This window comes from Phytomonospora endophytica (assembly GCF_014202425.1).
In the GTDB taxonomy this organism is placed as follows: Bacteria; Actinomycetota; Actinomycetes; order Mycobacteriales; family Micromonosporaceae; genus Phytomonospora; species Phytomonospora endophytica.
This window is the reverse complement of sequence record NZ_JACHGT010000012.1, coordinates 54,633-108,063: the sequence shown is the minus strand read 5'-3', so window position 1 is coordinate 108,063 and position 53,431 is coordinate 54,633. Positions and strand designations below refer to the sequence as shown.

The following is a 53,431-nucleotide window of genomic DNA, read 5'->3' as shown; positions in this document are numbered from 1 at the left end:
CGGAAAGCCGCAGGTGGCCTACCGCGAGACGATCCGCAAGCGGGTCGACAAGGTGGAGTACCTGCACAAGAAGCAGACCGGTGGTTCGGGTCAGTTCGCGCGAGTGATCGTGGCGATCGAGCCCCTGCAGATGACCAGCGACGGTCCGACGTACGTGTTCGAGAACAAGGTCACCGGTGGCCGGATCCCGCGGGAGTACATCCCGTCGATCGACGCCGGTGCCCAGGACTCGATGCAGTACGGCATCCTCGCGGGTTACCCGCTGGTGGGCATCAAGCTGGAGCTGCTCGACGGTCAGTACCACGAGGTCGACTCCTCGGAGATGGCCTTCAAGATCGCCGGCGCTCAGGTGCTCAAGGAAGCGGCCCGCAGGGCCGACCCGGCACTGCTGGAACCCATGTTCGCCGTTGAGGTCACCACTCCCGAGGAGAACATGGGTGACGTCATCGGAGACCTCAACTCCCGCCGCGGGATGGTCCAGGAGATGGGCGAGCGTGGAAACGCCCGTACCGTCAAGGCCCTGGTCCCCCTCAGCGAGATGTTCGGCTACGTCGGCGACCTGCGGTCGAAGACCCAGGGCCGGGCGAGCTACAGCATGCAGTTCGACTCGTACGCCGAGGTGCCGGCGAACGTGGCCAAGGAGATCATCGCGAAAGCGACGGGTGAGTGAGCCGCTAGGCGAACCCACCCGGAGACTCGCGATGATCAATAAGCAGAGCATCGCGGGTTTCGATACGGAAACGAGCCGCTAGGCGAGTCTCCGTATCGCCAAGGCCACGGGCGAGTAAGTAAGCGTTCGACCGACCGGCTTCGACCCCGGTGGCGACCCCGAAACGGGTTGGTGCCAGGGTCGGAGTCGGGGAGTCGGCACGGCCCACCGGGCTTCACCGCCGGGTAGGCCACCACCGAAGCGCGGTGAGGGCGGTCGTGAACCGGCCGCCGGATCCGGCGAGAAGCACTGCATAACCCGCACGGCCCCAGGTCAAGAGACCCAGGGCTGTGACCTCAGGTAAATCGACGTAGTAATCAGATGTCCACAGGAGGACGACAGTGGCGAAGGCGAAGTTCGAGCGGACTAAGCCGCACGTCAACATCGGCACCATCGGTCACATCGACCACGGTAAGACGACGCTGACGGCGGCCATCACCAAGGTCCTGCACGACAAGTTCCCGGACCTCAACCCGTACACCCCGTTCGACGAGATCGACAAGGCGCCTGAAGAGAAGCAGCGCGGCATCACGATCTCGATCGCGCACGTGGAGTACCAGACCGAAGAGCGTCACTACGCTCACGTTGACTGCCCCGGTCACGCCGACTACATCAAGAACATGATCACCGGTGCCGCGCAGATGGACGGCGCGATCCTGGTGGTCTCGGCGACCGACGGCCCGATGCCGCAGACCAAGGAGCACGTGCTCCTGGCCCGCCAGGTCGGTGTTCCGTACATCGTCGTCGCGCTCAACAAGTCCGACATGGTCGACGACGAGGAGATCCTCGAACTCGTCGAGATGGAGGTCCGTGAGCTCCTGAGCACCTACGAGTTCCCCGGTGACGACGCTCCCGTCGTCAAGGTCTCGGCGCTCAAGGCTCTTGAGGGCGACGAGGCGTGGGCGAACTCCGTGGGCGAGCTCATGGACGCCGTCGACAGCTCGATCCCGACGCCGGCGCGTGAGACCGAGAAGCCGTTCCTCATGCCCGTCGAGGACGTCTTCACGATCACCGGTCGCGGTACGGTCGTCACCGGCCGTGTCGAGCGCGGTGTGCTCCTCCCCAACGAGGACGTCGAGATCATCGGCATCAAGGAGAAGGCGCTGACCACCAAGGTCACCGCCATCGAGATGTTCCGCAAGACCCTCGACGACGCTCGCGCAGGTGAGAACGTCGGTCTGCTCCTGCGCGGTATCAAGCGCGAGGACGTCGAGCGCGGCCAGTGTGTCATCAAGCCGGGCACCACGACCCCGCACACGAACTTCGAGGGTCAGGTCTACGTCCTCTCCAAGGACGAGGGCGGCCGTCACACGCCGTTCTTCAACAACTACCGCCCGCAGTTCTACTTCCGCACCACCGACGTGACCGGCGTCGTGACCCTCCCCGAGGGCACCGACATGGTCATGCCCGGTGACAGCACCTCCATGACGGTCGAGCTGATCCAGCCGATCGCCATGGAAGAGGGTCTCCTCTTCGCCATCCGCGAGGGTGGCCGCACGGTCGGTTCCGGCCGTGTCACGAAGATCCTGAAGTAGTTCGGCAGCTATAACGCACACGCCGGACTTTTCGAGTTCGGTGTGACGTACGCCGGGGAACGCACCCCGGAGTGGGCGCGTTCCCCGGCGTACGGCATAATGAACAGGTTGCGCCCTGCGGGGCGGTGGGCACCACTGCGCCTTGTTTGCGTACGTGTCCGAGCCGCACCGCGCGTCTGGCGCGAGGCTTGAGGAAAACGCGCGAGCGACATCCGGCTCTGGCATGCCCAGGGACGAGACTGCCCGCAGACCGCGACACGCCCGACCTCGGGGACCGGACAAGGGCCCTGAAACGAGTGGGATGAGAGTAAAGGAACCATGGCGGGACAGAAGATCCGCATTCGGCTCAAGGCCTACGACCACGAGGTCGTGGACTCCTCGGCGCGAAAGATCGTCGAGACGGTTACGCGTACCGGTGCCAACATCGCGGGGCCCGTGCCGCTCCCGACTGAGGTCAACCGCTTCTGCGTGATCCGTTCGCCGCACAAGTACAAGGACTCGCGTGAGCACTTCGAGATGCGCACGCACAAGCGCCTGATCGACATCCTTGACCCGACACCGAAGACGGTCGACTCGCTGATGCGCCTCGACCTCCCCGCCGGTGTCGACATCGAGATCAAGCTGTAGGGACCAGAGGCGATGGACAGGCAAGTCAACGGCATTCTGGGCACGAAGCTCGGTATGACCCAGGTGTGGGACGAGAACAACCGCGTCGTCCCCGTCACCGTCGTGCAGGCCGGCCCGTGTGTGGTGACGCAGGTGCGCACCCCTGACACGGACGGCTACTCGGCGGTGCAGCTCGCGTTCGGCGCGATCGACCCCCGCAAGGTCACGCAGCCGCTCCGCGGCCACTACGCCAAGTCGGAGACCGCGCCCCGCCGCCACGCGGTGGAGATGCGCACCTCCGACGCCGGTGAGTACGCCGCCGGCGACGAGATCACGGTCGACAAGTTCGCCGAGATCAAGCTCGTCGACATCACGGGTACCACCAAGGGCAAGGGCTACGCCGGTGTCATGAAGCGTCACGGCTTCAGCGGCCTCGGCGCCGGTCACGGCGTGCAGCGCAAGCACCGCTCCCCGGGCTCGATCGGCGGATGCGCCACCCCGGGTCGTGTCTTCAAGGGCATGCGCATGGCCGGTCGCATGGGTGGCGTTCGCCAGACCGTGCAGAACCTGGTCATCCACGCGGTGGACACCGAGAACAACCTGCTGCTGATCAAGGGCGCGCTTCCCGGTCCCAAGGGCGGCCTCGTGCTGATCCGCACGGCCGCGAAGACCTCGCTCGCCAAGGGTGGTGTTAGCAAATGAGCCTCCAGGTAGACGTCAAGAACCCGGTCGGTGACAAGAAGTCCACCGAGACCGTGGATCTCCCGGCCGACATGTTCGACCGCCAGGTCAACATCCCGCTGATGCACCAGGTCGTCGTCGCGCAGCTCGCTGCGGCGCGCCAGGGCACGCACAAGGTGAAGACCCGCGGCGAGGTCGCCGGCGGCGGCAAGAAGCCGTACCGTCAGAAGGGCACCGGCCGCGCCCGTCAGGGTTCGACCCGCGCTCCGCAGTTCGCCGGTGGTGGCGTCGTGCACGGTCCCGTGCCGCGCGACTACTCGCAGCGGACGCCCAAGAAGATGAAGGCCGCCGCCCTGCGCAGCGCCCTGTCGGACCGCGCCCGCAACGGCCAGGTCCACGTCGTCTCCGCCCTCGTCGAGGGTGAGACCCCCAAGACCAAGACGGCGATCGCGTCGCTGCGCAAGGTCACCGAGTCCCGTCGGGTGCTGGTCGTTCTCGACCGCTTCGACGAGGTCACCTGGATGAGCCTGCGCAACGAGCCTTCGGTGCACATCCTGGTCGTCGACCAGCTGAACACCTACGACGTGCTCGTCAACGACGACGTGGTCTTCACCAAGGGCGCCTACGACATCTTCGTCGGCAACGGCACCACCAAGGACGAGGAGGCCGCGGCATGAGTGGCATCGACACCTCGGACCCGCGCGACATCATCCTCGCGCCGGTCATCTCGGAGAAGAGCTACGGCCTCACCGAGCTGAACAAGTTCACGTTCCTGGTCGCGACTGATGCGAATAAGACTCACATCAAGAACGCCATCCAGGAGATCTTCGAGGTGAAGGTCGCCAGCGTGAACACTCTCAACCGTGAGGGCAAGCGCAAGCGCACCCGCACCGGCTGGGGCAAGCGCAAGGACACCAAGCGCGCGATCGTGACCGTTGACGGAGACAGCACCGCTCTCTCCGAGATCTTCGGCGCCGCGGCCGGTTAGGGAGCTTCGCAGAAATGGGCATCCGCAAATACAAGCCGACGACCCCCGGTCGTCGCGGGTCGAGCGTCGCCGACTTCGTCGAGGTCACCCGCTCCACCCCCGAGAAGTCGCTGCTGCGTCCGCTGACCTCCAGCGGTGGCCGCAACTCGCACGGCCGCATCACCACGCGGCACCGCGGTGGCGGGCACAAGCGCCAGTACCGTCTGATCGACTTCCGTCGTCACGACAAGGACGGCATCCCGGCCAAGGTCGCGCACATCGAGTACGACCCGAACCGCACCGCGCGCATCGCGCTGCTGCACTACGCCGACGGTGAGAAGCGCTACATCCTGGCGCCGAAGGACCTGAAGCAGGGCGCGGCGATCGAGAACGGCCCCAGCGCCGACATCAAGCCGGGTAACAACCTCCCGCTGCGCAACATCCCCGTGGGTACGACCATCCACGCGGTGGAGCTGCGGCCGGGCGGCGGCGCGAAGATGGCCCGCTCCGCGGGTTCGTCGATCCAGCTGCTGGCCCGTGAGGGGCAGTACGCGCACCTGCGCATGCCGTCCGGTGAGATCCGCCTGGTCGACACGCGCTGCCGCGCGACGGTCGGCGAGGTCGGCAACGCCGAACAGTCGAACATCAACTGGGGCAAGGCCGGCCGCATGCGCTGGAAGGGCCGTCGTCCCACGGTTCGTGGTGTCGCCATGAACCCGGTCGACCACCCGCACGGTGGTGGTGAGGGTAAGACCTCAGGTGGCCGTCACCCGGTGAACCCGCAGGGTAAGCCGGAGGGCCGCACCCGTGCCAAGCGCAAGCCGAGCGACCGGCTCATCGTCCGGCGCCGCTACGTGAACCGGAAGCGATGAGGTAGCAGGACATGCCGCGCAGTTTGAAGAAGGGTCCGTTCATCGACGACCACCTTCTCAAGAAGGTTGAGAAGGCCGTCGAGACGAACAGCAAGAACGTCATCAAGACCTGGTCGCGCCGGTCGACGATCATCCCCGAGATGATCGGTCTGACCCTGGCCGTCCACGACGGCCGGAAGCACGTCCCGGTCTTCGTCAGCGAGGCGATGGTCGGGCACAAGCTCGGCGAGTTCGCGCTGACCCGGACGTTCCGCTCGCACGACAAAGACGACCGCAAGAGCCGCCGCCGCTAGGCGCGGGTTAACGAGCAAGGGGATTTCGATGGCAAGCAATGACGCCATTCCGGCGCCTGGCGCACGGGCCGTTGCACGGCACGTCCGCGTCTCGCCGAACAAGGCGCGTCGTGTCGTCAACCTCGTTCGTGGCCTTCCCGCGACCGAGGCGCTGACGGTTCTGAAGTTCGCCCCGCAGGCGGCGAGCGAACCCGTGTACAAGGTGGTCGCCAGCGCGATCGCCAACGCGGAGAACAACGAGCGGCTCGACCCCGAGTCGCTGCTCATCGCCGAGGCCCGCGTTGACGAGGGCCCGACGATGAAGCGGTACCGGCCGCGTGCCCACGGGCGTGCGTACCGGATCCGTAAGCGGACCAGCCACATCACGATCGTGGTGGAGAGCGTGGCGGCGGGCCAGGGGTCCGTCACCGTTCCTCGCCCGCAGCGTCGTGCGGCGACCAAGACGGCGGCCCCGGCCGCCGCCGAGGTCACCGAGGCGACGGAGAACGACGACACGATCGAGGCGACCGCCGAGGACGCCGACGAGAAGAAGGCGTCTAAGAAGGAGGCGGCCGAGTAATGGGCCAAAAGATTCACCCGCACGGGTTCCGGCTCGGTATCAGCACCGACTGGACGTCGCGCTGGTACGCCGACAAGCTCTACAAGGACTACGTGGCCGAGGATGTCCAGATCCGGAAGCTGATGTCGAAGGGCCTTGAGCGCGCCGGCATCGCGAAGGTCGACATCGAGCGCACCCGTGAAAAGGTCCGCGTCGACATCCACACCGCGCGTCCGGGCATCGTCATCGGCCGCAAGGGTGCCGAGGCCGAGCGTCTCCGCGGCAAGCTGGAGAAGCTCACCGGCGGCAAGCAGGTGCAGCTGAACATTCTTGAGGTCAAGAACCCCGAGTCGGACGCCCAGCTCGTCGCGCAGGGCATCGCCGAGCAGCTGGCCAGCCGGGTCAACTTCCGTCGCGCGATGCGCAAGGCCATTCAGTCGGCCATGCGCAACCCGATGGTCAAGGGCATCCGGGTCCAGTGCGGCGGCCGTCTCGGCGGCGCCGAGATGTCCCGCTCCGAGTTCTACCGCGAGGGTCGCGTCCCGCTGCACACGCTGCGCGCGAACATCGACTACGGCCTGTTCGAGGCCCGCACCAACTTCGGCCAGATCGGCGTGAAGGTGTGGATCTACAAGGGCGAGGGTGTTCCCGGTCGTGATGGCGACCAGCAGCAGCGTCCGCAGCGTCGTGCCGGCGAGCGTCCCGACCGGGGTGCGCGTCGTGGCGGCGGCGGCGACCGTCCGGGCCGTCTGCGCTCCGGCGCGTCGGGTACCACCGCAACAGGCACCGAGGCCGGCCGCGCCGCCTCCGGTGAAACGAAGCAGGAGGGCTGAGCAGCCATGCTTATGCCACGTAAGCCCCCGAAGGGCTTCCGTAAGCCGCACAACCCGAAGCGATCGGGTAAGAGCAAGGGCGGCACGAAGGTCACTTTCGGCGAGTACGGCATCCAGGCTCTGAGCCCGGCGTACGTGACGAACCGGCAGATCGAGTCGGCTCGTATCGCGATGACCCGTCACATCAAGCGTGGCGGCAAGGTCTGGATCAACATCTTCCCGGACCAGGCGATCACGAAGAAGCCCGCCGAGACCCGCATGGGTTCCGGTAAGGGAACTCCCGAGTGGTGGATCGCGAACGTCAAGCCCGGCCGGGTCATGTTCGAGCTGTCGTTCCCGAACGAGCAGATCGCGCGCGAGGCACTTCGCCGCGCCATGCACAAGCTGCCGATGAAGTGCCGGATCGTGACGCGCGAAGTGGGTGAGGTCTGATGGCGGCGACTGTCGCTGCCGGTGAGCTGCGAGAGCTCACCGACGAAGAGCTGCTCGCGCGGCTGAAGGAATGCAAGCAAGAGCTGTTCAATCTGCGGATGCAGGCCGCGACCGGTCAGCTCGACGACAACCGGGGATTGAAGGCCGTGCGCCACAACATCGCCCGGATCTACACGATCATGCGCGAGCGCGAGCTGGGCCTGTCCGTCGCGCCGACGGAGGTTGAGGCTTCATGAGCAGTACGCAGGGAACGCGTGCGCGACGGAAGGTCCGTGAGGGCCTCGTCGTGAGCGACAAGATGGACAAGACCGCGGTCATCGAGGTCGAGGACCGGGTCAAGCACCCGCTCTACGGCAAGGTCTTGCGCCGCACCAAGAAGTACAAGGCACACGACGAGCACAACCAGTGCGGCGTCGGCGACCGGGTCCAGATCATGGAGACCCGTCCGCTGTCGGCCACCAAGCGCTGGCGCGTCGTGGAGATCCTCGAGAAAGCCAAGTAGGGAGCCGACGTGATTCAGCAGGAGTCGCGACTTCGCGTCGCCGACAACACCGGTGCCAGGCAGATCCTGTGCATCCGCGTGCTCGGTGGTTCGGGTCGGCGTTACGCCGGCATCGGCGACCTCATCGTGGCCACCGTCAAGGACGCCATTCCGGGTGCCGGTATCAAGAAGGGTGACGTCGTTCGCGCCGTCGTCGTTCGGACCGCCAAGGAGAAGCGTCGTCCGGATGGCTCGTACATCCGCTTCGACGAGAACGCCGCCGTCATCATCAAGGACGACGGCGAGCCGCGCGGTACGCGCATCTTCGGCCCGGTGGGCCGCGAGCTGCGGGACAAGCGCTTCATGAAGATCATCTCCCTCGCGCCGGAGGTGCTGTAACCAATGAAGATCAAAAAGGGCGACCGGGTACGGGTCATCGCCGGCAAGGACAAGGGCGCCGAGGGTCAGGTCATCGAGGCTTACCCGCGGACCGGCAAGGTTCTCGTCGAGGGTGTCAACCGCGTCAAGAAGCACGAGCGGGTCTCGCAGACCCAGCGCGGCTCCAAGACCGGCGGCATCATCACGCAGGAAGCGGCCATCGACGTCTCGAACGTCATGGTGCTCGACGCCGACAACCAGCCGACCCGCGTCGGATACCGCCGTGACGAGGACGGCCGCAAGGTCCGTGTCTCCCGTCGCACGGGTAAGGACCTCTGAACATGAGTGACGTTAAGACTCTGCCGCGCCTCAAGCAGCGTTACCGCGAGGAGATCGCGGGCTCGCTGAAGGAGCAGTTCGGCTACAGCAACCCGATGCAGATCCCGGGTGTCGTGAAGATCGTCGTCAACATGGGTGTCGGGGACGCGGCTCGCGACTCCAAGCTCATCGACGGCGCCGTGCGCGACCTCACCACCATCACCGGCCAGAAGCCGCTGCTTCGCCGGGCGCGCAAGTCCATCGCGCAGTTCAAGCTGCGCGAGGGCATGCCGATCGGTGCGAAGGTCACGCTCCGCGGCGACCGGATGTGGGAGTTCCTGGACCGTCTGCTGTCCATCTCGCTGCCCCGTATCCGCGACTTCCGCGGACTGTCGGACCAGCAGTTCGACGGCAACGGCAACTACACCTTCGGGCTCACCGAGCAGTCGGTGTTCCACGAGATCGACCAGGACAAGATCGACCGGGTTCGCGGCATGGACATCACCGTGGTGACCTCGGCCAAGTCGGATGACGAAGGCCGTGCGCTGCTCAAGCTGCTCGGCTTCCCGTACAAGGAGAAGTGACGATGGCGAAGAAGGCGCTGATCCACAAGGCCGCGCAGAAGCCGAAGTTCGCGGTTCGCGCGTACACCCGCTGCACCAAGTGCGGGCGGCCGAAGGCTGTGTACCGGAAGTTCGGCCTGTGCCGGGTTTGCCTGCGCAGCATGGCGCACCGGGGCGAGCTGCCCGGTGTGTGGAAAGCCTCCTGGTAACAGGAACTCAACTTCAACTTCGCCACAGGCCCTCGCCGGCGTCCTCGGACGCCCTTGGGAACCGGGGCGAGAAGGGCAAGTACCGCAATGACAATGACCGACCCGATCGCAGACATGCTGACGCGTCTGCGCAACGCCAACCAGGCGTACCACGACCAGGTCGTGATGCCTCACTCGAAGATCAAGGCGAACATCGCCGAGGTCCTCAAGGCCGAGGGTTACATCGCCGGCTGGAAGGTCGAGGACCCCGCCGAAGGCAAGGTTGGCAGGACGCTGGTCGTCGACCTGAAGTTCGGCCAGAACCGTGAGCGGAGCCTCGCCGGCATCCGTCGCGTGTCCAAGCCGGGCCTGCGGGTGTACGCCAAGTCGACTGAGCTGCCGCGCGTGCTGGGCGGCCTGGGTGTGGCCATCGTGTCCACGTCCGATGGCCTCCTCACCGACCGGCAGGCTCGCAAGCGTGGGGTGGGCGGGGAAGTCCTCGCCTACGTCTGGTAAAGGAGGCTGCGAGCACATGTCGCGCATCGGACGTAAGTCAATCCCGGTCCCGGCCGGCGTGGACGTCGCCATCGAGGGCACCTTCGTCAAGGTGAAGGGCCCCAAGGGCGAGCTGTCGCACACCCTGGCCGAGCCCATCACGATCAGCAAGGCCGACAGCGGCGAGCTGCTGGTGGAGCGCCCCGACGACGAGCGCCAGTCCCGTGCCCTGCACGGTCTGTCGCGCACCCTGGTGGCCAACATGGTCGTCGGTGTGACCGAGGGGTACAAGAAGAGCCTGGAGATCAACGGCACCGGTTACCGCGTGCAGTTGAAGGGCACGGACCTTGAGTTCGCGCTGGGCTTCTCGCACCCGGTCGTCGTGAAGGCCCCCGAGGGCATCACGTTCTCGGTGGAGCGCCCGACCCTCTTCCACGTCGAGGGAATCGACAAGCAGAAGGTCGGCGAGGTCTCCGCCAACATCCGCAAGATCCGGCCGCCGGAGCCGTACAAGGGCAAGGGCGTCAAGTACGTCGGCGAGCACATCCGCCGCAAGGCGGGGAAGGCAGGTAGGTAAATGTCGGCCACGCTCGCCAAGCGTCGCAACTCCGGGGGCATCAGCGGTATCCGCCGTGTCGCCCGCGACCGACGTCACTTCCGGGTTCGTAAGAACATCTCCGGCACCACCGAGCGTCCGCGCCTGGTGGTCACCCGGTCCATCCGGCACATCGTCGTGCAGCTCATCGACGACACGAAGGGCCACACGGTCGCTTCCGCGTCGACGCTGGACGCCGAGCTCAAGGGCTTCGAGGGCGACAAGACCGCCCAGGCGAAGAAGGTCGGCGCGCTGCTGGCCGACCGCGCCAAGGCCGCCGGGTTCGACAAGGCCGTCTTCGACCGTGGCGGCAACCGCTACCACGGCCGTATCGCGGCTCTCGCCGACGCCGCCCGCGAGGGTGGGCTGAGCTTCTAGACCGCATGGCGCCCCGGGCCGGGTTTCACGGCCCGGGCCGCCGGCGGTTCGGTCGTGCGCGGATGGGGTGACATCGCCCCATCCGCTTCGGCCGGTTCTGGGGCGGGTGCGTCGGGCCGGGTTCGGTGAGGCCCGCGTGGCTTCGGCGGCGCGGTGGGACGTTCGTTCCGGCGAGGCTCCGGCACCGCCTCGGATGGACGAGACAGCGAGACAAGTACATCTACGGCTGTGCTGCGTGGCCGTTGGCGGTGACGTCCGGCGGGGACGGTGCGGGGACTCCGGTTCCGGTACCGGCATCGCGCGGGAGGCGAGCGAGAGCCCGCCGCACAGGTATCCGTTCGCTTCGGCGAGACGGCACCGGCATCGCGTGAGCGGCACCGGGCATCACCCGCACCGCCTTCGGGCGGCGCGGGGCGAGAGGGCGAGCGTGAGCCCGCCGAGACAACCACATCGCCGAGTCCCGCACGACCCGGCATCCGGCAGGCACGTCTCTCAACCACGAGCCCGCCATCGAGACTTCCGTCCCGCTCCGGCGGCGACGGCGCCGCGACTCCGGTCGCGGCACCGGCCCCGTGCGAGCGGAGCCGGGCGAGACCGGCGCACGCACCGCCTCACCGCGGTGCCGCGCCGAGGCGGGCGTGAGCCCGCCGTCATGACAACTCCATACCTCCGGCGTGGCTTCTCGCCCCGCCGGAGCGGTCCGGGACTCTCCGCTCATGCGGGCGGCACCCGTCGTCACGTCTTCGGGCGTGCGTCGGTAGAGTCTTCGCGGCCACGTGGGCGGGCACCGCCTCGACCACATCCGTCCTCCGGGACGGAAGCGAGTCAGCGACCTTCGCTGGCGTTATAGCACTTGAGTAGCAGAGAGGTAAGTGCCTGATGGCAGCTCAGCAGCGCACGGGCGGCGGAACGGCGGGTGGCGGCGAAGGCCGCGGACGCCGTGACCGTCGCGACGGCGGCCGCGGCGGTGCTGCGGAGAAGACTCCGCACATCGAACGCGTCGTCTCGATCAACCGCGTAGCCAAGGTCGTCCAGGGTGGCCGCCGGTTCAGCTTCACCGCGCTCGTCGTGGTGGGCGACGGCAACGGCACCGTCGGCGTCGGCTACGGGAAGGCCAAGGAGGTGCCCGCGGCGATCGCCAAGGGTGTCGAAGAGGCCAAGAAGAACTTCTTCAAGGTGCCGCGGATCGGCGCGACCATCCCGCACCCCATCATCGGTGAGGACGCCGCCGGCGTCGTCATGCTCAAGCCCGCCTCGGCCGGTACCGGCGTCATCGCCGGTGGTTCGGTTCGCGCGGTGCTGGAGTGCGCCGGCATCCACGACATCCTCAGCAAGAGCCTGGGATCGAGCAACTCGATCAACATCGTGCACGCCACGGTGAAGGCGCTGAAGAGCCTGGAATCGCCCGAGGACGTGGCCAAGCGCCGCGGCCTGCCGCTTGAGGACGTCGCCCCGGCCGCCATGCTGCGCGCCATGGCCGGCGTCGAGCAGTAAGCGGGGGTGGCATAGACATGGCTCGACTCAAAGTCACCCAGCGCCGTTCGGTGATCGGGAACAAGCAGAACCAGCGCCACACGCTTCGCAGCCTCGGCTTGAAGCGGATCAACGACGTGGTCGTCAAGGAAGACCGCCCGGAGATCCGGGGCATGATCGCGACCGTGACGCACCTCGTCTCGGTTGAGGAGGTCGACTAACCATGACGGTCAAGATCCACCACCTGCGCCCGGCTCCGGGCTCGAACACCGCCAAGACCCGCGTCGGTCGCGGTGAGGGTTCGAAGGGTAAGACCGCCGGCCGCGGTACCAAGGGTACGAAGGCCCGCAAGAACGTTCCGGCCGCCTTCGAGGGTGGGCAGATGCCCCTCCACATGCGGCTGCCGAAGCTCAAGGGCTTCAAGAACAAGTTCAAGGTCGTCTACCAGGTCGTGAACCTGGACAAGCTGGCCGAGCTGTTCCCCAAGGGCGGGCAGATCGGTCCCGACGAGCTCGTCGCCTCGGGCGCGGTCCGCAAGGGCCAGCCGGTCAAGGTGCTCGGCTCGGGCGAGCTGGACGGCGTGACACTGCAGGTCAGCGCACACGCGTTCTCGACTTCCGCCAAGGACAAGATCGCCGCCGCCGGCGGTTCGGTCACCGTGGTCGGCAAGTAGAGCGACGTGAAGTGAAGACAATCACCGGGGGTTCCCTTTCGTTGACACGAAGGGGAGCCCCCGGTCGTACCTCGGGGCTGTTAAAGTCCTGCGACAGTAAAGCCGGGCTTGTGCACCCCGTCACAAGTTCGTGGATGTTCGGCCGGATTCACCGGTCGCTGCGTCCAATGCCCGTGACCGACGCCACTGCCTGGCCCCCAGGCCCCGCCGCGCAGGAGGAATGAGTTGCTCTCCGCCTTCTTCAGCGCCTTTCGGACCCCCGATCTGCGTAAGAAGATCCTGTTCACGCTCTTCATCCTCGCGCTGTACCGGTTCGGGGCCCAGCTGCCCAGTCCTGGCGTGTCGTATGAGAACGCCCAGTACTGCCTTAACCTCGCCAGCGAGGACAAGTCGACAGACGTCTTCACCCTGTTGAACCTGTTCTCCGGTGGCGCCCTGCTTCAGCTGTCGGTGTTCGCGCTGGGCGTCATGCCCTACATCACCGCGAGCATCATCCTGCAGCTCCTGACGGTGGTGATCCCGCGGCTGGAGTCCCTCAAGAAGGAGGGGCAGCCCGGCCAGGCGAAGATCACCCAGTACACCCGGTACCTGACGCTGGGCCTCGCGGTCCTCCAGGCCTCCGGTTACGTCGCGCTGGCGCGCGGCGGCCAGATGTTCGCCAACTGCCCGCGCGATGTCGTGCCGGTCAACGAGAAGATCCCGGACTGGCTCACGCTGACGGTCCTGGTCATGACGATGACCGCCGGTACCGCGGTCATCATGTGGTTCGGTGAGCTCATCACCGACCGGGGTGTCGGCAACGGCATGTCGATCCTGATCTTCACCAACATCGCCGCGCGCCTCCCCACCGAGGGCATGAACATCAAGGACGCGACCAACTGGTTCGTCTTCGGCGCGATCATCGCCGTCGGCATCGCCATCATCGCGCTCGTGGTGTTCGTGGAACAGTCGCAGCGGCGGATCCCGGTGCAGTACGCCAAGCGCCAGATCGGCCGGCGCATGTACGGCGGCACGTCGACCTACATTCCGCTGAAGGTCAACCAGGCCTCGGTGATCCCGGTCATCTTCGCCTCGTCGCTGCTCTACATCCCGTCGCTGATCACGCAGCTCGACTCCACGCCCGGCGCGTTCGCCACGTGGGTCAACGACAACCTGGTGATGCCCAGCAGCTGGGTGCACATCACGGTCTACTTCCTGCTGATCATCTTCTTCACGTTCTTCTACGTGGCCATCTCGTTCAACCCGACCGAGGTCGCCGACAACATGAAGAAGGTCGGCGGTTTCGTACCCGGTATCCGACCCGGCAAGCCGACCGCGCAGTACCTTGAGTACGTCTTGAACAGGATCACATTGCCAGGGTCCCTTTACCTTGGCATCATTGCGATCCTGCCCAACCTTGCGCTGATCTGGCTCGGCGGCGGCCAGGTCCTGCAGAACTTCCCGTTCGGCGGCACCTCCGTGCTGATCATCGTCGGTGTCGGCCTGGAGTCGGTCAAGCAGATCGAGAGCCAGCTGATGCAGCGCAACTACGAGGGCTTCCTTCGTTAGCGCGCGGGTCGTTTGAACGAGAGAGTGGTTGGATGCGACTGGTACTCGTAGGGCCCCCGGGCGCCGGTAAGGGCACGCAGGCGGAGTTCATCGCCGCTCAGCTGTCCATACCGAAGATCTCGACCGGCGACATTCTGCGCGCCAACGTGGCCGGGAAGACTGAGCTGGGCATCGAGGCCAAGCGCTACATGGACGCCGGTGATCTCGTGCCGGACGAGCTGGTCATCAACATGGTGGCCGCTCGTCTGGCCGAGCCCGACGCCACCGACGGGTTCCTGCTCGACGGGTTCCCGCGGACGGTGCCTCAGGCCAACACGCTGGACAAGATGCTCGCCGACATGGGCACCCAGCTCGATCTGGTGCTCGAACTGGTCGTCGAGGACGACGAGGTCATCCGGCGGCTCTCGGGCCGCCGGACCTGCGGTGGGTGCGGCAAGACCTGGCACCTGGAGTTCGACCCGACGACCGTCGAGGGCATCTGTGATCGTTGCGGCGGCGAGCTGTACCAGCGCGACGACGACAAGGCCGAGACGGTCGCCAACCGGCTGCGCGAGTACGCCGACAAGACCGCGCCCCTGGTGGGCTTCTACAGCGCCCAGGGCAAGCTGGCCGGCATCGACGCGACCGGACCGGTCGAGGACGTGACGGCTCGCGCACTCGACGTCCTGCGTTCCTACGACGGATAAGACGGGGATTTCACGGTGGGGTGGCGCAGGGAGCACATCGAGATCAAGACGCCCGAGCAGATCGGGCTGATGCGCAAGGCGGGACTGGTCGTCGCGGCCGTCCATGACGCCCTGCGCGAGGCCACGAAGCCGGGCGTCACCACGAAGGATCTCGACACCATCGCCGAGACCGTGATCCGCGACCACGGCGCGGTCCCGTCGTTCCTGGGGTACGACCTGGGCGACGGGGCCTACCCGGCCTCGATCTGCTCCTCGGTGAACGAGCAGGTCGTGCACGCGATCCCCTCGCCGAAGCAGGTCCTCACCGAGGGCGACCTCATCTCCGTCGACGTCGGCGCCATCCTGGACGGCTGGCACGGCGACGCGGCCATCACGCTCCCGGTCGGCGAGGTCGACCCGGCGCTGCTGGCGATGGTCGCGGCCGCGGAGGACGCGCTGTGGGCGGGTATCGCCGCCGCACGCGTCGGCGGGCGCCTCACCGACATCTCGCACGCCGTGGAGACGGCCGTGATCGCCGCCGGCGACTACGGCATCGTCGAGGGCTACGGCGGGCACGGCATCGGCACCGAGATGCACCAGGACCCGCACATCCTCAACTACGGTAAGCCCAATCAGGGCGCCAAGCTCAAGACCGGCATGGCCCTGGCCATCGAGCCGATGATCACCATGGGTTCGCCGGACACCGTCGAACTCGACGACGCCTGGACCGTCGTCACCGCGGACGGGTCCTTCGCCGCGCACGTCGAGCACTCGGTCGGTCTGTGCGCCGACGGCGTGTGGGTGCTCACCGCCACCGACGGTGGCGTGGGGCGCCTCGGTGATCTGGTCACCGCCGCCGCGCGGCGGTAGTAGGGGTAACCCCCCAATCTCGGCTCCGGGCTCGCATCTGACGTCATCCCGATGGCATTCTTGACGCACCATGGGACGGACGCACGAGGTGAACACAGTGGACAGTGACGGCGGTCAGAGCCGCATGCGGGCGTCCAACGCCGACCGGGAACAGGTCGTCGAGAGATTGCGGGTCGCGCTGAACGAGGGCCGGCTGAACCTGACGGAGTTCGACGAGCGGACCGCCGCCGCGTACGCCGCGCAGACCTACGCCGAGCTCAAGCCCCTGCTGACCGACCTGCCGCCGCCCGCGCCCGCGGGCCGGTCGCGGCTGGCGACCTCGCCGCTGCTGCCCCTCGACCCGGTGGGCGAGAAGAAGGCCCGCCGCCGCGAGCGCGACCGCCGGTCGGTGCGCAAGGGCTGGACGGGCTGGCTGGGCATGTCCGTGCTGGTCACGGGCCTGTGGTTCATCGGTGTGGCGACCGACGGCTTCGACAACGACGGCGATTTCTGGTTCGTGTGGCCGGTCGGGATCGTCGCCCTCATCATGATCGTCCGGACCATCGCCTACGTCGCCAAGAGCGATGACTGAACCCCTCGGAGCCACGGTGGAGAGCAACGACAATCTGCGGATCTCGGACGCCGATCGGGAGCTGGTCAGCAAACTGCTCAAGGTCGCCATCGACGAGGGCCGGCTGACTCTCGCCGAGTACGACGAGCGGCTGCGGGAGGCCTACGAGGCCAAGACCGTCGGTGAGCTCGCGCCGATCATCTCCGATCTTCCGCGCGTGTCCGACGGCCACGTCGAGATCGTGCGGCCGCGGCTGGTGTCGATCGATCCCGAGGAGCTGCTCAGCGGGACACCGCAGTGGATCAAGTGGCTGTGGGTGTCGTGGATGATCCCGGTGTCGATCACGACGCTGGTGTGGTTCCTGACCCTGCTGACCGGTTCGGGTACCTGGTACCCGTGGCCGCTGTGGGTGGCCGGGCCGCTGGGCGCGGTGTACCTGAGCCTGACGGTGGGGGAGCGGGTGACGCGCGCCGACCGGCTCGCGGCCGACGCGCGCCGCCGTGCGGAGCGCCGGGGACGGGCCTAGGGGTCGAGCCTGGCGCGCAGGAGGCAGAAGACGTTGCCTTCGGGGTCGGCCAGGACGTGCCAGCTCTCCTCGCCGGTCTGGCCGACGTCGGCGGGTACGGCGCCGAGCGTGAGCAGTCGTTCGAGTTCGGCGTCCTGGTCGCGGTCGGTGGCGTTGACGTCGAGGTGCAGGGGGAGTTTTCCGGTGCGTGGGTCGTCGCTGGCGCTGAGGAGCAGGGTGGGCTGAGGTCCGCCGAAGCCGGCGCCGGGCGGTGCGAGGTGGATGCTTCCGTCGTCCTCGCGTTCGATCTCGACGTAGCCGAGGACCTCGCTCCAGAAGGCGGCGAGCCGTTCGGGGTCGGCGCAGTCGAGGATGAGTTCACTGATGCGGCATGCCATGTTCGTCAGTCTAGGTAGATTCCGGCCGGGGTGACCGTCGTCGGTCTCGCCGGGTCAAGGCAGCAGGACGACCTTCCCGATGGTCTCGCGGGCGGCCATCGCGCGGTGCGCCTCGGCGGCCTCGGCGAGCGGGTAGGCGCTGACGGGCGTCCGGACGCGACCTTCGGCGGCCGCGGCGAAGGCGCGGGCGACATGCCGGCGCGTGGCCTCGGGGTTGCCGAAGTCGGCCATCACGGGTGCGGTGAACAGCGAGCGGACGCCGTCGGGCAGTTCGCCGCCGATGTCGCCGTTGTCGGCGGCGGCGCCGAAGGAGACACCGCGGTCGGCCAGTCGCCAGGCCTCGGCCGCGATCTCGCCGCCCACGCCGTCGAGGGCGACGGTCACCGAGCCCACGGCCTCGGCGACGCGGTCCGGCCAGCCGGGTTCGCGGTAGTCGACGGCGGCGTCGGCGCCCGCCTCGCGCACGAGCCGCAGTTTCGCCTCGCCTCCCGCGAGGCCGACGACGGTCGCGCCGGAGGCCTTGGCGAGCTGGACGAGTTGTCCGCCGATGCCGCCGGCGGCCGCCGTCACGAGGACGACGTCGCCCGGTCCGGCTTCGGCGAGGTCCCACACGGCGTGGGCGGTGACGCCGGTGTTGAGCATCGCGACGGCCTCGGCGGTGCCGAGTCCGGCGGGGAGCGGGTGGAGGTCTTCGGGCCGGGCCAGGACGTATTCGGCGTAGCCGCCGTGGTCGAGGCCGAGCGCGACGCGCTGCCCGAGGAGCCCGGCCGGGACGCCTTCGCCGAGGGCGTCGACGACTCCCGCGACCTCCCCGCCGAGCACGGCGGGCAGTTTCGGCGCCGGGTGCGGCCCGACCCGCTTGCCTTCACGCAGCCAGGTCTCCAGCAGCTGGACGCCGGAAGCGGCGATCCGGACGCGCACGCGCCCGGCCTCGGGGGCCGGGTCGGGGGCCTCTTCGAGCCGCAGGTTCTGCGCCGGTCCGTACTCGTGCAGGCGAATGACGCGCATGGTCGCTCCCGTCGTGGGGTGATCGGTAGCGCCCAGTCAACAGCCTGAACTCCGGTTGAGGTCCAGGGTGAGTGACCGGGCACACCCGCACGGCTTCACGGTGTTCGGGCGGGTGTGCCCGGTGTCGCCGGCTCGGTCAGCCGATCGGTGGCGCGAGGTACTCCAGCGTGTAGCCGTGGCCGGAAGGGGTCACGCGGGCGATGCCGGGTGAGTCGAGGTGGGCGCCGGCCACGAAGTGGTGCGGGAGGGTCAGCCGTTCGAGGAGCGCCGCTCGCGCGGCACGGGCCTGGGGCTGGTCGCCGTCGAGCTCCCAGGTCACGTCCGGCCGCTCGAACTGGAGGGTGGGCACGTGCACGGTGTCGCCCCAGATGAGCAGGCGGCCGTCGCCGCTCGCGACCTCGTAGACGGTGTGGCCGGGGGTGTGGCCGGGCGCCGGGATCGCGGTGGCCCAGTCGTTGATGGCGACCTCCTCCGCGACGGGCATGACGCGGTCGCGGACCGGCGCGAGCCGCCCGGTGAACACCGAGACGTCGCCCGCGCCGATCCACACGCGTTCCAGCTTGGGAAAGGCCTCCGCCCCGCCGGGCGCGATGAGGCCGCTGACGTGGTCCTCGTGCCGGTGGGTGATGGCCACGTCGGTGATGTGGGCTCGGTCGACGCCCGCTTCATCGAGCGCGTCGTAGATCAGGCCCATGGTCGGGTCGTGCCAGGCGTCGGACGCGCCGGTGTCGACGAGGAGCGACCGGGTGCCGTCGGTGACGTGGAAGGCGTTGACCGACAGCCGCAGGTTGTCGCCGGCCAGCGGGACGGCGGCGGGGAGCTCGGCGAGCGCGCAGCCGTCCTCGTCGCGAAGCCGTGTCGGCGGCATGTCGATGTACCCGTCGCGCAGCGAGACCACCCGCAGCTCGCCGAGTTCGAAGGCGGCGTGGAGGCGGCCGCTGGAAAGGAAACGCATGGAACCTCCGTCATGTCCATCTTCAATAGGAGACCGAATCTCCTTTAGGAGAAACCGTACACTGTTGGCGGCGAGTGCCCATTGATCGAGGAGCGCGATGGTCGAGCAGGACGAGAACGCGGCCGAACCACAGCACGGCGACGACCTGGCCGGCGCGTTCGGCGGGAACGTGCGGCGACACCGCGAGGAGGCGGGCCTGACCCTGGAGCGGCTGTCCACGCTGTCGTCGGTCAGCCGGGCGATGCTGTCCAAGGTCGAACGCGGTGAGAAGAGCCCGACGATCGGCGTCGCGTCGAAGATCGCCCACGCGCTCGACGTGGCCCTCTCCGACCTGATCGGCGCTCCGGCCGCCGCCGCGTCCGGCGTGGCCGTCGTCATGCGCAAGAACGAGCGGCCCGTCTTCCGCGACCCCGAGACCGGCTTCGAGCGGCACATGGTGTCGGCGGCTCCGGGCGCGGGAGGAGCCGAGATGGTCGTCCACTACCTCCCGGCCCAGGTCTCCATGGGGCTGCTGCCCGCGTATCCGCCGGGCACGGAGAAGCAGCTCGTGGTCCTGAAAGGCACGCTCACCGTCGCGATCGGCGGGATCAGCGAGACCCTGAACAGCGGCGATTCGCTGTTCTTCCAGGCCGACGCCGAACACGGCTTCGCCAACCGGACGAACGCTCCCTGCGAATACCTCATGGTCATCTCACGCCGACCCTGACCGGCCGTGCCGGGCCGTTCGCGCACCAACGGTTTCAGCGCGCCCGAAGCCCTTCCGCTCGGTGTACGCTTCGCGCTCGTGAGCGAGTTCCTCCTTAACAGCGGCCTGACGATCCTCGATCAGCACATCTCCTGGGCCGAGCTCGTCGGCCAGCTGTCGGCGCTGCTGGTCGTGCTGCTCGCCGACCGCCGCACGATCTGGACCTGGCCGGTGCAGATCCTCGCCACGGTGATGCTGTTCATCGTCTACATGTCGGCGACCCTCGGCGGCCTGGCCGCGCGGCAGGTCGCGATCCTGCTGATCTCCGTCTACGGCTGGTGGGCCTGGACCCGGCACAAGCGCACGGTCTTCGGGATGGTCGTGCGGACCGCGACCGCCCGCGAGCGCCTCCTCATCGGCGTGGCGATGGTCGTCGGGACGGGCGCCTTCGGCGGGCTGCTGACCTACCTGAACGCGCAGGGCTTCCACGCCTCGTGGAACCCCTTCCCGGACGCCTGGATCTTCGTCGGGACACTCGTCGCGTTCGGTGCGCAGGCCGTCGGGCTGGTCGAGTTCTGGCTGGTGTGGCTCGCCGTCGACATCGTGGGCGTGCCCCTCCAGATCAAGTCCGGCCTGTACTTCTCGGCACTGGTCTACGTGGTCTTCGCCGCGCTGGTCGTCAAGGGTTTCCTCGACTGGCGCAAGACCGCCCTGCGGTCGGTGCAGGCCGCCGCGGCGGCCGCCGACTAGAGGCTCTCGGCGACGCCCCGGGCCGGGTGCCCGGGGGCGTCGTCATGTCAGGCGGTCACGCCGGGCCGCGTCCTGCGGCCAGCCCTCAGGCGAGTCCTCCCAGGTCTCCTGGCGGCCGTGGACGCCCATGTCGAGCAGCAGCAGCGCCGGCATCATCACCTCGCAGCCGCGATGGTCGGTCTCGTAGGTCAGGAACACCCGTTCGTCCCGCCGCAGGAAGAAGGCGAAGGCGTCGGCGGGGAAACCCCGGCCCTCGATGCCGGCCGAGGAGCACCGGTGAAGGGGATGCCCGCGTCGACCTCGGTCACCGGCAGGCGCCTGCGGGCGGCGGCGATCGCGTCGCCCTCACGGGTGTGCGCCTTCTCGCGCGACAGCAGCGCTTCGCGATCGCGGCTCCGACGACGAACCCCGCCGATCGTCATCGGTCCGGCGGGTACCGTGTCGCACCACCCGGGCCCGAGGCGAGACGGGCGTGGTTCGAAGCCGCCCAGACCGCGCACCACCGCGAACTGCTCGCGCACTGCTGCCGCCTCACCGGCAACGTCGCCGACGACCTCGTCCAGGAGACCTTCCTGCGCACCTGGGAGGCACGGGAGGCCTTCGAGGGACGCGCCTCGGCCCGCACGTGGCTCTACCGGATCGCCACCAACGCCTTCCTCGACACCCGCAAGGCAACGACCCGCACGACGGCCGCGCCGCCGTGGATACCGTCGAGCTCGCTCTCATCGCCGCCCTGACCCACCTGCCCGCCCGGCCTTCGTCCTGCGCGAGGTGCACGGCTGGAGCTCCGGCGAGGTCGCCGCCGCGCTCGGCGTGGAACCCCCGCCGCCAACAGCCTCCTCCAGCGCGCCCGCGCCACCGTCCGCCGCCACGCGCCCGAAGACCCCCGCGACCGGCGCCGCCCCGAACTCACCCCCGCCGACGAGGACGTCCTGCGCCGCTACGCCGCCGAGAGCTCCGCCGCCGACTTCCGGGCGCTGCTCGCCGAGGACGTGCGGATCACCACGCCGCCGGCGCCGCCGGTCGTCGGTGCCGAGGCCGCGGCCGCCTTCCTCGCGCGCCCCTACGACTGGCGCACCTTCCCGGCCGTGGCCAACAGCCGCCCGGCGCTGCTGCGCTACCTGCGCGAACCCGGCGCGTCCCACTACGAGGCGCACGTCGTCGACGTGCTCCGCATCGTCGGCGGACGGATCGCGAAGTCGAACGCCTTCGTCGGCGCGCACCACGTCGAGGCCTTCGGGACGCCGCGGCGGATTGTGGTGTGAGCGGGGGGTGGGGAGCGGTGGTGGGGGGCGGGGGCGGATGGCGGCTGCGGTGGGCGTGGGGTGAGTGCGCGCGGCTCGGCGGGGCGGTGGCGGGGGTTGGCGCTCGCGTGACGTGACCTGGACGGTTTCGGCGAGTTGCCGCACAACCGCACACCTGCGCATAACCGTGCGCGGTCCGGCGGGCGGTGGCGGGGGGCGTGACGTGACCTGGACGGTTTCGGCGAGTTGCCGCACAACCGCACCCCTGCGCATAACAGTGCGCGGTCCGGCCCGGCCCGGCGGGGGCGGATGGCGGCTGCGGTGGGCGTGAGGTGAGTGCGCGCGCGGCTCGCCGGGTGCGGGTGCGGGGGGCGGCGCTCGCCTGACGTGACGTGGACGGTTTCGGCGAGTTGCCGCACAACCGCACACCTGCGCATAACCGTGCCCGGCCCAGCCCGGCGGGCGGGCGGGGGGCGGGCGTCGGCTGGTGACCTGCTTCCGGGTGGCTGCGGTGGGCGTGAGGTGAGTGCGCGCGCGGCTCGCCGGGCGCGGCGTGGGGGGCGGCGCTCGCGTGACGTGACCTGGACGGTTTCGGCGAGTCGCCGCACAACCGTGCGGCTCGCCGGGTGCGGTGGCGGGACGAGCGTCGGTTCGTGACCTGTCCTCAGGTGGCTGCGGTGGGCGTGAGGTGAGTGCGCGCGCGGCCCGCCGGGTGCGGTGGCGGGGCCAGCGTCGGTTCGTGACCTGCTTCCGGGTGGCTGTGACGAGCGTGAGGTAACCGCGCACGCAGCCGCCGAATGTGGCGCCGGGACGAACGTCGGCGCTCGCGTGACGTGACCTGGACGGCTTCGGCGGGTCGCCGCACAACCGGGCATACCCGCGCACAACCGCGCGGCCCTCCGGGTGCGGTGGTGAGGCCAGCGTCGGCTCGTGAGGTGCCTCGGGCGGCTTGGCCGGGCGTGAGGTGACCGCGCGCAGCCCAGTGGTCGCGGCGGGGCGAGCGTCGGTTCGTGACCTGCCCCGGATGGCTCCGGCGAGTTGCCCCCGCACCCGCGCGCGGTCCGGCGGGCGCGGTGGTGGGCGCGGTGGTGGGGCCAGCGTCGGCTCGTGAGGTGCCTCGGGCGGCTTGGCCGGGCGTGAGGTGACCGCGCTCCCGACCGGCCGGGGCGCGTTGCCGGGACGAGCGTCGGCTCGCGACCTGCTCCCGGGCGAGTTCGGTGGGCGTGAGGCAACCGCGCGGCGGACACGGCGCCAGGCGGGGAAGGTCGGTGCGTGAGGTGACACGCGACCCGCCGGATCGCGGCGCCGGAGCGGCTCTCGGCGCGTGACGCGCCCCGCGCGGCCCGGCATGCGCATCGCCGCCACGAACGCCGCCACGAACGCCGCCGCCCCGGCAGCGTGAGCGGGCGCGCGGCCGAGGCCGCGCGCCCGCCTCCACACCTTCCGGTCTAGCAGCGTCCGGCGGGCAGGGCACGTGTGACGACGTTGGTGATGCCCGTCGTCCCGTCGAGCCACACGACGCGCAGGAGCCCGTCGACGGCGAACTGGCCCTGGTCGCCGCGGTTGCACGACACGCGCCACGGCTCCCCGCCCACGGCCGGGAGCTGGAACAGCTTCGCCAGCCCGGCGTTCCCGGCCGCCGAGGCGTCGCGGGAGCTGTAGGTCAGGAACAGGTCGTTGCCGTCCAGGACGGGCTGGAAGGGCGCGTCGGCGTCGTCCTCGGCGATCAGCGCCCGCACGCCCGTGCCGTCGTACTTCGCCTGCATGATGGCGGCGTTGCCGTCGACGTCGACGTCCTGGACCCAGCTCGGGCCCTTCGAGCCGAGCACGACGTCCTTGTTGTAGACGAACTCCGGGCGGTTCTCGAAGTAGGTCTTCGCGCCCGTCGCGAGCTCGTACACGACCGGCCGGTATGTCCAGCCGCCCGAGGAGTCGATCTCGACGTAACCGAGGCGCCCGCCGCGCAGATCCAGCCAGGACCCCTGGATCCCGGCCGCGGGCGTGACCGCGACCGGCGCGGCCGTTCCGGCCTTGACGTAGACGTTCGTCTCGAAGGCGGGGATCTCGCTGGCCGTCCACGCGATCGTCTCGCCGTCGACGGTCGGCGAGGCGTAACTCGTGCCGTCGAAGGCCTCGGCGACCGTGCGGACCGGTCCGCCCTTCAGCGAGCGCGCCAGCACCGCCGCCCACGGCTCGCCTTCGGGCGTGTAGCCCTCCGCTGTCCACACCACGGTCTTGCCGTCCGTGGAGGGGCTGGAGTGGTAGCGGCCGTCATCGGGGCTGACCGCCTTGGCCTTCCCGTGCCCGTCGGTGCGGCCGGCCCAGATCGTCGGGTAGGCCTCGCCGTGGGTGTCGGAACTGGTCACGACGTAGGCGCCGCCGTCGGCGTCGAAGGTGACCGACCGGTCGGTGACGGCCTCGAACAGCACGCGGCTGTCGACGCCCAGGTCCTTCTCCCAGCCGGGGTAGATCCCGTGCGCGGCGAAGGCGTCGGCGATGACCTTGCGGTCGGCGCGTGACAGGCCGAGCTTGCGCGCGGCGGCCTCGACGGCCGCGCGGCCGTCGCTGAAGGTGTCGGTCGGCGTCATGTACTCGGTGAGCGCCTTGTAGACGACCTTGTCGGTCAGCGCGGTGTCGAGCTTCTGCCGGACGTCCCAGAGGGCGCCGGAGAAGATCGTGGAGTTGAGGTGGACGCCGCCGGAGTCGCTGCGGATGTTCACCCCGAGGAAGCTGTCGATGGTGGTGCGGCCGTCGTTGAGGTCGCGCAGGGCGCAGTCGGCCGGGGTGGTCGTGCGGCACAGGTCCTCGCCGAGCAGCCCCGAGCCGGGGTCGGCCATGTCGGTGCCGGTCACGTCGACGTCGACGGCGTTGCCGAAGTAGTCGGCGAGCGCCTCGTTCATGGCGCCGGACTGTCCGATGTAGACGAGGTCGGCGCTGTTGGTGATGACGCCGTGGGTCATCTCGTGGCCGACCACGTCGAGGTCGGCCGACAGCGGCCGGATCTCACCCGTGGACCAGCCGTAGACCATCTTCGTGCCGTCCCAGAAGGCGTTGACGAAGGGCCGGCCGAAGTAGGTGGTGCCGACGACCGAGATCATCGAGCCGCCCTCGCCGTCGAGGCCTTCGCGGCCGAAGCGCGACTTGTAGTACTCGTAGACCTGTCCGGCGCCCCAGTGCGCGTCGACGGCGCCGGAGTCGGTGGCGCGGCCGCCGAAGGACGCGGTCGGGCCCGCCACGACGGGCGTGTCGGGCGGGAACTGGCCGGAGTACTCCCAGTAGTTGCGGCCTTCGGCGTCGTAGGTGACGATCTCGCCGTTGACGCCGTCCCACATCGGGCGGGAGCGGTCGCGCATCTCGAAGGTGCCGGTGTCGGTGGTGTGGACCTTCAGCGGGAGGGTGCGGCCGTCGTGGGCGACACCGTCGCCGTCGGCGGGTCCGGCGAACTGGACGGTGTCGTAGGACATCCGCACGCCGCCGGTCAGCGCGTCGACGAACACGTCGCGCATCATCGGCGTCCGCTTCTCGTGGTCGAGGCCGGAGAGGCTCACGCGCCAGGTGAGCACGCCCGACCCCAGCGGGAGGACGGTGAGCTCGGCACCGGTGACGGTCGCCCCGGAGCGGGTGCGGGGGTCGGTGAGGCTCGCCAGGGCCTTGTGCCCGGCGGTCTCGGCGGGGACGCGGGCCGTCGTGCCGACGGTCAGCGCGAAGGTCTTCCCGGTCACCGGGTCCTGCCCGGGGTCGGCGGCGCCGTCGGTGAGGTGGACGAGGGCGTGGGCGCCGAAGACGGGGACGCCGTGGTGGAGCTGCTGGAGCCGGACGGTGGTGTCGGCGCCGTCGGAGGTCGCCGACAGGGGCGTGAAGTCGGTTGCCGCCGCGCGGGCGGTGCCGCCGGTGTGGGCGAGCGCGGCGTCGAGGGCCTGGACGTCGAGCGGGGTGAGGTCGGGGTCGGCGTGCGCGGGGGGCGCGCCGAGGGCCGTCGCGGCCAGTGCGGCGACGGCTAAGAGCGCGCCGCGCCGGAGGGTGGGTCGGACCATTGTTGCCTCCCTTGAGCCGTGGGCGGTGAAGCCAACAGCTTTAAACAACATTGCCCGTATTGCTATCGGGCTGGACGGGGGTGCGTCAAGGGCGGCTATTCACAAAGTTCACAGATGCGCGGAGTGGCTACCGTGTGCCGATGGGACTGATGACGGCGGCACGCGGGCACCCGGTGTTGGTCTGGGTGGGGGCCGTTTTCGCCGCGTTCCTGCTCATGGTCGGTACCTACCTGCTGGTGCACCGGCCGGAGGGCCGGATCGCGCTGGACCTCATCGAGGCGATCGAGGACCGCGACCTCGACGAGATCGCCTCCCTCACCGACAGCCTCAACGGCGCCCCCGGCCCGGCCGAAGCGGTCCTGCCCGACTTCCCGTGGACCGACGCCCGGATCGTCGAGACCTCGCCGAACGACTCCAGCTACGACTACGACGTCGTCGTCGAGGTCGCCTCGACCGACCTGACGCGCAGCGGAGGCGCCCGGCTGAACTTCGCCGTCGGGACGGTGAAGGGCCGTGAGGTGATCCTCGACCCGATGGTCAGGGGCGCGATCACCGCGAAAATCGGGGGTGGCCTCACCGCCGTGACGATCGACGGCCGTGATGTCGGGTCCGGCGCGATGGTGCACGTCTGGCTGCTCCCGGGGATCTACACGGTCACCGCGACCGGTGACGGTGGAGTCGCCCTCGCCGGGCGGCTGACGGTGACGCTGGAGGAGGAGCCGGCCCTCGCCCTGACGGCGGTGGCGTGAGCTCCCCGGGGTGCGATCTGTCGCAACCCGCCGAGCGTGCACGGGACACACGGCGGGCCGAAACCGCCGTACCGTGACGGCATGGGTTTAGCCGTGGAGCGGCATCGCGACCTGTGGCTGAAACTGCTGGCGGGCGCGGTCCTCCTCGTGCTCTGCGGCGGGGGGTTCTTCGCCTGCTCGGGGTGGAAACCGAGTGGGAGCTTCGCCCTCGAATTCCTGGCCGCCGTCGAAGGCGGGGACCCGGCCGCGATCGCGGACATGATCCATCCCTGGTGTGAGGAACCCGCCGGAACGCCGCCCAGCCGCCCTTGGCGCGACGCCGAGATCCTGGATGTCGAGATGACCGACGCGCCCGACGACTACGACGTCCACCTCAAGGTCACCGCCGACGGCGTCGAGCCCACCACCATCACGATCCCGGTGGTGGGGCACGACCACTTCCCGTTCGTCGACTGCCCGGTCGAGCGCGCGATCGTCACCGTCGCCGGAGAACCGCGCGACGTCGACTTCGCGGGAACGGCCTTCCCGGAGGCGGACGCGACCGGCTTCGGCGTGTGGGTCCTGCCCGGCGTGTACGAGCTGCGCTCCACGGGCCCTTCGGGCGGGACCGAAACCGACCTGCTGCTCGTCCGCGGCGACCGGGGCGGTCTTGAACTGGAGTTGGGGGACGGTTAGCCGACGCTCCGCCGCCGTCGAACTCGCCACCGAGTTCCCGTCCGGGGTATACCTGGTGACAGGGGTACGGCCCGCGACGCCGGAACGTGATCGCGGTCTCCTGAACGTCCCGCCGCAACGCGCGGACGAGCCGGGTGACGTGCTCCGGGGGCGGTGACTCTCACCACCCCCGGCCCCCCTTCGCGACCCGAAGTGGCACGCCACGCGCAAGGGGAGTAGAGTTCATCGACGGCGCACCGCGCCCATTCTGCTGTGCCTAGGAGCGCTTCCCAAGGCCATGCGGAGCGGCTGGGGTGCAAGGCGCGCCGAACGTTTCAGGACCGAGTATTCGCAATCAGAGAGTCACGGTAGCGGAGGACATGCCGAAAAAAGACGGCGCCATCGAGATCGAGGGTCGTGTCATCGAGCCTCTGCCCAACGCCATGTTCCGGGTTGAGCTGACCAACGGCCACAAGGTACTGGCGCACATCAGCGGCAAGATGCGACAGCACTACATCCGGATCCTTCCCGAGGACCGGGTCGTCGTGGAGCTATCTCCATACGACCTTTCCCGCGGGCGGATCGTCTACCGCTACCGCTGACCGACGAGAACACAGTAGGGCAGCCGTGAAGGTCAAGCCGAGCGTCAAGAAGATCTGCAACAAGTGTCGCGTGATCCGCCGCCACGGCCGGGTCATGGTGATCTGCGAGGACCCGCGCCACAAGCAGCGTCAGGGTTAGTAGCCAGACCACAAGGCACCGCAGCGTTTCCCCGCCGTTCACGCGTTTTCGCGTGGACGACCCCTGGTATCGGAGGCCAGGGCCTCGTCTCGTCACCAAGGTGACATGGGCTGACGAGGGCAGGGGTGGCGACCACCTCCGTACATCTGAGGAGTACCAGCCCTTAATGGCACGTCTAGTAGGTGTCGACCTTCCGCGCGAGAAGCGCCTGGAGATCGGCCTCACGTACATCTTCGGCCTCGGCCGTACCCGCGCGATCGCCACGTGCGTCGGCACGGGCATCGACCAGAACAAGCGGGTCAAAGACCTCACGGACGCGGAGATCGTGCAGCTCCGCGACTGGATCGAGCAGAACTACCAGGTGGAAGGCGACCTTCGCCGCGAGGTTGCCGCAGACATCCGCCGCAAGGTCGAGATCGGTTGCTACCAGGGCATCCGGCACCGCCGCGGTCTGCCGGTGCGTGGACAGCGCACCCGCACGAACGCTCGTACCCGCAAGGGTCCGAAGCGCACCGTGGCCGGCAAGAAGAAGCCCGGCAAGAAGTAACCGGTCCGTACAGGCTTACACCAAGGAGCGCAAAGACATATGCCGCCTAAGGCACGCGCCGGAGCCACCAAGAAGCTCCGTCGTAAAGAAAAGAAGAACGTCGCCCACGGGCACGCTCACATCAAGAGCACGTTCAACAACACGATCGTCTCCATCACCGACCCCACCGGGGCCGTCATCTCCTGGTCCTCGTCGGGCCAGGTCGGCTTCAAGGGCTCCCGCAAGTCGACTCCGTTCGCCGCGCAGATGGCCGCCGAGGCCGCTGCCCGTCGCGCGATGGAGCACGGCATGCGCAAGGTCGACGTCTTCGTGAAGGGTCCCGGCTCCGGCCGTGAGACCGCGATCCGTTCGCTGCAGGCGGCGGGTCTCGAAGTCGGTCAGATTCAGGATGTGACCCCGCAGCCGCACAACGGCTGCCGTCCGCCCAAGCGGCGCCGGGTCTAAGGGGAGATAGAGAGACATGGCTCGTTACACCGGACCCGACTGCCGCCGCTGCCGTCGTGAAAAGGTCAAGCTCTTCCTCAAGGGCAGCAAGTGCGAAAGCGCGAAGTGCCCCCTTGAGTCGCGTCCCTACCCGCCCGGGCAGCACGGCCGCGGCCGTCCGAAGGAGACCGAGTACCTCCTTCAGATGCGCGAGAAGCAGAAGGCCAAGCGCACCTACGGTGTTCTGGAGAAGCAGTTCCGGAACTACTACGAGGAAGCCAACAAGCGCCAGGGCAAGACCGGTGAGGTCCTCCTGGAGATCCTCGAATCCCGCCTGGACAACGTCGTGTACCGCGCCGGCTACGCCAAGTCGCGTGACATGGCCCGCCAGCTGGTCAAGCACGGCCACTTCATGGTCAACGGCCGCAAGGTGGACATCCCGTCGTACCGCGTGTCCCCCAAGGACATCGTCGAGGTGCGCACCAAGTCCGTCGAGATGACGCCCTTCGTGATCGCCCGTGCCGAGGCCGGCGAGAAGCGCGTCCCGGCGTGGCTGGAGCCCATCCCGAGCCGCATGAAGATCCTCGTGCACTCGCTGCCTGCCCGTCAGGTCATCGACACGCAGGTTCAGGAACAGCTCATCGTCGAGCTCTACTCGAAGTAGTGGCTCACCGGCCGCGCCCGGCGGAACTCGCCGGTGCGCGGCCGCACATGTTCGCGGACGTCAAATAGCGGGCGTCCCCGTACAACTGGAGGAACAGTGCTCATCACTCAGCGGCCGTCCCTGGTCGAAGAGTCCATCTCCGAGACGCGCTCGAAGTTCACCATCGAACCTCTTGAGCCCGGCTTCGGCTACACCCTCGGGAACTCGCTGCGCCGTACGCTGCTCAGCTCGATCCCCGGCGCCGCCGTCACCTCGATCAAGATCGACGGCGTGCTGCACGAGTTCACCACCATCCCCGGCGTGAAGGAAGACGTCGTCGAGCTGGTGCTGGCCGTCAAGCAGCTGTGCGTTTCGAGCGATCACGACGAGCCGGTCACCATGTACCTGCGCAAGCAGGGCCCGGGCGAGGTCACCGCAGGTGACATCCAGCCGCCCGCCGGTGTGTCGGTGCACAACCCCGAGCTGCACCTCGCCACGCTCAACGGCAAGGGCCGCCTCGACATGGAGTTCACCGTCGAGCGGGGCCGCGGCTACGTCAGCGCGCCGCAGAACAAGCAGCCGAACTCCGAGATCGGCCGCATCCCGATCGACTCGATCTACTCGCCGGTGCTCAAGGTCAGCTACCGCGTCGAGGCGACCCGTGTCGAGCAGCGCACCGACTTCGACAAGCTCATCGTCGATGTCGAGACCAAGGCGTCCACGACGCCGCGCACCGCACTGGCCTCCGCCGGTTCCACCCTGGTGGAGCTGTTCGGTCTGTACCGCGAACTCGACTCGACCGCCGAGGGCATCGACGTCGGGCCGTCCCCGCAGGACGCCCAGATGGCCGCCGATCTCGCGCTGCCGATCGAGGACCTGGAACTGACCGTGCGGTCGTACAACTGCCTGAAGCGCGAAGGCGTGGACACGGTCGGGGAATTGATAAACCGCACCGAGGCCGACCTGCTCGATATAAGGAATTTCGGGCAGAAGTCGATCGACGAAGTGAAGATGAAGCTCGCCGGCATGGGTCTGTCCCTCAAGGACTCCGTGGGCACCTTCGACCCTGCCGAGGCAGTCGACGCCTTCGGTGACGACGACGGCGAGGACTACCGGGAGACCGAGCAGCTCTAAGGCTGCGGCGGCAAAAAGACCAAGGAGCTAGACCAATGCCACAGCCCACCAAGGGCGCGCGCCTCGGCGCGGGGCCGTCGCACGAGAAGCTGCTGCTGGCCAACCTGGCCACGTCGCTGTTCAAGCACGGCAAGATCAAGACGACCGAGGCCAAGGCGCGCAAGCTGCGTCCCTTCGCCGAGCGACTGGTGACCTTCGCCAAGCGGGGCGACCTCGCGTCGCGTCGTCGTGCGATCGCCCTTCTCCACGAGAAGGACGTCGCGCACGCCCTCTTCGAGGAGATCGCGCCGCGCTACGAGACCCGCAACGGCGGCTACACGCGCATCACCAAGCTCGGCCCGCGCAAGGGCGACAACGCGCCCATGGCGCAGATCGAGCTGGTGGAGGAGCTGGTTGTTCAGACCGCCCCCGCGCCCGCCGCCAAGAAGCAGGCCCGCAAGGCCGCCAAGACCGAGGCCGTCGCCGCGCTCGCCGGTGAGACCGAGGACGAGGCGACTCCCGCGCCTGTCGCCGAGGCGAAGGAGGAGGAGGCCCCCGAGGCCGCCGACACCGACGCCGACGAGAAGAAGGACGACGACAAGTAGTCGTCCCGTTTCAGACGCCGAAGGCCCCCACCGCTCGCGGTGGGGGCCTTCGTCTTGTCACCCGATCCTCCGAAGTGGACGATCCGGGCCGAGCGCGGCCACACCCACGCCCGAACCGGCCCTCGCTTCGGCCCGGCTGCCGGCGCGCTTCGACGGCGTGCGGCGCCGGGGTCCTGCCCCTGCCCTGATCCCGCGCCCGTGCGATTCTGACCAGCGTGACCGCGCCCGAGACCGCCGCCGAAACCGTCCGACTCCGCCTGTCCGTCTCCTACGACGGCACCGACTTCCACGGCTGGGCGCCCCAGCCGTCGTCGCGGACGGTCGCCGGTGAGGTCCGCACGGCCCTTGAGCACCTGTTCGGGCCTCCGGCGACCTTCGTCGTCGCCGGGCGCACCGACGCCGGTGTCCACGCCGTCGGCCAGGTCTGTCACGCCGACGTCGACGCCGCCCGCTGGGCCGCGCAGGACGGGGAGCGCAAGGTCCTGTGGCGGCTGCGCGGGATCCTCCCGCCGGATGTGCGGGTCACGGCCGTCGCGCCGATCGACCGGGCCTTCGACGCGCGCTTCTCGGCGCTGGCGCGGCACTACGAGTACCGGATCTCGGATGCGACCTGGGGCGTGGAGCCGTTGTGGCGGCGCGACACCCTCGCGTGGAACCGGCCCCTCGACGTGGCGGAGATGGCGCGGGCGGCGGCGACGCTGCTCGGCGAGCACGACTTCGCGGCCTTCTGCAAGAAGCGGGAGGGCGCGACGACGATCCGTGCGCTGTCCCGCCTGGACGTGTCGCGCGCGGCCGATGGCCGGATCGTGGTTGCGGTGTCGGCCGACGCGTTCTGCCACTCGATGGTGCGCAGCCTCGTCGGTGCGCTCCTGGCGGTCGGTGACGGCCGCCGGGAGGCCGACTGGCCGGTGCGGTTGCTGTCGCGCACGGAACGTTCCAGCGAGGTCGTCGTGGCCCCCGCGCACGGGCTGACGCTCGTGCGCGTGGACTATCCGGCCGACGCGGCGGGCTGGGTGGCCCGTGACGAGACGACGCGGCGGGTGCGGACGCTGGAGCGTTAGGCGGCGCCCGGGGCGGCACCGACGGCGAGGTTCGCCGTCCGGAGCAGTTCCAGTGGTGAGCCGGTGAACTCGGGCAGCATCGTCAGGGCGAGCTGCCAGGTGTCGGCGGCGGTTCCGAGTTCGGCGGTGACGTGTTCGGCGAGGAGTTTCCTGCCTTCGGGGTCGTCGTCGGTGAGGACGGCCAGGGCGGTCTTGGCGGGCCGGGCGTGGGTGAGGACGTCGGTCCAGGTCAGGTGCCCGCCGCGGAGCAGGCGCCGGATCCACTGCGTCTGCTGGTCGATGAGGGTATGGGCGGCGAGGACGTCGGCGAGGGGTTTCCCGTCGGCGAGTTCGGCCTCGGCGTCGGTTTCCCAGTGCCGGACCATGCCGTCGGCGAGCGCGCGTAGGTCATCCGGGCAGGCGGGGGCGCGGGTGAGGTCGAAGAAGACCTGGTCGGCGAAGGGTTCGCGCCGGTGCTCGGCGAGCAGATCGGCCCAGTGCCAGTCGTGGTGTTCGATGCCGACGGTCTTGTACTTCGCCGATGCCTTGCGCAGCAGGGCGATCTGCCCGGCGGCGGATTCGCCGTCAAGGACGCGGGCGCGCAGTTCGGCCAGGGCGGCGGCCTCATCGTCGTGGGCGAGCAGGCCCTCGACGCGGCGGCGGATGGCGGCGGTGAAGGCGGGCAGGCCGGACTGGGCGACGGTCAGCTTGATCATCGCGGGCAGGCCTTCGCGGCCGTGGCGTTCCCATTCGTCGAGGAGGATCCGCAGCCGGGGGATCTCGCCGCGGACATGGATCTTCGTCAGGATGACCGTCCGCAGGCCGGTGTCCGGGCAGTTCACGGCCGACCGGGGCGCCCAGTCGCGGTGCCTGGCACCGAGGGCGTGGCTGACCTCGGGGACGTCGAGCGCCATGAGGCGCGTGACCTCTTCGGCCGACAGGCGCCGGTCGTCGGCGAGGCACGTCAGGAGGGTGACGTCGCCGAGTGCGAGGAGGACGTCGGTCCACTCCGGGATCCGCTCGTGGCCCTGGGTGAGCAGGGCGTGCGCGGCGGGACCGTCGAGGACCGGAAGGAGGGCGAGGCGAACGTCGGGGGTGGCGGCGTCGAGGAGGGTCAGGTAGGCCGCGTCGGCGATCTTGAGGCTGAGGCGGCCACCCGCCGGGGGTGGTGGGACCTCGCCGGGCCGGGGCCGGTCGGGCAGGTCGCCGGCCGTGACCCGGGCGGTGAGGAGGGTGAACAGCTCGGCGATGGTCCCCTTGTGCCGGGTGGCCTCGACGCGCATGGCGCGCCAGGCGCCGGGGTCGTCGCCGAGGACGTCGGCGACGAGCTGTTCCAGGCGCTCGATCCGAGTACCGCGCAGGGCCTTCAGCGCGTTCTTCGCGGGGACGGCGTGGTCGATGACCCAGTCGTGGTCTCCGGCGGCGGCGACCACGGCGATGTCGCCGAGGGCGCGGGCGGCCTCGGCGGTGCAGTCCGGACGGGAGGTGAGCGCGGTGACGGTCTCCTTGGCGAACTTCTTCCGGAGGTGTTCGGCCGTCACGGCTGCCCAGTCGATGGTCGCGTAGTGCCGTAGCAGGTGACCGGGCACGATGTCGCGGGCGCGCAGGTGGGTGAGGAGGCTTCGGGTGCTCTGGAACTCCTCCAGCGCGGCGCGCAGGCTGGCGAGGTCGAGCGGCCGGGGCGCCTCCGGGGTGTCGTGCTCGGCGAGGAGGGCGGCGACGGCGTCGATGCCGTCGGCCTCGGCGACCGAGGCCAGCGCGTGCAGCCGGTCGGTGGTGCCCAGGATGTCGTACCGCGCCCGGTAGGTGGCGGCGGCGACGCCCGGCGCCCGGCAGACGACGGGCGCGGTGTGGTGGGTGTAGTGGAGCCCGCCCGTCAGTAGTCGCACCAGCTCCGGGTCGCTCCACAGTGGATCGTCCCGGCCGGGCCGGGCCAGCATCTCGCGGACCTCGGCGTGCGACCAGCACGGCTGCTCGCCGTAGCGGGAGGAGTCGCGGTAGAGGACGGCTTTGAGCACCGGGGCCGAACCGTCGGCGAGGAGGCGGCCGTGGACGTCGGGCCGTTCGGCCTGGAGCGCGGTGTTGTCGGCGATGGCGCGCAGCAGGCCGGGCTCGGCACCGGTCAAGGCGTGCTCGATCAGGGTCCGCGGAAGCCGCGGAGCCTGTTGGGCGAGCGCGATCAGCATCTCGCGCCGGGAGGCGATCAGCCGTGGCCAGTCGCCCGGCTCGGCGGCCTCCAGAAGGGCGAGCGCGGCCTTGGAACCGGGTTCGTACATGCGGCTGTCTTCCTTGTCCTGAAAGGGATTTCAGCGCAGGCTATCGCCCGGCTGCGACACCTCCGGCGCTAGCCCTTGCGGCCCCGGTAGGCGCGCATCTTGGCGCGGCTGCCGCAGATGCTCATGGTGCACCAGCGGCTGCGCCCGGCCGGGCTCTTGTCGTAGTAGACCCAGCGGCAGGAGTCCATCGCGCAGGCCTTGAGCCGCCGCCAGGTGCCTTCGGCGACCGACGCGACGATGGCCGCGGCGAGTTCGGCGAGGAGCGCGTCGGCGCCCCGGAGGCCCTCGGCGGGGCGGGCGGTCGCCTCGCCGCTGGGGGCGATGCGCACGGTCAGCGGCCCGCGTGCCAGGAGTGTGTCGAGGGCGCCGCCGTCGTCGAGGTCGACGCCGGCGTTGGCCTGGGCGGCGTCGCGGAGGGCCTCGCGCGCGGCCCGGCAGACCTCGACGTCGTCGGCGGTGAACTCGCCCGCGGGCAGTCCGTGCGCTTCGGCGAAGGCGACGAGGTCGGCGGGGGTGCGCATGTCGTCGATGCCCACCTCGATGTCGGTGGTGTTGACGAAGTCCTGCACCAGGGCGACGACGCCCGGCGCAGGTGAACGGTCACCCGGTTGTCCCATGCCGAAAGGTTACCTCTATAGTCCTCATGCCGGTAACGTTACCGGTTCACGCTTCATGGAGGTAACACCTTGCACGTACTTCGTCGTGACCGGGACTTCCGCAGGTTCTGGGCCGGACACACCGTCTCGGTGATGGGCGCCGACATCACCTACATCGCGTTGCCCCTGGTCGCCACGCTCCTGCTCGACGCGGGCGCGGCCGGGGTCGCCACCGTCGCCACCGCCACCTTCCTGCCCAGCATCCTGCTGCCGCTGCTGGCCGGGCACTGGCTGGAAGGCCGAAGACGACGCGGCATCATGATCGGCGCCGACCTCGTGCGCGCCGCCGCGCTCGCCGCCGTCCCCCTCGCCTACCTCTTCGACGGACTGTCCATCCCGCTGCTCGCGGCGGTCGCCTTCACCATGGGCGCGGCCAGCACCGTCTTCGACATCGGCGCCTTCGCCTACGTCCCCACCCTCGTCGACGACGACGACCTCGGCCAGGCCAACCAGGCCATGCAGGGCTCCACCACCGCCGCCCAGGTCACCGGCCCCGGCCTCGCCGGACTGCTCGTGCAGTTCCTCGGCCCCGCCGTCGCCCTCGCCGTCGACGCCGTGAGCTACCTCGGCAGCGCCCTCGGCATCGCCGGCGCGAAACGCCCCGAGGCCCCGCCCGCCACGCCCGCGGTGAAGGCCGGACTGTTCAGCGGCCTCGGCGTCGTCCTCCGCAACCCGTTCCTGCGCCTGATGACCGCCCACGCCGCCCTCTACAACGCCGGCGCGCAGATCCTCATGGTCAACCTCGTCGTCCTCGCCGTCACCGACCGCGGGCTCGGCCCCGGCTGGTACGGCGTCGCCCTCTCCGGTACCGGCGCCGGCGCCTTCCTCGGCACGATGATCGCCCTGCGCGCCGCCGCCCGCCTCGGCTACGGCCGCGCCTTCGCCACCGCACTGGCCTTCTCGACCGGAACACCCCTCCTGCTGGCGTTCGTGCCGTGGTCCGGCGGCGCCTTCGGCATCGCCCTCGGCGTCCTCCAGTTCGCCGCCGGCTTCGGACTCGGCGCCGCCAACGTCCTGTCGGTGACGCTCCGGCAGGTCGTCATGCCGAAAGGCGCGCTCGCCCGCAGCAACGGCGGCTACCGGCTGATCACCTTCGGCGTGCTCCCGATCGGCGCGGCCGTCGGCGGCGTGCTCGGCGAGGCGATCGGCTCACGCTGGGGCGTCGGTGCCGGAACGCTGCTGATGGCGGTCTCGGCGCTGCCGATGGTGCTCGGCCGGATCCGCCGGCTGCGCACGCCCGCCGACGCGCGCCCGGCGGAGGTCGTGACCGCGGCCTAGCCCTGACGCGGTCGCAGCGCCTGCGCCAGGTGCGTCTCCACGATCTCGCCGACGATGGCGGTGTAGGCGGGGTCGCCCTGGTCGGGGCGGGTCCCGTCGGTCGGTGCGATGACCACGTACAACAGGTAATGCCCGTAGGTGTTGTAGCCCAGGACGGTCGCCGTCCGGCCGAGGACGGCCGTCTGCCCGTCGCCGTGCAGTGTCGTGAAGTCCCCGGCGTCCTCCTCGACGCCGCTGCGGACGGCCTGCGCCGACTCGGCGTCGACGAGGTTGACCACCCCGGCCGTCAGCGCGAAGGCGCCGTCGGGGCTCAGCAGCGTCGCCCGCACGACCTGGCTGCACTCGTGCCGGTCGAGGAGTTTGGCGAGCTCGCCGGTGGCGGCGCCCGCGCAGTTCTCCGAAGCCTGGGTCCGCACCGTCTCGTAGGTGCCCGACGCCGCGACCACTCCGGTTTCGGCGAACAGCTCCTCGACGGTGACGGGCGCGGTGTCGGTCGCGCGGGAGTCGAGTGGGTCGGCGGCGGGGGAGGACTGCGCGGTCGGTGGCGCACCGGCGGTGCCCTCCTCGGTCACGGCGTCCTCGCGCAGCAGGAAGAAGGTCCCGGCCGCGCAGCCGGCGAGCAGCGCGATGCCGGTGATGGTGGCCAGGATCCGCATCCACGAGCGGGAGTTGGCGCGCGACTGGGCGATGCGGCGCTTCGCCGACAGCGCACGGGTCGTGCGGCCCAGCCGCGGGTCGGGCGTCTCGTCGACGGCCGTGTTGGGTCCACGATGGACGGTGTCGTCCTCGCCTTGCGGGTGTTCGTCGTCGGCGGGGGAGTACGGGTCTTCGGGCAGTTGGTACAGCGGTTCTTCGACCATCGACGCCTCGGGCGCCCGGAAAGGGGAAGGACCACCGTCGAGACTGCGACGCCGGGAGTGGGCGTCGGTCGCGGTGCGATAAGTCACGCCGACCGACAGTAGTCAAGCGCGGACCCGCGCGTGCCCGGATCCGCGAAACACTCCCGCGAACGTGTGCCGCACAATGACCGAATGTCCGCCGAGCATTACTTTTCCGCCGACCCCAAAGGGGTGGAGCGCCGCCGCTACGTCAACGTGAGTGCGGCGGGCCGCGAGTTCCGCCTCGTCGCCTCGTCCGGCGTGTTCTCCGCCGACCGCCTCGACCCCGGCACCGCCGTCCTGCTGCGCAAGGCGCCCCTGCCGACCGGGTCCGGCCGCTACCTCGACCTCGGCTGCGGTTACGGCCCGATCGCCACGGCCCTCGCCGCCGCGAGCGGCGGCGAGGTCTACGCCGTCGACGTCAACGCGCGGGCCCTCGACCTGGTGCGGGAGAACGCCCACGCGCACTCCCTCGGCGACAAGATCGTCGCGGCCACGCCCGAGGAGGTCCCGGCCGAGCTCACCTTCGACGAGATCTGGTCGAACCCGCCGATCCGCGTCGGCAAGGCCGTCGTGCACGAGCTCATGGAGACCTGGCTGCCGCGCCTTGCCGAAGGCGGCACGGCGTGGCTGGTCGTGGCGAAGTTCCTCGGCGCCGACTCGCTCCAGGACTGGCTCGGCGAGCGCGGCTGGGAGGTCGAACGCCACGCCAGCCAGAAGGGTTACCGCGTGTTCAAGGTGACGCGGGCCGAAGAGGACTAGGACGTGTCGGTCGCCTGCCAGGCGGCGGTGATGCAGCCTTCCTCCCACTGCCACCGCCCGTCGGCGGCGCCGCCGTCCAGCAGCCGCCGGATCGCGGGCAGGTCCGCCCCGGGCGGGACGTCTAGCGCGACCATCGAGAAGCGGCCGAGCCCTTCACCGGTCGTGCCCAGGGGGCCGAAGTCGTCCAGGGCAGCCTGCCGGGCCGCGGCCGAGCCCTCGTCCTCCAGCACGATCAGCCGGATCGTGCAGTGGCCCGAGCCCCGGACCTTCTTTCCCGCCCACAGGACGCCGTCCTCGTCGGGACCGACCTCCACGACGTCCCCGCAGGCGACGCCGCGCGCGAACCACGGCGTGTTCTCCAGCCTCGCCGTCCCGTCGCCGAAGTCGACGGCCCACAGGCTCTCGACGCTCGCCGGCGGCCGGCCGTCGGCGTCGACGTCCATCCGGAAGTGGACCTTCACCTCGTCCCCGTCGGTCATCGCGCGGGCCGCGCGTCGGTCTCCAGGATCGCGTAGGTCACCGAGTCGCGCCACTTCCCGTCTTTGAACACGTCCTCGCGACGGGTGCCCTCGTAGCGCATGCCGATCTTCTCCAGGACGCGGATCGAGGCGTGGTTGGCCGGATCGGCGCCGGCGAACACGCGATGCAGCTTCAGCCGGTCGAAGGCGAGGTCGACCAGCAGCGATGCCGCCTCGGTGCCCATGCCGCCGCCCCAGTACGCCGGGGCGAGGAGGTAACCGATCTCGGCGGCGGTGGCCGTCGCCGACGTCATCTCCAGCCCGCCCATCCCGGCGATGACGCCGTCGACGGTGATGCCGAGCTTGTAGCGGTGACGCTCGGGCGTCCTGGCGGCCTCGATCTGCTCGGCGAGGAAACCCCGGTAGGTCTCGACGTCGGGGAGTTCCTGGTCGGCGGCGTAGCGGAACAGGCCGGGGTCGGACAGCATGTCGATGAGGGCGTCGGCGTCGCCGGTGGTCAGTTCGCGCCAGGCGAGGCGCGGTCCGCTGATCTCCACGGGGTACACGGGCGTCACCCTCTCAGCGGGCGCTCGTCGGTGGCGACCATGCCGTGCATCACCGAGTCGTGCCAGACGTCGTCCTTGAACGAGTAGCCGCGCATCACGCCCTCCTCGCGCAGGCCCACCTTCGCCAGGACGCGCCGGGAGGCGTGGTTGGTGACGTCGGTGGTCGCCCAGACGCGGTGGGTGCCGAGGGTGTCGAGGCAGAAGTCGACGAGCAGGGCCGCGGCCTCGGTCGCCAGGCCCTTGCCCCAGTGGCGGCTGGCGAGCATGTAGCCGATCTCGCTCTTCCTCCCCGAGGGGGACAGGTCGACGCCGCCGGAGCCGATCAGCTCGCCGTCGAGGGTGAGGGCGAGCTTGTAGCGGATGCGTTCGGGCTCGGTGATGGTGGCGCAGTACTCGATGAGGAAGGCCTCGTAGGCGGCGACCTCGGGGACCTCGGTGTCGCTCATGTAGCGGAAGACCTGCGGGTCGGACATCAGGTCGTGCATGTCCTGGGCATCGGCGACGGCCAGCTCGCGCCAAGAGACGCGAGGGCCTTTCAGCTCTACGGGGTGCATGACGCCATTATGGCATTACTTCGGCGTCTTGGCTGCCCTGGATGACGGCACGACCCCGCCCGGAAAAGGCGGGGCCGTGCTGTCATGGCCTAGCGGGTCCTGCGCAGGCCCACGTACTCCAGCTCGGCGAACACGCCGACCGCGACGGCCTGGACGATCATCAGCGCCACACCCGCCGCCGTCAGCGGCCACACCTGCGCGATGAGCAGCACCGCGGTGTCGACGACCCACACGGCGTTGACGACGACCATGGCCCACACCAGCCCACGCGGCGGCCGAGGCCGCGACGCCAGCAGCACTCCGCCGAGCCCGAACACGACGAGGAACGCGCCCCCGACGGTCTGGAACCACGAGGGCAGGCCGGTGAAGTCGTCGACGATCCCCATGCCGACGACCAGGAGCATGAGCCCGGACAGGCCCGAGGCGATCGCGTCGACGCGGATGACGGTCCGCAGGAACCCGAAGGCGGACGCGGGAGCGGCGGGACGGGCGAGGTTCGAGACGGTGGTCATGACGTGCCTTCCTTCGATGCGATGTGCGTCGGTTGACGACATCGACACTGCTCAGGAAGCACTGCCGGGTACAGGCGCGACACTGCCGGACACTGCCGAATCCGCGCCGGCACGCCCTTTCAGGTCGGCGGCGATGAGCGCGGCGGCCTGGTTCTGCCAGTTGTGCAGCGTCCGCTCCGGGACGCCCGCCCGGAACCACGTCAAGACCGCCGCCGCGTCCGGGCTCAGGTTCTCGTGCCGCGCGCGGACGCTGTACGGGCGCAGACCCACCACGTACGGGTAGTGCACGGCGTTGAAGAAACGCCACTCGTCGGCCGTCGAGAACTGCCCCGGTTGCGGCCGCAGCCGCTCGATGCCCTCCCGCAGGACCGCCTTGAGCTCCGCCGCCCGCTCCAGCGGCTGATCGGCCGACCCGCGCGCGGCAAGGCGCTCGCCGATGACGGGCAGCCCGGTGAGGGGACTGGCGACGAGCCGCCCGAGGTGGGCGTAGTCGCTCAAGGCGCGGCGGACGAGCCGGGTGAACTCGCGATCCGGCGGAAACGCGAAGGCTGACGGCTCGGGCCGCCGCGCGAGGGCGTCGGCCGCCTCCCGCAGCTCCTCGCGCTCGCGGACGGTCTCGGGACGGCCCGCGAAGGCGAGGCGGTCGACGGTCCGGTTGAGGACGCCGTGCACCGACTGGCCGGTGACGGCGGCGGCGACCACGCCGAACAGCAGCGCGGTCATCGCCGGGCCCGTCCCGGTCACGAGGAAGGCGAGGCCGACCTGGCCGCCGAAGACGAGCCCGGCGAGCCCGGAGAAGATCGCCGAGCGCGCCATGTCGGCGCGCAGTTCGGTGCCCTCGTCGAAGGCGTCGGCGATCGCGACGGCCACGGCCAGGACGATCAGGTCGACGCCGAGCATCGGCAGCAGCAGGCCGTCGGGCAGCAGTTCGGCGGCGTAGGCGGGGAAGGACAGCCCGAGACCGAAAAGGAGCGTCGCGACCAGCGACAGCGACCGCACCCGACGGTGCCGGATGCGCGGGAAGGTCACCGCGAAGGCCAGCACCGGCACGACCGCCAGCACGCCCGGCACCCAGTTGGCGGAGCGGTCGGCGAAGGCCAGGCCCCCGGCGACGATCAGCGACACGACCGACAGGACCAGCAGCCGGCGCTGCCACGCCGGGGTCACCGCCGAGGGTTCGGCCAGCCGCGCGAGGACCAGCGGCCACGCGACCATCGGCACGACGAACAACGCGAAGGACGCCACCCGCAGGTGGTCCTGGTTCGCGAGGCCGCGGCCGACGGCGTCGGCGGCGATCGCCAGCGCGCAACCGAAGGCGCCGATCGCCGCCCACCGTACGGCGGGCTTGCGCGGCGAACGCGCCAGAAGGTGCGCGCCGAGCCACGCGGCGATCGCGAAGACGCAGACCTGAAGGACGAGCATGGAGGCAATCGTGCCAGGGGTGGGCGGGGCGCTCGACGGATGCCGCGTCGTCTGGCCCATCGCCCGCGCCGACATCACCGGCGAACTCGTGGCCGCCCTCGGTCAGGCCCGTCGGTAGCGGAGTTGTTCGGTGGTCTCCGGGCCGACGCTGGACGTGCGACGCGTCCCGTCGTGGTACCACCCGGACTTGGTGTAGAAGGCGATCGCCCGCGCGTTGCCGTCGATCACCCACAGCGCGTGCCGCTCGTGGCCGAGCTCGGTCAGCGTGTCGACGGCGCGGGCCAGGAGAAGCCGCGCGACGCCGGTGCCGTGCGCGGCGGGGTCGACGTGGAGCGCGCACAACCAGCCGAACCCGTCCTCGCCGCCGCCGACATAGCCGAAGCCGAGCAGGGTCGTCTCGTGTTCGGCGACCAGCATCCGGTGGGTCTCCCGCTCCCGGGGCACCCGTTCGGCCCACGCGGCGTGCTGGCGCCGCGGACTCATCGCTTCCAGCGCCTCGGCGGACATCAGCTCGCGGTAGGCCGCCCGCCGGGTCCGGGAATGCAGTGCCCCGACCGCGACCAGATCCCGGTCCTCGCCCGCTCTGATGACCACCGCCACGCCACGATCCTAAGCGGCCACCCGCCTACACCCCCGCGAGCACGTCCCCCGGCACCCCGTCGCCCGCCAGCGCCCAGAAGTCGCCGCCCGGCGTCGCCTCCACCTCGACCCGGCCGCCGTCGGCGCCCGGCGCGTCGAAGGCCAGCCGCCACGAATGCAGCCCCGTCCGGCCCGTCACGGCCTTGTCGAACAGCGGATCGCCGATTATCGGATGCCCGATCCAGGCCAGGTGCACACGGATCTGGTGCCGCCGCCCGGTCTCCGGGCGCACCGACAGCAGCGTCCGTTCCCCGCCCTCCCACAGGCGCCGGAACGCCGTCACCGACTCATAGGACTTCACGTGCGTGAACACGTCGCCGTCCGGCACCGTCCACACGCCCCCGTGCTCGGCGATGCTCTCGCGCGGCGCCGCCACCCGCACCCGGTTCTTCCGCCCGACGCTCAACGGCAGCTCGACCGTCCCCGCCTCCGGAAGCCCCCGCGAGGCGGTGATCGCCAGGTAGGTCTTCCCGACGGTCCGCTTGTTGAACTGTCGCGTCAGCTCGCCGTGCGCCTTGACGTCCTTGGCCAGCAGGATCGCGCCCGAGGTGACCTTGTCGATCCGGTGCGCCGGATAGAGCGTCTCCCCGGCCTCGGCGGCGATGCGCACGAGGTCGGTGTCGTGGCGCTCGCCCATGACCGACAGCCCGGCGGGCTTGTTGAGGACGAGACAACCGTCGTCCTCGTGGATGGTGTCGCGCGCGCGGATCTCGGTCCAGTCAGCCTCGGTCACCGGTTGATCGTAGGCGCCCCGGCCGGGGCGAAGGGGGCGGGCGCGAGCGCGAAGCCCGCGATGAGGTCGGCTACGAGCCGCGCGCCGACGCCGTTGAGGTGCACGGTGTCGGTGGTCAGGCGCAGCCCGCGCGACCGCGAGACGGTGTCGAATCCCTGCCGCAGCACGAAGTGCCGGATCGCCGCGCGGGCGGCGTAGACCGCGCCGGTTCGGTAGCGGGGGCCGCCGTCGCCGAGGAGTTCGAGCATCCGCTCGTGGAGCGGGAGGTAGGCCACCTCGTGCTCGGTGGCGACCTCGCGTGTGATGTCGGCGTACTCGGCGGCCAGCGCCATCGCGGGCGAGCCGGGGTCCTCGCCGAGCACGGGCGGGGAGATCAGCGCGACGCGCGCGCCGGTCTCGTCGCGCAGCCGGGTGGCGATGCCGGACAGGTGGGCGCAGTAGGCGTCGGCGTCGTGCGGGCCGGTCAGTCCCCACCGCTTGGTGAGGGCGTCGGCGTCGCGGGGGTCGAGGGCGTGGCGCAGGTCGTTGGTGCCGATCAGGACGGTGACGACGTCGGGTCGCGCGGCAACGGCGGTGTCGAGCCGCGCGAGCAGGCCCGCCGACATCTCGTGGTTGACGCCGGAGCCGACGACGGTGAAACGTGGGAGGCGGTCGCGGAGGATCGCGGTGTAGTCGGCGCTGACCTGCGCGCGGGTGATGCTGTCGCCGAGGCAGAGGAGTTTCATGACGGCTCCTAGGTTAGTGAGTGTTCACTAACCTAGGTCGGTGACGGGTATCCGTCAAGCCGCTGTGACGTGCGCTACCGTCCCCTCCCCGCCTGCGCCCGCGGCGTACTGTCGATCACCATGACGTCCCCGAAACGCCCCAACGTCCTGCTCATCACCGCCGACCAGTGGCGTGGGGACGCCCTCTCCGGCGCCGGACACCCCGTCGTCCGCACCCCCTACCTCGACGAACTCGCCGCCCGGGGCGCCCGCTTCGACCGCGCCTACAGCGCGACCCCGTCGTGCATCCCCGCCCGCGCCGCCCTGCACACCGGCCTGTCGCAGCGCTCGCACGGCCGCGTCGGCTACCAGGACGGCGTCGCCTGGGACTACCCGGTGACCATGGCCGGCGAGTTCGGCCGCGCCGGATACCAGACCCGCGCGATCGGCAAGATGCACGTGTACCCCGAGCGCCACCGCATCGGCTTCGACGAGGTCGTCCTGCACGACGGCTACCTCCACTTCGCCCGCGACCGCCGCCGTGACCCGCGCCTGCACGACGACTACCGCGCCTGGCTCGCCCGGCGGACCGGTGACCCGGGCGCCGACGAGGCCGCGCTCGGGCTCCAGTGCAACTCCGTCGTCGCCCGCCCCTGGGACGGGCCGGAGGCGCTGCACCCGACGAACTGGGTCGTCACCGAGGCCGTCGACTTCCTCTACCGCCGCGACCCCACCGCGCCCTTCTTCCTCAACCTGTCCTTCCACCGGCCCCACCCGCCCTACGACCCGCCCGCGTGGGCCTTCGAGCAGTACCTGTCGGCGCCGCCCTACGAGCCGGTCGTCGGCGACTGGACCGGCACCTACGAGGGCTGGCGGAACGACGCGCGCGCCGACGCCAACGTCGCCGTGTACGACCCGGTCACCGCCCACCGGGCGCGCGCCGGGTACTTCGGCCACATGTCGCACATCGACGCCCAGGTCAACTACTTCCTGGAAGTCCTCGCGGAGTTCGGCGAGCTCGACGACACCTGGATCTGCTTCACCAGCGACCACGGCGAGATGCTCGGGGAGCACCACATGTGGCGCAAGGCCTACCCCTACGAGGGTTCGTCGCGGGTCCCGATGCTGCTGGCCGGGCCGGGCCTGCCCGGCGGCGTCGTCAGCGACGAGGTCGTCGAACTGCGCGACGTCATGCCGACGCTGCTCGCCGCGGCCGGCGTCGACACGCCCACAGTGGACGGTTCGAGCCTGCTTCCCTTGGCGCGTGGCGCAAGCGGCGGCGTGCGCGAATACTTGCACGGTGAGCATCAGCTCTTCGGGCAGTCCATGCACTGGATCACCGACGAGCGGTACAAGTACGTGTGGCTGTCGGCCGACGGTCGCGAACAGCTCTTCGACCTGCGCGCCGACCCGGCCGAGACCCGCGACCTCGCCGCGGCCGAGACCGACGCGCTGGCGCGGCAGCGGGCGCGGCTGGTCGCCGAACTCGACGGCCGCCCCGAGGGCTACGTCGAAGACGGCGGGCTCGTCGCCGGTCGCGAAGCGCTGACACTGCTGTGAACGGAGGCGGGATGGAGAACGCGCTGCCGATGGTGTTCGTGCACGGCATCCGCATCAGCGGGACCGTGTGGCGGCCGGTGACCGCGATCGTCGGCCGCGAGCATCCCGTCGCGACGCCGGACCTCCCCGGCCACGGCAGCCGCAAGGACGCGCCCTTCACCCTCGACGCCGCCGTGGACACCGTCGCGCGGGCGATCGACGCCGTCGGCGGCCGCGCACTCCTCGTCGGGCACTCCATGGGCGGTTACGTCAGCATCGCGACGGCCGCCCGCCACCCCGGCCGCGTCGCCGGACTCGTCGCCCTCGGCTGCACGGCGACCCCGCGCGGGCCACTGCTCGCCATCTACCGCATGGCCGCGCGCATGGCCTCGGCCAACCAGCGCCGCGCCGACCGCTTCAGCGCCTGGGCCTTCCGCCGGACACTGCCCCAGGCCGTCGCCGAGGCCATGGTCGCCGGCGGACTCGACTCGACGACGATGCCCCAGGTCGTCGACGCCCTGTCGGGCCTGGACCCGAGAGCGGAACTGGAGACGTACCCGGGGCCGGTGTGGCTGGTGAACGGTGCACGGGACCCGTTCCGCGCGGAGGAGAAGGCGTTCCTCAAGGTGTGCCGCGACGGGAGACTGCTCGTGCTGCCGCGGCGGACGCACATCAGCTGCCTCGCCGACTCCGACGTGCTCGCGCGGATCGCGGGGGACGCGGCGAAGTACGTGGTGAAGGCGGCGGGGGACGCGGCGGACTAGCCGACGACGGGGGCCACGGCGAAGGCGACGGCAAGGCCCGCCGCGCACGCTGGTGCGGGCGGGCCGTGGTGGGTGTGGCGATCAGCCGCCCCCGGGTGCGCCGCCCGACTCGGAACCCGCCCAGATTCCCTGGTTCGCCGCAGGAGCGATCCCACCTCCCGGCGCGCCACCGTGCTCGCTCGCCGGTGCGATGCCGCCGCCGGGCGAGCCGTCGTTGTGGTTCGCGGGTGCGATGCCGCCGCCGGGCGAGCCGTCGTTGTGGTTCGCGGGTGCGATGCCGCCGCCGGGCGAGCCGTCGTTCTGGTTCGCGGGCGCGACGCCGGCGCCGGGCGAGCCGTCGTTCTGGTTCGCCTGTGCGACACCGCCCACCAGCACGGCCGCGAGCGCGGCCCCGGCCAGCACACCCGTCGTAAGAAGTTTCCGCATCTCATTCCCCTTTGTCTCGTGCGGTCACCCCCACCTTCCCCGCGCCCGCCACAAGACGGCCACACCCGCGCCACACCCCGCCCGTCACCCTCCCCCCAGCTCCCCCCGCCGCCGCGCCAGGTACGCCCTCTCCCCACTGTTCCCCGCCAGCTCGATCGCCCGGTCGTACGCCGCCCGCGACTCCGCGCTGCGTCCCTGCCGCCGCAGCAGCTCCGCCCGCGTCGCGTGGAACGCGTGGTACTCCGCGAGCGGCAGCCCGTCGATCTCGGCGAGCGCGACCTGCGGCCCGTCGAGTTCGGCCGCCGCGATGGCCCGGTTGAGGCGCACGATCGGCGACGGGTCGAGCCGGACGAGCTGGTCGTACAGCGCGACGATCTGCGACCACGCGGTGTCGCGCACGTCGGCGGCGTCGGTGTGCACGGCGTTGATCGCCGCCATGATCTGGTACCGCCCGGGCGCCTCCCCGGACGCCAGGCGTGCCCGGACCAGGGCGTGCCCTTCGGCGATCAGCGCGCGGTCCCAGGCCCCGCGGTCCTGGTCGCCGAGGGCGACGAGTTCCCCGCTCGCCGACACCCGCGCGGCCCGCCGCGCCTCCGTCAGCAGCATCAGCGCCAGCAGCCCGGCGACCTCGCCGTCGCCCGGCATGAGCTCGCCGACCAGCCGGGTCAGCCGGATCGCCTCGGCGGTCAGTTCCCCGCGGACCGTCTCGCGTTCGGGGCCGGAGGCGAGGTAACCCTCGTTGAAGATCAGGAACAGCACGGTGAGCACGGCGCCGACCCGGGCGGGGAGGTCCTCGCGCGCCGGCACGCGATACGGGATGCTCGCGGCCTTGATCTTCGCCTTCGCGCGGGTGATCCGCTGGCCCATCGCCGTCTCCTGGACCAGGAACGCGCGCGAGATCTCGGGCACGGTGAGCCCGCCGATCAGCCGCAGTGTCAGCGCGACTCGCGCCTCCATCGCCAGGGCCGGATGGCAGCAGGTGAAGACGAGCCGCAGCCGGTCGTCGTCGATGGCACCGAGCGGTTCGGGGGTGTCGGACAACATCAGCGCCTCCTTGTGCTTCTCGGTGCGCTTGACCTCGCGGCGGAGCCGGTCGATGGCCTTGCGGCCGGCGGTGGTCGTGAGCCACGCGCCCGGATTGGGCGGGACACCGTCGGACGGCCACCGTTCGACGGCCGTCGCGAAGGCCTCGGCGGCCATCTCCTCGGCGATGTCGAGGTCCCCGACCCGCCTGGCGATGGTCGCGACGACCCGGGCCCACTCCTCGCGGTGGACCCGGGCGATGACCTCGTCGACGTGTGTCACCGCGTCAGGAAGGGCCGCAGTTCGAGCCGCCGGTTGCAGGCCTTCGAGCCCTCGGCGCACAGCCGCAGCGCGACGTCGAAGTCGGCGGCCTCGATGACCCAGAAGCCCGCGATGTACTCCTTCGACTCCAGGTAGGGCCCGTCGGTGAACATCGGCTCCCCGCCCCGCCCGTCGACGACCGTCGCCGCCTCGGGCGACGCGAGCCCGCCCGCGAACACCCAGTGGCCCTCGCCCTGGAGCCGCTCGGTGTTGTACGCCGTGATCGCGGCCATCTCCTCGGGCGTCACCGAGCCGGTCCGGTCGTCGAGCACGGACATCAGGTACTGCGCCATCGAACTCATCTCCTGTGATCACGCGGGCGGTCCGGCGGGCCGCCTCTCATCCCCACTACGAACGGGCACGTCTCGATCCGACGGGTCCGCCGGACATTCTTCCGGCGGGCCGCCAAGGACACGGCAGGCGCGTCAGGTCCGGCGCCGCAGATAGGCCAGGACCGCCAGCACCCGCCGGTTGCCGTCCAGGTCGGCGGGCAGATCCAGCTTCAGGAAGACGTTGCCGATGTGCTTCTCGACCGCCGGGAGCCCGATGACCAGCGCGCGGGCGATGGCGGCGTTGTTGCGTCCCTCGGCGAGCAGGCCGAGGACCTCGGTCTCGCGCGGGGTCAGCCGCCGCAGCCGGTCGTCGCCGGCGTTGCGGCGCAGCATCCGGTTCATCAGCTCGGTGTCCACGGCGGTGCCGCCACCGGCGACGAGACGCACGGCGGTGAGGAAGTCCTCTACGCGCGCCACCTTGTCCTTGAGGAGGTACCCGACCCCGCCGCCGGGGTCGGCGAGCAGCTCGGCGGCGTACTCGGGCTCCACATAGGACGACAGCACCAGGACCGGCACCGGCGGCCGCAGTCCCCGTAGCGCCATGGCCGCGCGCAACCCTTCGTCGGTGGACGTCGGCGGCATCCGCACGTCGGTGATCACGAGGTCCACATCGGACACTCCGGCGGCGATGCGGGCCATCAGTTCGTCGCCGTCGTGCACGGCGTCGACGGAGTGCCCCGCCACGCGCAGGATCTCGGTCAGGCCGCCGCGGGTCAGGGCGGCGTCCTCGGCGAGCAGGACCCGCAGCGGTGTCAGCGGCTCGTCAGGCGGCAAGGGATCTCCAGGGTGATCTCGGTCGGGCCGCCGTGCGGACTGGACACGGTGACTTCGCCGTCGTGAACGGCGAGACGGTCGGTGATGCCGATGAGGCCGGTGCCGCGTTCGGCGTCGGGACCCGGCTCGACGACCCGGGCGCCGCCGTGGCCGTCGTCGCCCACCACGACGACGAGTCTTTCGTTCTCGAAGCGCACGCGGACCAGGGCGCGGGTCGCCCGCGCGTGTTCGGTGGCGTTGCCGAGCAGTTCGCAGACCGCGAAGTAGGCGGCGGCCTCGACGGCCGGTTCGGGGCGGCCGGGGAGTTCGGCGTCGACGGTCACGGGCAGGCGGCTGCGGTCGGCGACGGCGTGGACCGCGGCGGGCAGGCCCCGGTCGGTGAGGAGGCGCGGGTGGATGCCCCGAACGGTCTCGCGCAGGGCGCCGAGGGCGTCGGTGACCTGGTCGGCGGCCCGGTCGAGGCGCTCGGTGAGATCCTCGGCGCCCGGCAGGGCCGCCGACTGGAGGCGGGCGAGACCGATCGTCGAGGCGAGCCCGGTCAGCTGCTGCTGGGCGCCGTCGTGCAGGTCGCGTTCGATGCGGCGGCGTTCGGCGTCGAAGGAGTGCGCCAGCCGGGCCCGCGACCCGATCAGCCGCTCCACGGCTTCGGCGGTCTCCCGTTCCCTCGGCGCGAGCAGCGCCCGCGCGAGCACGGCCCGCGCGGCGGCGTAGAGCGTGAGGACGTAGGCGCTCGCGACGGTGAGGACCACACCGGCGGCCGTCGCCAGCCACGCCTGGGCGGTGCCGGTGAGCGTGACGTCGTAGAAGGGGAGCGGCCCGCCGTCACGGGTGATCAGGGGAGCGAAGAGCAGCACGATGACGGCCGTGAGCAGGTTCCCGATGAACATGAGGTCGAAGACCAGGAGGGGAATCGCGTTGAGGAGCGCGTGCGCGAGTTCGCGCCACGTCGCCGCTTCGCGCAGGCGCGTCCGCAGCCACGACATCAGGCCCGGGGCCGGTGGGCGCGTGTGCGGGCTCGGGATCGGCCCGACGCGCATGAGCCGCAGCCGCCGCCGTTCGAGCATCCCGGCGGGGACGCCGACGAGGACCACCCCGGTCAGGATCACCAGCCCGAGACCGATCGGGGCCGTGCCGACGCCGAGCAGCACTCCGAACACGAGTCCGGGCAGTGCCGCGAGGTTCAGGAGGAGTCCGCTGAGGAGGTAGACCGGGCCGCGCCACGGCCAGCTCGACGCGAGCCAGCGGTGCGGGCGGGCCAGCGCCCGCCACACGCCGGGATGGGTCACCGGGACATCCTAGGTTCGCCGACTCGCTCACCACCAGCGGATGTGTCACGCGATACGCGAGCGGGCGGTGGGACCGGAACCCGGCCCCACCGCCCACATCCCGCCTCAGGGTTCGAGGTCGACGACGCCCTTGCCGCTGGCGATGTCGAGCGGCACGGAAACCTGGTCGTGGGTGATCAGCCAGGCACCGTCGATCTTGCGGAAGCCGAAGGTGGCGCGGACCCACATCCCCGGCGTGGTCACGCCGCTGCTCAGCTCGCCGCTGAGCCGGCCGAAGGCGTGCCCGAAGGCGACGTCATCGCCGACGGTGAGGGTCAGGTCGCGGACCTCGTAGTCGACTGTCGTGAAGAAGGCGAAGACCCTCTTCCAGTTCGCGGCCTTGGCCTCGACGCCCACGTGCCGCAGTGGGGGATCGATGTCGAAGGAGACGACGTCGGGCGCGTAGAGCCGCATGAGGGCGTCGAGATCCTTGGCGCGCAACCGCTCGACGATCTTCTCGATGTGCCGCCGGAGTTCGGTCTCGTCCCGCTCGCGTGGTGTGGACATCCTCGGCCGTTCCTTTCGATCGACGCTTCCTCGTTCACCCATACGACGTCGTGGCGCCGGCGAATGTGACGTGCGGGCGGTCACAGCCCCCAGACCAGGCCGTACTGGGCGGCGATTCCGAGGAACACCCCCGCCGCGAGCGCGATCGCGGTGAAGTGGACGCGACCGGCGCGGCTCCACCAGCGTCGTGCCCACGCGACGACCGCGAAGACGGCGACGGCGGCGGCCGCGGGAACGGCCAGGGCCAGGGGCAGGTTCTGCGCCCACGAACCGAACTCCAGGACGGTCGGGTCGGCGGTCACACCGACCAGGAAGACGACGTAGGCGACACCCGTCGCGGCGACGGCGCCCGCGAGGATCCGCGCGATCAGGGCGGCCCGCGACCTCTCGCCGGTGGATCGCCGCCGCAGCCGTCGAACCAGCGCCACCACCGGCCAGACGACCACGGTGGACAGCACGAGCAGCGCACCGGCGGCGATGGGGAGGCGGACCGCGGGCGAGGCGTGCGCCGGCACCAGCAGGTAGGCCTGGGACGGGTTGCTCTCGAAGATCAGGCCGACGACCTCGCCGTCGCGTTCGATGAACCCGAGGCGGTCGCGTCCTTCGGTGGAGGCGTAAACGCCGTCGCCGACGGGGATCCAGCGATGCTCGGGCTGGGCGGGCTGCGCGGTCGTGACCGTGCCGTCGGCCGCCGTGGTGACCGTGACGCGGTCGAAGGCCAGCTGGAGGAGTTTCATCGGCTCACCCTCGACGTGCCGCGAGGTCAGGTAATCGCCCGAGGGCGGTGCCGTCACAGAACCCTTGACGGGGACGGGATCGGGCCGCGTGTCGGTGACCAGCGCGAGGAACTCCTCGACGATCAGCGCCCGGATGTGGCTGCGGTACTCGGGCGGGGAACCGTCGCCGTTGGCGACGACGTAGATCCCGAGGTCGCGGCCGGGGACCAGGGCGAACTGCGCGTGCGCACCGCCGTCGCCGCCGTAGCTCGTGACGATCCCCGGACCGACGCGGTCCAGTTGCCAGGTGCCGTAACCGGCGCCGTCGAGCAGCGGATGGCTCCCGGCCTGCCGCGCCAGCATCATGTCCACACTGGACGGCTGGAGGACACGTACGCCCTCGTACTCGCCGCCGCCGAGCAGCATCCGCAGGAAGCGGCCCATGTCGGCGGCCGACGCGTGCCCCGTCGAGCCCTCCGGCCCGCCCTGAGGATGGTGGAGCGGCATGAGAACGCTCGGGTCGGAACCGTAGTAGAGCGACACGGGAAAGCGCTCGGCGGCCAGCGACGGCTGCACGAAACCGCTGTGCCGCATACCGAGCGGACCGAAGAGCCGTTCATCCATATAGGACGCGAAGGGTCGCCCGGAGACCCGCTCGACGATGTACCCGGCCAGCTGGAGGCCGTAGTTGGAGTAGCTGACGTACTCGCCGGGCGGGTAGACGCGGTCGGGCTGGAACGCCGGGAGGAAGTCCTTCAGCGGCAGCACATCGGTGAGATCGGTGGTCAGGTCACCGCGCCAGAGGTCGGCGAAACCCGCCGTGTGGGTGAGCAGGTGGTGGAGCGTCACCGGCCGCCCCGGATAGGCGTCGGCGATGCGGAAGTCCCCGGGCAGATAGGTGTTGACGTCGGCGTGCAGATCCAGCGCGCCCGCCTCGACCTGCTGGAGGACCGCCACGGCCGTGAAGGTCTTGGCGATCGACGCCGTCCGGAACGCGGTCTCCTCGGCGACGACCGGCAGGCCTGCGGCGACGTCGGCGAAACCGTAGTCGCCGGTGAAGAGCTCCCCGCTCCCGTCGACGACGGTGACCGCGAGCCCCGGCACCTTCTGCGCCGCCATCAACTCCGGGACCCGCCGGTCGAAGAAGTCCCGCAGTACCAGTGGATCCGGCGTCTCCGCCGCCGCCGGTCCGCCCGTCCCCGCGACGATCCCCGCCGCCATCACCAGCGCGGCCCCCATCAGGCCCGCCACCCTCACCAACCGTGACATCTCGATCCTCTACGTCGCTGGAACACTGCTCCCTCGACGCTATGGATCACGACGCCCCCGGTCAGTGGGGCGAGCCCACGAAAACGGGGTATGGAAATCCATACCCCGCGACGAAAGCCCTGGTGGGGACCACATGCGGCACAGGACCCGGCCGCGCGGCCGGGTCCTGTGCCGAGAGGTCAGCGCGTGATCGCGACCTCGGCGCCGCGCTCGGCGGACTCGTAGATCGCCGTCAGGATCCGGGCCATCTCCAGCCCCTGCT

The 53,431-nt window shown here is 70.4% G+C and carries 71 protein-coding genes (2 of these 71 only partly in view); 46 read left to right on the top strand and 25 right to left on the bottom strand.

The features are described 5' to 3' along the window. The 28 genes from fusA to HNR73_RS25695 all read left to right on the top strand — a co-directional run. On the top strand, positions 1–670 hold the 3' end of the coding sequence (fusA, locus tag HNR73_RS25830) for an elongation factor G (RefSeq protein WP_184790216.1). It extends 1,430 nt beyond the left edge of the window; 670 of the gene's 2,100 nt are visible here — the last part of the coding sequence; the start codon falls outside the window, past its left edge; it ends in the stop codon at positions 668–670. 380 nt (positions 671–1,050) lie between these two features. Then, positions 1,051–2,244, top strand: coding sequence for an elongation factor Tu (gene tuf, locus HNR73_RS25825; protein ID WP_184790215.1), 1,194 nt, complete (start codon positions 1,051–1,053; stop codon positions 2,242–2,244). Positions 2,245–2,562: 318 nt separating this feature from the next. Continuing rightward, entirely contained in the window at positions 2,563–2,871 is a 309-nt protein-coding gene (rpsJ, locus tag HNR73_RS25820; protein WP_184790214.1) for a 30S ribosomal protein S10, read from the top strand. Between the two features lie 12 nt (positions 2,872–2,883). Continuing rightward, a complete protein-coding gene (gene rplC / locus HNR73_RS25815; RefSeq protein ID WP_184790213.1) occupies positions 2,884–3,552 on the top strand; it encodes a 50S ribosomal protein L3 in 669 nt (222 codons plus the stop codon). Then, on the top strand, positions 3,549–4,208 hold the full coding sequence (rplD, locus tag HNR73_RS25810; protein ID WP_184790212.1) for a 50S ribosomal protein L4: 660 nt from the start codon (positions 3,549–3,551) through the stop codon (positions 4,206–4,208). The genes rplC and rplD overlap by 4 nt, the downstream gene beginning before the upstream one ends. Then, positions 4,205–4,519: a 50S ribosomal protein L23 gene (gene rplW / locus HNR73_RS25805; RefSeq protein WP_184790211.1), complete on the top strand. Its 315-nt coding sequence runs from the start codon at positions 4,205–4,207 to the stop codon at positions 4,517–4,519. Before rplD ends, rplW begins: the two co-directional genes overlap by 4 nt. 14 nt (positions 4,520–4,533) lie before the next feature. Continuing rightward, on the top strand, positions 4,534–5,370 hold the full coding sequence (rplB, locus tag HNR73_RS25800; protein ID WP_184790210.1) for a 50S ribosomal protein L2: 837 nt from the start codon (positions 4,534–4,536) through the stop codon (positions 5,368–5,370). Between the two features lie 11 nt (positions 5,371–5,381). Next, complete coding sequence (gene rpsS / locus HNR73_RS25795; RefSeq protein ID WP_184790209.1) at positions 5,382–5,663, top strand: 30S ribosomal protein S19; 282 nt, start codon at positions 5,382–5,384, stop codon at positions 5,661–5,663. Positions 5,664–5,691: 28 nt separating this feature from the next. Further along, positions 5,692–6,222 (top strand): 50S ribosomal protein L22, encoded by a 531-nt coding sequence (gene rplV, locus HNR73_RS25790; protein ID WP_184790208.1) that lies wholly within the window; start codon positions 5,692–5,694, stop codon positions 6,220–6,222. After that, positions 6,222–7,034, top strand: a complete 813-nt coding sequence (gene rpsC / locus HNR73_RS25785; RefSeq protein WP_184790207.1) for a 30S ribosomal protein S3 — start codon at positions 6,222–6,224, stop codon at positions 7,032–7,034. The genes rplV and rpsC overlap by 1 nt, the downstream gene beginning before the upstream one ends. A gap of 6 nt (positions 7,035–7,040) precedes the next feature. Beyond that, entirely contained in the window at positions 7,041–7,466 is a 426-nt protein-coding gene (gene rplP / locus HNR73_RS25780) for a 50S ribosomal protein L16 (RefSeq protein WP_184790206.1), read from the top strand. Further along, positions 7,466–7,702: a 50S ribosomal protein L29 gene (rpmC, locus tag HNR73_RS25775; protein WP_184790205.1), complete on the top strand. Its 237-nt coding sequence runs from the start codon at positions 7,466–7,468 to the stop codon at positions 7,700–7,702. Before rplP ends, rpmC begins: the two co-directional genes overlap by 1 nt. Next, the gene (gene rpsQ, locus HNR73_RS25770; protein ID WP_184790204.1) at positions 7,699–7,968 is read left to right on the top strand and encodes a 30S ribosomal protein S17; all 270 of its coding nucleotides are present in this window, start codon (positions 7,699–7,701) and stop codon (positions 7,966–7,968) included. Before rpmC ends, rpsQ begins: the two co-directional genes overlap by 4 nt. 9 nt (positions 7,969–7,977) lie before the next feature. After that, positions 7,978–8,346 carry a 50S ribosomal protein L14 gene (rplN, locus tag HNR73_RS25765; RefSeq protein WP_184790203.1) on the top strand — a complete coding sequence of 123 codons (369 nt, stop codon included), beginning with the start codon at positions 7,978–7,980 and terminating at the stop codon, positions 8,344–8,346. Between the two features lie 3 nt (positions 8,347–8,349). Beyond that, entirely contained in the window at positions 8,350–8,664 is a 315-nt protein-coding gene (gene rplX / locus HNR73_RS25760) for a 50S ribosomal protein L24 (protein WP_184790202.1), read from the top strand. Positions 8,665–8,666: 2 nt separating this feature from the next. Then, the gene (gene rplE / locus HNR73_RS25755) at positions 8,667–9,227 is read left to right on the top strand and encodes a 50S ribosomal protein L5 (protein ID WP_184790201.1); all 561 of its coding nucleotides are present in this window, start codon (positions 8,667–8,669) and stop codon (positions 9,225–9,227) included. A 2-nt stretch (positions 9,228–9,229) separates the two neighbouring features. After that, complete coding sequence (locus HNR73_RS25750) at positions 9,230–9,415, top strand: type Z 30S ribosomal protein S14 (RefSeq protein WP_184790200.1); 186 nt, start codon at positions 9,230–9,232, stop codon at positions 9,413–9,415. A gap of 87 nt (positions 9,416–9,502) precedes the next feature. Continuing rightward, entirely contained in the window at positions 9,503–9,910 is a 408-nt protein-coding gene (gene rpsH / locus HNR73_RS25745) for a 30S ribosomal protein S8 (protein WP_184790199.1), read from the top strand. A gap of 16 nt (positions 9,911–9,926) precedes the next feature. Continuing rightward, on the top strand, positions 9,927–10,466 hold the full coding sequence (gene rplF, locus HNR73_RS25740) for a 50S ribosomal protein L6 (protein ID WP_184790198.1): 540 nt from the start codon (positions 9,927–9,929) through the stop codon (positions 10,464–10,466). Further along, positions 10,467–10,862 (top strand): 50S ribosomal protein L18, encoded by a 396-nt coding sequence (gene rplR / locus HNR73_RS25735; RefSeq protein WP_184790197.1) that lies wholly within the window; start codon positions 10,467–10,469, stop codon positions 10,860–10,862. A gap of 879 nt (positions 10,863–11,741) precedes the next feature. After that, on the top strand, positions 11,742–12,356 hold the full coding sequence (gene rpsE / locus HNR73_RS25730; protein WP_184790196.1) for a 30S ribosomal protein S5: 615 nt from the start codon (positions 11,742–11,744) through the stop codon (positions 12,354–12,356). A 17-nt stretch (positions 12,357–12,373) separates the two neighbouring features. Continuing rightward, positions 12,374–12,556 (top strand): 50S ribosomal protein L30, encoded by a 183-nt coding sequence (rpmD, locus tag HNR73_RS25725; RefSeq protein ID WP_184790195.1) that lies wholly within the window; start codon positions 12,374–12,376, stop codon positions 12,554–12,556. A 2-nt stretch (positions 12,557–12,558) separates the two neighbouring features. Beyond that, the gene (gene rplO, locus HNR73_RS25720; RefSeq protein ID WP_184790194.1) at positions 12,559–13,008 is read left to right on the top strand and encodes a 50S ribosomal protein L15; all 450 of its coding nucleotides are present in this window, start codon (positions 12,559–12,561) and stop codon (positions 13,006–13,008) included. Positions 13,009–13,233: 225 nt separating this feature from the next. Next, positions 13,234–14,556 carry a preprotein translocase subunit SecY gene (gene secY / locus HNR73_RS25715; protein ID WP_184790193.1) on the top strand — a complete coding sequence of 441 codons (1,323 nt, stop codon included), beginning with the start codon at positions 13,234–13,236 and terminating at the stop codon, positions 14,554–14,556. A gap of 32 nt (positions 14,557–14,588) precedes the next feature. Further along, complete coding sequence (locus HNR73_RS25710) at positions 14,589–15,242, top strand: adenylate kinase (protein ID WP_184790192.1); 654 nt, start codon at positions 14,589–14,591, stop codon at positions 15,240–15,242. A 15-nt stretch (positions 15,243–15,257) separates the two neighbouring features. Next, positions 15,258–16,091, top strand: a complete 834-nt coding sequence (gene map / locus HNR73_RS25705) for a type I methionyl aminopeptidase (protein ID WP_275414587.1) — start codon at positions 15,258–15,260, stop codon at positions 16,089–16,091. Between the two features lie 97 nt (positions 16,092–16,188). Next, positions 16,189–16,662 carry a DUF1707 SHOCT-like domain-containing protein gene (locus HNR73_RS25700; RefSeq protein WP_239122315.1) on the top strand — a complete coding sequence of 158 codons (474 nt, stop codon included), beginning with the start codon at positions 16,189–16,191 and terminating at the stop codon, positions 16,660–16,662. Beyond that, on the top strand, positions 16,655–17,167 hold the full coding sequence (locus HNR73_RS25695; protein WP_184790190.1) for a DUF1707 SHOCT-like domain-containing protein: 513 nt from the start codon (positions 16,655–16,657) through the stop codon (positions 17,165–17,167). The genes HNR73_RS25700 and HNR73_RS25695 overlap by 8 nt, the downstream gene beginning before the upstream one ends. Here HNR73_RS25695 and HNR73_RS25690 read toward each other — a convergent pair. From HNR73_RS25690 to HNR73_RS25680, 3 genes are all read right to left on the bottom strand, one after another. Continuing rightward, a complete protein-coding gene (locus tag HNR73_RS25690; protein ID WP_184790189.1) occupies positions 17,164–17,544 on the bottom strand; it encodes a VOC family protein in 381 nt (126 codons plus the stop codon). The two genes, HNR73_RS25695 and HNR73_RS25690, sit on opposite strands and share 4 nt — an antisense overlap. 54 nt (positions 17,545–17,598) lie before the next feature. Continuing rightward, positions 17,599–18,552 carry a zinc-binding dehydrogenase gene (locus HNR73_RS25685; RefSeq protein WP_184790188.1) on the bottom strand — a complete coding sequence of 318 codons (954 nt, stop codon included), beginning with the start codon at positions 18,550–18,552 and terminating at the stop codon, positions 17,599–17,601. 136 nt (positions 18,553–18,688) lie between these two features. After that, on the bottom strand, positions 18,689–19,507 hold the full coding sequence (locus tag HNR73_RS25680) for an MBL fold metallo-hydrolase (protein ID WP_184790187.1): 819 nt from the start codon (positions 19,505–19,507) through the stop codon (positions 18,689–18,691). Between the two features lie 97 nt (positions 19,508–19,604). Between HNR73_RS25680 and HNR73_RS25675 the strand changes: the two genes are divergently transcribed. Together HNR73_RS25675 and HNR73_RS25670 are read left to right on the top strand one after the other, a co-directional pair. Then, entirely contained in the window at positions 19,605–20,213 is a 609-nt protein-coding gene (locus HNR73_RS25675) for a helix-turn-helix domain-containing protein (protein ID WP_184790186.1), read from the top strand. 78 nt (positions 20,214–20,291) lie between these two features. Next, positions 20,292–20,942 (top strand): nicotinamide mononucleotide transporter family protein, encoded by a 651-nt coding sequence (locus tag HNR73_RS25670; RefSeq protein ID WP_184790185.1) that lies wholly within the window; start codon positions 20,292–20,294, stop codon positions 20,940–20,942. 42 nt (positions 20,943–20,984) lie between these two features. Here the strand turns inward: HNR73_RS25670 and HNR73_RS39190 are convergent, their stop codons facing one another. Both HNR73_RS39190 and HNR73_RS41240 read right to left on the bottom strand, forming a co-directional pair. Beyond that, positions 20,985–21,140 (bottom strand): DUF899 family protein, encoded by a 156-nt coding sequence (locus HNR73_RS39190; protein ID WP_203686783.1) that lies wholly within the window; start codon positions 21,138–21,140, stop codon positions 20,985–20,987. Next, a complete protein-coding gene (locus HNR73_RS41240) occupies positions 21,131–21,364 on the bottom strand; it encodes a DUF899 family protein (protein ID WP_203686785.1) in 234 nt (77 codons plus the stop codon). Before HNR73_RS41240 ends, HNR73_RS39190 begins: the two co-directional genes overlap by 10 nt. Here HNR73_RS41240 and HNR73_RS40885 point away from each other — a divergent pair. Further along, positions 21,296–21,679 (top strand): sigma factor, encoded by a 384-nt coding sequence (locus HNR73_RS40885; RefSeq protein WP_184790184.1) that lies wholly within the window; start codon positions 21,296–21,298, stop codon positions 21,677–21,679. The two genes, HNR73_RS41240 and HNR73_RS40885, sit on opposite strands and share 69 nt — an antisense overlap. A gap of 42 nt (positions 21,680–21,721) precedes the next feature. Next, a complete protein-coding gene (locus HNR73_RS39175) occupies positions 21,722–22,207 on the top strand; it encodes a nuclear transport factor 2 family protein (protein ID WP_221331154.1) in 486 nt (161 codons plus the stop codon). Between the two features lie 1,427 nt (positions 22,208–23,634). Here HNR73_RS39175 and HNR73_RS25650 read toward each other — a convergent pair. Further along, positions 23,635–26,220: a M4 family metallopeptidase gene (locus HNR73_RS25650; RefSeq protein WP_184790182.1), complete on the bottom strand. Its 2,586-nt coding sequence runs from the start codon at positions 26,218–26,220 to the stop codon at positions 23,635–23,637. Positions 26,221–26,360: 140 nt separating this feature from the next. On the opposite strand from HNR73_RS25650, the gene HNR73_RS25645 reads away from it, so the two are divergent. From HNR73_RS25645 to truA, 10 genes are all read left to right on the top strand, one after another. Further along, positions 26,361–26,969: a hypothetical protein gene (locus HNR73_RS25645; protein WP_184790181.1), complete on the top strand. Its 609-nt coding sequence runs from the start codon at positions 26,361–26,363 to the stop codon at positions 26,967–26,969. An 81-nt stretch (positions 26,970–27,050) separates the two neighbouring features. Beyond that, positions 27,051–27,644 (top strand): hypothetical protein, encoded by a 594-nt coding sequence (locus HNR73_RS25640; protein WP_184790180.1) that lies wholly within the window; start codon positions 27,051–27,053, stop codon positions 27,642–27,644. A 359-nt stretch (positions 27,645–28,003) separates the two neighbouring features. Further along, positions 28,004–28,225, top strand: a complete 222-nt coding sequence (gene infA / locus HNR73_RS25635; RefSeq protein WP_013016493.1) for a translation initiation factor IF-1 — start codon at positions 28,004–28,006, stop codon at positions 28,223–28,225. 25 nt (positions 28,226–28,250) lie between these two features. Next, positions 28,251–28,364: a 50S ribosomal protein L36 gene (rpmJ, locus tag HNR73_RS25630; protein ID WP_012854604.1), complete on the top strand. Its 114-nt coding sequence runs from the start codon at positions 28,251–28,253 to the stop codon at positions 28,362–28,364. A gap of 166 nt (positions 28,365–28,530) precedes the next feature. Further along, entirely contained in the window at positions 28,531–28,911 is a 381-nt protein-coding gene (gene rpsM, locus HNR73_RS25625) for a 30S ribosomal protein S13 (protein ID WP_184790179.1), read from the top strand. A gap of 39 nt (positions 28,912–28,950) precedes the next feature. After that, complete coding sequence (gene rpsK / locus HNR73_RS25620) at positions 28,951–29,355, top strand: 30S ribosomal protein S11 (protein WP_184790178.1); 405 nt, start codon at positions 28,951–28,953, stop codon at positions 29,353–29,355. Positions 29,356–29,371: 16 nt separating this feature from the next. Then, on the top strand, positions 29,372–29,998 hold the full coding sequence (gene rpsD, locus HNR73_RS25615) for a 30S ribosomal protein S4 (RefSeq protein ID WP_184790177.1): 627 nt from the start codon (positions 29,372–29,374) through the stop codon (positions 29,996–29,998). Positions 29,999–30,094: 96 nt separating this feature from the next. After that, complete coding sequence (locus tag HNR73_RS25610; protein WP_184790176.1) at positions 30,095–31,111, top strand: DNA-directed RNA polymerase subunit alpha; 1,017 nt, start codon at positions 30,095–30,097, stop codon at positions 31,109–31,111. Between the two features lie 35 nt (positions 31,112–31,146). Further along, positions 31,147–31,695: a 50S ribosomal protein L17 gene (gene rplQ, locus HNR73_RS25605; protein ID WP_184790175.1), complete on the top strand. Its 549-nt coding sequence runs from the start codon at positions 31,147–31,149 to the stop codon at positions 31,693–31,695. A gap of 215 nt (positions 31,696–31,910) precedes the next feature. Further along, positions 31,911–32,756 (top strand): tRNA pseudouridine(38-40) synthase TruA, encoded by an 846-nt coding sequence (truA, locus tag HNR73_RS25600; protein ID WP_184790174.1) that lies wholly within the window; start codon positions 31,911–31,913, stop codon positions 32,754–32,756. Here the strand turns inward: truA and HNR73_RS25595 are convergent. Next, positions 32,753–35,011, bottom strand: a complete 2,259-nt coding sequence (locus tag HNR73_RS25595; protein ID WP_184790173.1) for a hypothetical protein — start codon at positions 35,009–35,011, stop codon at positions 32,753–32,755. The genes truA and HNR73_RS25595 overlap by 4 nt on opposite strands. Positions 35,012–35,079: 68 nt before the next feature. Further along, positions 35,080–35,628 (bottom strand): CGNR zinc finger domain-containing protein, encoded by a 549-nt coding sequence (locus HNR73_RS25590; RefSeq protein WP_184790172.1) that lies wholly within the window; start codon positions 35,626–35,628, stop codon positions 35,080–35,082. A 69-nt stretch (positions 35,629–35,697) separates the two neighbouring features. Between HNR73_RS25590 and HNR73_RS25585 the strand changes: the two genes are divergently transcribed. Next, entirely contained in the window at positions 35,698–36,945 is a 1,248-nt protein-coding gene (locus HNR73_RS25585) for an MFS transporter (RefSeq protein ID WP_184790171.1), read from the top strand. Here HNR73_RS25585 and HNR73_RS25580 read toward each other — a convergent pair. After that, positions 36,942–37,892 (bottom strand): hypothetical protein, encoded by a 951-nt coding sequence (locus HNR73_RS25580; RefSeq protein WP_184790170.1) that lies wholly within the window; start codon positions 37,890–37,892, stop codon positions 36,942–36,944. The two genes, HNR73_RS25585 and HNR73_RS25580, sit on opposite strands and share 4 nt — an antisense overlap. Before the next feature lie 84 nt (positions 37,893–37,976). Here HNR73_RS25580 and HNR73_RS25575 point away from each other — a divergent pair, with 84 nt between their 5' ends. Then, positions 37,977–38,585 (top strand): class I SAM-dependent methyltransferase, encoded by a 609-nt coding sequence (locus HNR73_RS25575; protein ID WP_184790169.1) that lies wholly within the window; start codon positions 37,977–37,979, stop codon positions 38,583–38,585. Here HNR73_RS25575 and HNR73_RS25570 read toward each other — a convergent pair. From HNR73_RS25570 to HNR73_RS25535, 8 genes are all read right to left on the bottom strand, one after another. Beyond that, on the bottom strand, positions 38,582–39,064 hold the full coding sequence (locus HNR73_RS25570; protein ID WP_184790168.1) for a DUF4265 domain-containing protein: 483 nt from the start codon (positions 39,062–39,064) through the stop codon (positions 38,582–38,584). The genes HNR73_RS25575 and HNR73_RS25570 overlap by 4 nt on opposite strands. After that, positions 39,061–39,609: a GNAT family N-acetyltransferase gene (locus tag HNR73_RS25565; RefSeq protein ID WP_184790167.1), complete on the bottom strand. Its 549-nt coding sequence runs from the start codon at positions 39,607–39,609 to the stop codon at positions 39,061–39,063. Before HNR73_RS25565 ends, HNR73_RS25570 begins: the two co-directional genes overlap by 4 nt. Before the next feature lie 5 nt (positions 39,610–39,614). After that, positions 39,615–40,163 (bottom strand): GNAT family N-acetyltransferase, encoded by a 549-nt coding sequence (locus HNR73_RS25560; RefSeq protein WP_184790166.1) that lies wholly within the window; start codon positions 40,161–40,163, stop codon positions 39,615–39,617. Between the two features lie 89 nt (positions 40,164–40,252). Beyond that, positions 40,253–40,675 carry a hypothetical protein gene (locus HNR73_RS25555; protein ID WP_184790165.1) on the bottom strand — a complete coding sequence of 141 codons (423 nt, stop codon included), beginning with the start codon at positions 40,673–40,675 and terminating at the stop codon, positions 40,253–40,255. 51 nt (positions 40,676–40,726) lie between these two features. Next, on the bottom strand, positions 40,727–42,097 hold the full coding sequence (locus HNR73_RS25550) for a hypothetical protein (protein ID WP_184790164.1): 1,371 nt from the start codon (positions 42,095–42,097) through the stop codon (positions 40,727–40,729). A gap of 102 nt (positions 42,098–42,199) precedes the next feature. Next, the gene (locus HNR73_RS25545; protein ID WP_184790163.1) at positions 42,200–42,697 is read right to left on the bottom strand and encodes a GNAT family N-acetyltransferase; all 498 of its coding nucleotides are present in this window, start codon (positions 42,695–42,697) and stop codon (positions 42,200–42,202) included. 25 nt (positions 42,698–42,722) lie between these two features. After that, the gene (locus HNR73_RS25540; protein ID WP_184790162.1) at positions 42,723–43,469 is read right to left on the bottom strand and encodes an RluA family pseudouridine synthase; all 747 of its coding nucleotides are present in this window, start codon (positions 43,467–43,469) and stop codon (positions 42,723–42,725) included. Beyond that, a complete protein-coding gene (locus HNR73_RS25535) occupies positions 43,466–44,194 on the bottom strand; it encodes an SGNH/GDSL hydrolase family protein (protein WP_184790161.1) in 729 nt (242 codons plus the stop codon). The genes HNR73_RS25540 and HNR73_RS25535 overlap by 4 nt, the downstream gene beginning before the upstream one ends. 120 nt (positions 44,195–44,314) lie before the next feature. Between HNR73_RS25535 and HNR73_RS25530 the strand changes: the two genes are divergently transcribed. Together HNR73_RS25530 and HNR73_RS25525 are read left to right on the top strand one after the other, a co-directional pair. Continuing rightward, positions 44,315–45,733 carry an arylsulfatase gene (locus tag HNR73_RS25530; protein WP_184790160.1) on the top strand — a complete coding sequence of 473 codons (1,419 nt, stop codon included), beginning with the start codon at positions 44,315–44,317 and terminating at the stop codon, positions 45,731–45,733. An 11-nt stretch (positions 45,734–45,744) separates the two neighbouring features. Further along, positions 45,745–46,476, top strand: coding sequence for an alpha/beta fold hydrolase (locus tag HNR73_RS25525; RefSeq protein ID WP_184790159.1), 732 nt, complete (start codon positions 45,745–45,747; stop codon positions 46,474–46,476). A gap of 81 nt (positions 46,477–46,557) precedes the next feature. Here HNR73_RS25525 and HNR73_RS25520 read toward each other — a convergent pair whose 3' ends face one another. The 8 genes from HNR73_RS25520 to HNR73_RS25485 all read right to left on the bottom strand — a co-directional run. After that, positions 46,558–46,902: a hypothetical protein gene (locus HNR73_RS25520; RefSeq protein ID WP_184790158.1), complete on the bottom strand. Its 345-nt coding sequence runs from the start codon at positions 46,900–46,902 to the stop codon at positions 46,558–46,560. Between the two features lie 84 nt (positions 46,903–46,986). Further along, positions 46,987–48,207, bottom strand: a complete 1,221-nt coding sequence (locus HNR73_RS25515; RefSeq protein ID WP_184790157.1) for an RNA polymerase sigma factor — start codon at positions 48,205–48,207, stop codon at positions 46,987–46,989. After that, positions 48,204–48,539 carry a YciI family protein gene (locus HNR73_RS25510; protein WP_184790156.1) on the bottom strand — a complete coding sequence of 112 codons (336 nt, stop codon included), beginning with the start codon at positions 48,537–48,539 and terminating at the stop codon, positions 48,204–48,206. The genes HNR73_RS25515 and HNR73_RS25510 overlap by 4 nt, the downstream gene beginning before the upstream one ends. Before the next feature lie 132 nt (positions 48,540–48,671). Beyond that, positions 48,672–49,325, bottom strand: coding sequence for a response regulator transcription factor (locus HNR73_RS25505; protein WP_184790390.1), 654 nt, complete (start codon positions 49,323–49,325; stop codon positions 48,672–48,674). Between the two features lie 5 nt (positions 49,326–49,330). Continuing rightward, the gene (locus HNR73_RS25500; protein WP_184790155.1) at positions 49,331–50,638 is read right to left on the bottom strand and encodes a sensor histidine kinase; all 1,308 of its coding nucleotides are present in this window, start codon (positions 50,636–50,638) and stop codon (positions 49,331–49,333) included. A 105-nt stretch (positions 50,639–50,743) separates the two neighbouring features. Further along, positions 50,744–51,184, bottom strand: a complete 441-nt coding sequence (locus HNR73_RS25495; RefSeq protein WP_184790154.1) for a YybH family protein — start codon at positions 51,182–51,184, stop codon at positions 50,744–50,746. 80 nt (positions 51,185–51,264) lie between these two features. Continuing rightward, a complete protein-coding gene (locus tag HNR73_RS25490) occupies positions 51,265–53,169 on the bottom strand; it encodes a serine hydrolase domain-containing protein (protein WP_184790153.1) in 1,905 nt (634 codons plus the stop codon). A 179-nt stretch (positions 53,170–53,348) separates the two neighbouring features. Beyond that, positions 53,349–53,431, bottom strand: the 3' portion of a protein-coding gene (locus HNR73_RS25485) for a Gfo/Idh/MocA family protein (RefSeq protein WP_203686789.1). It continues 973 nt past the right edge of the window; the window shows 83 of its 1,056 coding nt (coding positions 974–1,056); its start codon lies beyond the right edge, outside the window; the stop codon is at positions 53,349–53,351.

Bases quoted from the DNA above. Each gene is read 5' to 3' on its own strand.
- rpsJ (WP_184790214.1), top strand. From the start codon at position 2,563: ATGGCGGGACAGAAGATCCGCATTCGGCTCAAGGCCTACGACCACGAG.
- rplC (WP_184790213.1), top strand. From the start codon at position 2,884: ATGGACAGGCAAGTCAACGGCATTCTGGGCACGAAGCTCGGTATGACC.
- rplD (WP_184790212.1), top strand. From the start codon at position 3,549: ATGAGCCTCCAGGTAGACGTCAAGAACCCGGTCGGTGACAAGAAGTCC.
- rplW (WP_184790211.1), top strand. From the start codon at position 4,205: ATGAGTGGCATCGACACCTCGGACCCGCGCGACATCATCCTCGCGCCG.
- rplB (WP_184790210.1), top strand. From the start codon at position 4,534: ATGGGCATCCGCAAATACAAGCCGACGACCCCCGGTCGTCGCGGGTCG.
- rpsS (WP_184790209.1), top strand. From the start codon at position 5,382: ATGCCGCGCAGTTTGAAGAAGGGTCCGTTCATCGACGACCACCTTCTC.
- rplV (WP_184790208.1), top strand. From the start codon at position 5,692: ATGGCAAGCAATGACGCCATTCCGGCGCCTGGCGCACGGGCCGTTGCA.
- rpsC (WP_184790207.1), top strand. From the start codon at position 6,222: ATGGGCCAAAAGATTCACCCGCACGGGTTCCGGCTCGGTATCAGCACC.
- rplP (WP_184790206.1), top strand. From the start codon at position 7,041: ATGCTTATGCCACGTAAGCCCCCGAAGGGCTTCCGTAAGCCGCACAAC.
- rpmC (WP_184790205.1), top strand. From the start codon at position 7,466: ATGGCGGCGACTGTCGCTGCCGGTGAGCTGCGAGAGCTCACCGACGAA.
- rpsQ (WP_184790204.1), top strand. From the start codon at position 7,699: ATGAGCAGTACGCAGGGAACGCGTGCGCGACGGAAGGTCCGTGAGGGC.
- rplX (WP_184790202.1), top strand. From the start codon at position 8,350: ATGAAGATCAAAAAGGGCGACCGGGTACGGGTCATCGCCGGCAAGGAC.
- rplE (WP_184790201.1), top strand. From the start codon at position 8,667: ATGAGTGACGTTAAGACTCTGCCGCGCCTCAAGCAGCGTTACCGCGAG.
- HNR73_RS25750 (WP_184790200.1), top strand. From the start codon at position 9,230: ATGGCGAAGAAGGCGCTGATCCACAAGGCCGCGCAGAAGCCGAAGTTC.
- rpsH (WP_184790199.1), top strand. From the start codon at position 9,503: ATGACAATGACCGACCCGATCGCAGACATGCTGACGCGTCTGCGCAAC.
- rplF (WP_184790198.1), top strand. From the start codon at position 9,927: ATGTCGCGCATCGGACGTAAGTCAATCCCGGTCCCGGCCGGCGTGGAC.
- rplR (WP_184790197.1), top strand. From the start codon at position 10,467: ATGTCGGCCACGCTCGCCAAGCGTCGCAACTCCGGGGGCATCAGCGGT.
- rpsE (WP_184790196.1), top strand. From the start codon at position 11,742: ATGGCAGCTCAGCAGCGCACGGGCGGCGGAACGGCGGGTGGCGGCGAA.
- rpmD (WP_184790195.1), top strand. From the start codon at position 12,374: ATGGCTCGACTCAAAGTCACCCAGCGCCGTTCGGTGATCGGGAACAAG.
- rplO (WP_184790194.1), top strand. From the start codon at position 12,559: ATGACGGTCAAGATCCACCACCTGCGCCCGGCTCCGGGCTCGAACACC.
- HNR73_RS25710 (WP_184790192.1), top strand. From the start codon at position 14,589: ATGCGACTGGTACTCGTAGGGCCCCCGGGCGCCGGTAAGGGCACGCAG.
- HNR73_RS25695 (WP_184790190.1), top strand. From the start codon at position 16,655: ATGACTGAACCCCTCGGAGCCACGGTGGAGAGCAACGACAATCTGCGG.
- HNR73_RS25690 (WP_184790189.1), bottom strand. From the start codon at position 17,544: ATGGCATGCCGCATCAGTGAACTCATCCTCGACTGCGCCGACCCCGAA.
- HNR73_RS25685 (WP_184790188.1), bottom strand. From the start codon at position 18,552: ATGCGCGTCATTCGCCTGCACGAGTACGGACCGGCGCAGAACCTGCGG.
- HNR73_RS25680 (WP_184790187.1), bottom strand. From the start codon at position 19,507: ATGCGTTTCCTTTCCAGCGGCCGCCTCCACGCCGCCTTCGAACTCGGC.
- HNR73_RS25675 (WP_184790186.1), top strand. From the start codon at position 19,605: ATGGTCGAGCAGGACGAGAACGCGGCCGAACCACAGCACGGCGACGAC.
- HNR73_RS41240 (WP_203686785.1), bottom strand. From the start codon at position 21,364: ATGACGATCGGCGGGGTTCGTCGTCGGAGCCGCGATCGCGAAGCGCTG.
- HNR73_RS25650 (WP_184790182.1), bottom strand. From the start codon at position 26,220: ATGGTCCGACCCACCCTCCGGCGCGGCGCGCTCTTAGCCGTCGCCGCA.
- HNR73_RS25645 (WP_184790181.1), top strand. From the start codon at position 26,361: ATGGGACTGATGACGGCGGCACGCGGGCACCCGGTGTTGGTCTGGGTG.
- HNR73_RS25640 (WP_184790180.1), top strand. From the start codon at position 27,051: ATGGGTTTAGCCGTGGAGCGGCATCGCGACCTGTGGCTGAAACTGCTG.
- infA (WP_013016493.1), top strand. From the start codon at position 28,004: ATGCCGAAAAAAGACGGCGCCATCGAGATCGAGGGTCGTGTCATCGAG.
- rpsM (WP_184790179.1), top strand. From the start codon at position 28,531: ATGGCACGTCTAGTAGGTGTCGACCTTCCGCGCGAGAAGCGCCTGGAG.
- rpsK (WP_184790178.1), top strand. From the start codon at position 28,951: ATGCCGCCTAAGGCACGCGCCGGAGCCACCAAGAAGCTCCGTCGTAAA.
- rpsD (WP_184790177.1), top strand. From the start codon at position 29,372: ATGGCTCGTTACACCGGACCCGACTGCCGCCGCTGCCGTCGTGAAAAG.
- rplQ (WP_184790175.1), top strand. From the start codon at position 31,147: ATGCCACAGCCCACCAAGGGCGCGCGCCTCGGCGCGGGGCCGTCGCAC.
- HNR73_RS25595 (WP_184790173.1), bottom strand. From the start codon at position 35,011: ATGTACGAACCCGGTTCCAAGGCCGCGCTCGCCCTTCTGGAGGCCGCC.
- HNR73_RS25590 (WP_184790172.1), bottom strand. From the start codon at position 35,628: ATGGGACAACCGGGTGACCGTTCACCTGCGCCGGGCGTCGTCGCCCTG.
- HNR73_RS25575 (WP_184790169.1), top strand. From the start codon at position 37,977: ATGTCCGCCGAGCATTACTTTTCCGCCGACCCCAAAGGGGTGGAGCGC.
- HNR73_RS25570 (WP_184790168.1), bottom strand. From the start codon at position 39,064: ATGACCGACGGGGACGAGGTGAAGGTCCACTTCCGGATGGACGTCGAC.
- HNR73_RS25560 (WP_184790166.1), bottom strand. From the start codon at position 40,163: ATGCACCCCGTAGAGCTGAAAGGCCCTCGCGTCTCTTGGCGCGAGCTG.
- HNR73_RS25555 (WP_184790165.1), bottom strand. From the start codon at position 40,675: ATGACCACCGTCTCGAACCTCGCCCGTCCCGCCGCTCCCGCGTCCGCC.
- HNR73_RS25550 (WP_184790164.1), bottom strand. From the start codon at position 42,097: ATGCTCGTCCTTCAGGTCTGCGTCTTCGCGATCGCCGCGTGGCTCGGC.
- HNR73_RS25535 (WP_184790161.1), bottom strand. From the start codon at position 44,194: ATGAAACTCCTCTGCCTCGGCGACAGCATCACCCGCGCGCAGGTCAGC.
- HNR73_RS25530 (WP_184790160.1), top strand. From the start codon at position 44,315: ATGACGTCCCCGAAACGCCCCAACGTCCTGCTCATCACCGCCGACCAG.
- HNR73_RS25525 (WP_184790159.1), top strand. From the start codon at position 45,745: ATGGAGAACGCGCTGCCGATGGTGTTCGTGCACGGCATCCGCATCAGC.
- HNR73_RS25520 (WP_184790158.1), bottom strand. From the start codon at position 46,902: ATGCGGAAACTTCTTACGACGGGTGTGCTGGCCGGGGCCGCGCTCGCG.
- HNR73_RS25510 (WP_184790156.1), bottom strand. From the start codon at position 48,539: ATGGCGCAGTACCTGATGTCCGTGCTCGACGACCGGACCGGCTCGGTG.
- HNR73_RS25495 (WP_184790154.1), bottom strand. From the start codon at position 51,184: ATGTCCACACCACGCGAGCGGGACGAGACCGAACTCCGGCGGCACATC.
- HNR73_RS25490 (WP_184790153.1), bottom strand. From the start codon at position 53,169: ATGTCACGGTTGGTGAGGGTGGCGGGCCTGATGGGGGCCGCGCTGGTG.